The sequence below is a fragment of the Roseobacter sp. HKCCD6576-2 genome, from assembly GCF_013179285.1.
Lineage (GTDB): Bacteria > Pseudomonadota > Alphaproteobacteria > Rhodobacterales > Rhodobacteraceae > Rhodophyticola > Rhodophyticola oceani.
Genome location: NZ_WVNW01000002.1, coordinates 1010146 through 1067816, shown reverse-complemented (window position 1 = coordinate 1067816; position 57671 = coordinate 1010146). Strand labels below are relative to the sequence as shown.

The window sequence follows — 57671 nt, the reverse complement described above, 5'->3', positions numbered from 1 at the left end:
CGCTGGATTCATCAGCAGGACCTGACTGTCACCGTCGACGCCATCTGCTTCTCGTCCTGCGCGAACTACATTTTTCCAGCCGGCGCAGACCGCATCATTCGGGCGGATTCTTTCGTTGGCTGGCACGGTTCCGAGACGCAATACGACGTGATCGCTGAAAGCTTGCCGGGTCAAAGCGGCGACGACCTTGAGCGGGCGGCCTTGCGAGCGGCCCTGATCCCGGCCCTCCCGGAAGGTGCCACCGGCGAGATCATCGAACAGGCGATAGACCAGCAGATCGCAATTGCGAACGCGTCGCGCACGGAAGAAGCCGAATTTTTCGAAACCATCGGTATCGGTCCGGAATTCACGTTGCATGCGATGCGTCACGGCAATCTCGACGCATGGCGCGCAAGCGGGCTTGCCGGATGGACCTATACTCTCGAAGACATGAACCGACTTGGCTTGGGCCCTGTCACATTTCTGGGCGAGGGTCCGTACGAGACCAGTCGCCAAGTCACCCGCAACGTGTTCGTGGTTCCATACGACACGGAATTGGCGGGACAGTAGCTTTGGCATGTTCAGTCTACTATCCGTTGTCGCTTCACCTCTGGTGGGTAGTTTTGCGAGAGAGGCGTTGATCATCCTTCGATCAGAAAAGAGCCGCCGACCATCGTGATCTTCTTGGCAGCGTTGGTGATGAACGTTCGCCTGCCGCTGTGCGATGAGCAGCCCAGTAGGCCCAGATCAGGTACCAGGCTGCAAACACATTGACGATTGCCTGCGGGCTAGCTCTGTCCGCCCGCTCGGTTCGAATGACGTGCTCCGATGGCTGAAATCTCGAAAGCTGCCGACGCTGTTCGAGCAGTTCGGACTGCGAAGCCCGTAGCTCTTTGTTCAACGGAATTTGACGGCCTGATTTGCCCTTCGTAGCTTCGTTTTGAAGCGCCATCTCAGCCGAGAGGACCCCATCCACGTCGAGAAGCATGTTGCACCGGAGACAGGCGATCTCCTTCGCTCTCAGCCCCGCCTTGACCTACAACAGGAAAATCGTCCGGTTGCGGAGGGCGTTCCGTCGCCGGTCGAGGTAGTTATGCGCTCCAACCGAACCATCAACGGGGGCGGGCGTGGAGACCGCGGACACCGCTCGAGTTCAAATCAAGTCAACAACCATTCTCTGCCTATAGGTGCCGTGGTTGCTGACAAGCTTGGTCTTACAAAAGGTTAAGGGCCCATTTGGCCAATACGCATGTGGTAGCGACACTTCAGTCGTCACTTAAACCAGCTCAACCACTCTCCGGCGTGCCTCTACAGAGTAGTCGATGTACCGCTCCGTCGTCTGAAGAGAGGTGTGCCCTGCAAGGTACTGAACGTCTCTCAAGGAACCGCCGACTGCTGTAATCCTCTTGGCAGCATTAGTGATGAACGTTCGCCGACCACTGTGCGATGAACAGCCCAACAGGCCAAGGTCACGATACCAGGACGCAAACATGTTGACGATCGCCTGAGGGCTTGTCCTGTCCGCCCGCTCGGTTCGAATGACGTGCTCGGACGGGCTGAACCCTCGGTCTTGTTGCCTTAGATCAAGCAGTTCCGAAAGCGATGCCCGAAGCTCTTTGCTCAACGGAATTCGACGACCCGATTGGCCCTTCGAAGCTTCGTTGTGAAGCGCCATCTCGGTCGAAAGCGCTCCATCGACATCAAGAAGCATGTCCCACCGGAGATAGGCAATCTCCTTCGCTCTCAGGCCCGCTCTGACCGACAGTAAGAAGATCGTTCTGTTGCGGAGGTTGTTTCGTCGGCCTGCGAGGTAGTTCAAGACAGCACCGATCTGATTCTTGTTCAGCGTCTTCGCCTGCTTGGTGAGAGCCATCGTATCCTCATGATCAAATCCATCTGATCCGGGCATAAGGCCATCAGTTTATGATGGGCACAGGCTAAGGGTGGAGAAGTTCCTATGAAAATCAGTTTGTTATAGGAATTGATGATGAACTCGTAGTTCTATCATCAGTATAGTTCCGAACAGGGCTTGTAGATTGGAGAACCGATCTCTGGCACCTTGCCTGGGCGGGTGGTTGGTTGCGTTCAAGGGACTGTTTCGGGGCTGAACTGCCAAAGGTTAAGTCGGAGAGCGTCATAGTCAGCGGCGCCCAAGCTATCTATTTGCGTCCCTTACGGCAGGCGACCGCCCATTTGGACGGCCACCCATTTTGTTGTTTGAAGATTTGGCGAGCGTTGATTTTAACGGCCTAGCCGCCGTCAGTCATCCCAGTACTGGCCGCAAAGGCTGTTCAGAATGTCCTGAACCTGTCTGGGCTGATCGTCGAGGATTTGTTGCGCCTGTTCGCAGATGTCTTCTAGGGACTCTGCGGTTTCAGCGTGACCCACTGCCGTGCTGCCGAGGAGCAAGCACACAAAAGCGAAAGCAGTTTTCATCTAAGACTCCATAGCTGGGCTGATCAAAGCCCGTCGCAACCTTGTTGACCGGCTGGCGCCGGGTGTTTGATCACGTGCTATGGACACGTCCCAAGTATTTCCGCACCGTCGGGAGCTACCCATTGGCTGGTAAGCGGTCTTGTATTTCTTGGGACACCCGACCTAGCGGGGTTCCCATAGGTGACGTGATCAAACGTCATCCGTCATCGGTCTATGACGGACGTGTGAAGGTTACCTGAAGCTTTGAGCAAAGTGAACAGGGGAACCAAACGGCAGGTATATCGGGCTGCAACTTGCGTTGGTTCATTATTGCGAGTGGCGGCTTGCCGCCCCGGCGGGTGTAAGATCACCAGTGCTGAGTTCATAGCGGACGCGAGGTACTCGACAAGCCTACGACCGCAATGCGGACATTCGCCGCAGGCGTATGTGGGGCCGCGCTGAGATGCTTCAGCGTGACACCTCTATCGCTGGCGCTGCGTTGGGTGCATCTCGAGTTGTCATAGTGGACCGTTCCGACAACTGGGCCACCTCATCTAGTTCGCCCCAGGTCTCGCGACCTTAAGTCATGATTTGGCGGCTTGTCGCATTTTTGTTATCGACAACAAGTGGAGGGCGACGCGTGTTGTTCGATAGTCTTTCGACAGAGTCGTTCTGATCTATTGAAAGTAGAGCCTCGTGCTCTTTTGCTTTTCGTTTTCGCCGCCGATCAAGTATTATTTTCCGAACATCTTCGGCGTCCATCTCGGTATCCAAGCAATAAGCCATGATTACCGCCTCTAACCCCCAGACCGCCTTCTCGTCACCTTCGCTGATTTCCCTATCTGCTAACTCCGCAAGTGTGTCCAGTATTACATCATTTAGTGTCATATCAGCCCCTGTCTTTGTGGGCGTGAGACTTGACTCAATTGGTTAATAGGTTGTTAATAATATTTTTTATAGGAGAGTATCGGTTATTTACGTGACGTCCTTCGACTAAGTAGCCGCTGCTGGCTCAGCATCCGTTCTAATGCAATTGCTGTATTTTCGAACCCCGCTGTTCGAGCAGCCAAGAGAGCGTTTTCAATCGAGTTCTCAATTAGAACTCCCTCATCTCCTGATGCTGTGATCCCAGGCACCCAGCGGCGTTTCATGGCCTCGATTACTTCCATTTCTCTTTTCCTCAACTTGATTCGATTTGTTAACGTCAATTGTTCGGACAATCGAAACATGAGGTTAAGAAAACCTTAATCTCCCTTTTTTATAAGGTTACAGTTCACCCTTCGGCTACAGTCCGCTGATTTGTTCGATATTGTAAATCGTCGGTGTGTTAATCATCAGGTGCCTTCGGCGTGTCGGTGCCTTCAGCGATTCGGACGATCACTGGGTTGCTTTAGCTTCGACTGATCTCCGGCGTCGGCTTGGACACCAGCCAAACCAAAACCGCCTTAACAGAAATTTAGCTTATCTATAGGTAGTTTTGATGAAAATGGTAACGATAAGGATGTGTGTGATGGACGCCGAAGACCTGATCTATTTTCCGTTTTCGCCCGAAGAGGCCTCTGCTGTCCTTGGACTCGCGAAACATGGGCGCGAGCCGGGAGGCACAGTGATGGTCGAGCGCTCTGCGTTCAACGAGCTGCGCCCAAATCGGCTGTTCTCATTTAGCAATTTCTACGATTTGCTGAAAGCGATATACGTGGCAGGCGGCCTGGAAGATGATCAGCGCCTAAACGATGCCCTAGATACGGTCGCCTTTGCTCTGAGCTATGAGTTTGACTGGATCACTGCCGACAATGTTGAGGAAGTCGCCCTCTACATCCTCCGCGCAGTTGGACACCTGCTAACCTATTCAGATGATATAGCGATGCCTGCCAACTGTGACGGCGTGGACAACCGCAGCCCGCTTTGCCAGGCGGTGACATTCGCCCTGACAATCTTCGTCGGGCGAATGTCTGGAAGTTTCGGCCCGCAGTTCGATGTCCTAAAACAGACCGTTATTGAACAGCTTGGTGCGATAAACTCCCACCGCTGCCCTCGCTCTCGGGAGCGCGCCCCTCGTTTAGACGCGATCCGACTTCTCACCTGTAAAATCCAACTCTAGCGCGTCGTCCGGCAATGGTTTTTGCGGAGCAAGTGCGGTCTCAACATCCCCGTGCAGCCAGGTTTCGAACTCGACTTCTGTGCGCAAGACAACCGGCATTGCTTTGGGGTAGATCGGAGCCACGACACTGTTCGAATCGGTTGTGGGGAAGGTCATCGCGAGCGTCGGGGTGTTGGCCTCGGCCAGTTCCGCATCCGCTTTCTTGCGCAGTCCGTCCTTCTCCCAACTCCAGCGACGGCAGAACCAGGCAAAGACAAATGGCGGGCGCTCCCTCTCCCCTACAACTCGGAACCAGCTTGCAGCCTTGATCGGCTTGCGAGAGGCACCGGGCATAGTCTCTGTCGGATGATACTCAGAAAAAGCGCTTGCGGGCACTAAACACCGCTGTTCTGGCCTCTCGATCACGAATTTCCACGGTTAGCCTGTGAGATTGCAGGCATTAGTTACGCACCCGAATTCCGCCTTACTCCATCCCAACCAGGCATAGCACAAAGCTCTATCGCTGTTCATTTCGACCCTGAAAATCGGCACTTCGGCGTCGCCGAAGATCGCGGACTGTGGGGCCGCGTTGCCCAGAAGGTCATGCTCTGGCTTGAACCTGAAGATCTGCCGCATGGCCTCTTGGGCGGTCGTATCTGAGTAGAGGTTGCACATCGGCGCTAGACAGACGTTGTGGCTGTAATTCGACAATAGCTACCGCACAGGAGCATTAAACTGCACCGACGACAAAGCGAACCCTGATGACGGCCCTTTCCTGCCATTCGATCTTTAATGCCGCGCGGCGCTACAGCATCCCAAAAGAAGATATCTAATCCGCCAAGCATTGTGGATAAAAGTTGCCGTTCTGAACACGTTGGTGACACTCGTTTCGTCCAATCTGACGGAGCAATAAAGACATGCGAAAACCTGCACACGTGCCCTCGTTGTCGTCTAAGGAGAACGTCAGAAAGCTGCGGCCAAGAAACAGCCCATACTGGAATATCTTGGAATTCTGCCGCCACATTGGTTTGCAGAAACTCGCTTCTGGCAGGCTTTACTGGATGGCTCGAGTTCGCCGGCTGGACGGCGGGTACTCCCAAACAAGGCTTGGGCCACATAGAACGGCACAGAGTGGTGGGCTGACCTACGAAGAAGCATTGGAGCATGCCAAGAACTGGTTTAACGAACCGGATGTTCTTGCCGTTGCCTCAGAGCCGTATCCAGCAGGGATCAATCGTGAGCTCCACTATACAAAAGTGGAAAGCCGCTTCACTGTCGGCGATGCGATGCATTCCTTCGTAGAATGGAAACGCATCGCGGCCGCAAGAACATACTTCGAAACAACCCTGTCGCTGATCAACCATCATATCATTCCTCGCCTTGGCCATTTACCCGTTGAGGAACTCAGCCAATCTGTTTTCACGCAGTTCTGCATTGACTTTCTTGAGACCGCACCCAAACGGGGTCGAGGCGCTCCAGAGGGGCGCGTTCGCCTCGAAGAGCTAGATCACGAACGACTTCGCAAAAGGAAAAAGATACTGAACACCATCATAGGACTTCTCCGAACAGCAATCGAGATGTCTTGGGAAAACGGCGATATCGATAGCGAGTTGCACTGGCGACGTTTTCGACGAATGCCCCACGCTGATACTCCGCGACAGTTCTTCTTGACCCGAGCCCAAGCCAAGCGCGTGATCGCCTCTTGCCGTCCCGATCTGGCGCTCTTGGTGCAAGGCGCTCTCTACACAGGCTGTCGTGTGTCCGAATTAGCGTGCCTCAAAGCGCGAGATGTTGGAGGGCATGCATTTGGCATCTACGCGGAACCTCCAAAGAGCTATCGCGGGCGCTACGTGGTGCTACCAAACGAAGGCATGACCTTTTTCTTGGACCAAGTCGAAGCTTTAGATGACGAAGATCTCGTCTTCAGGATGTCCTCAGGTCGGTTGTGGTCTGGCTGCCATAAGCACCTGTTCAGAGAAGCGGTACGACGGGCTGGCTTGCCCGAAGGCTTCGTGTTTCATGGCCTTCGACACACGTACGCAAGCCAACTCTTGCAAGCTGGAACACCCCTTGCAATGGTTGCCAAACAGCTTGGGCACACCAACACCGATACAGTTAGCCGAACGTATGGTCATCTGTGCTGTGATGGCCTCGAAAACGAAATCTTACGCCGATTTGCTCCACTTCAGACTGTCTCAAAAGATTCGAGACTGCAGCGCTTGCGAAATACATTGCAGAGCAAAACAGAGCCCCAATGGTCTTGGCCAAGAAAGAGTATGAGCAAGGCTTCCGGTGAGTTGGTGAGCCTGCTGCGGCAGCGTGAGGATGAACTGAAATAGAATTCGGCCCCTAGCTGCCGTTCGGATTGGGAGCCAGTGCTGCGGCGCGGCACCTTACACCAGGTGTTCACTGAACGACCTGATATGGCCCGCGACCCGTGGCGTATTGGCGGATACGTCGGACGCCCGATCATGCGGCGGCCATGGGTCCCTGGTCCTCGGCGGCCGCCCTTATGGTCAGCGTAAGCGGCGGGTCCAACACCCTACGGACCCCGCTTCTGGCGGTCACGACGAGGGCGGCAGTCCCGCATTGCGCGAAATGACCCAGCAGCAGTGTCATGGCGCTCTCGTTAAACCCGAGTTCATCGGCATCCACCAAGGCAACAGTGGGCTGGGCGATCAATCCGCGTGCAACGTAGAGACCGGTTCGTTCGGTCGATGTCAGGTTGCGTGCTCCCTCTGCGACTTGGCCGTCGAGGCCGCCGAGGCGCAGGGACAAGGCCGATAGCCCCGTGCGCTCAATGATCTCCATGAGTTCGTCGTCCCTCGGGGTCTGCCCGGTGCCCAGTGTAAGCGCGCGGCGAAGCGACCCCTTCAGCATGGGGGTGTGCGGGCCGAGATACAGCACCTGGCCCGTCTTCAGCGCGGCCGGGTCATTGCCCAAAACCTGCAGACTGCCATCGCGTGGGCTGGCCTCCAGCCCTGCAAGTGTCAGGAGAAGGCGACTCTTGCCACTGCTTGGGGGACCGACCAGGCGGCGCGTCGCGCCACGCTCCAGCACCAGATCGACAGGCTCCAGGTTCGGCAGGCAAAGACGGTGGAGGCGGATGGCTGGCGCCTCGGGGTCGATGGCAGCCTTTGCGACTTTTGGCAGGCGCGGACTTGAAAGAGCTGTTTCGAGCTTTGCCAGTGCGACACCATAGGCCTTTTGCCGATCCCGGACGTCCGCGAGGTGGCGGAGCGGCCAAACGATGAGCGACAGGGCCGTCAAGGCTGCCACAGCATCCGCGACTCCGAGGCCCTTCGACAGACAAACCCAGAGGCACAGGGCACCGGCCGCACCGGCCGCAGCATCGGGCATAGCCCGGACGCTCTCAGCAAGCCAGGCGCGTCGTACTGCGGCGCGAACAATCTCGCGGGAGCGCCCATCCAGGACCCGTAACTCAGTTCTGACGCGTCCTGATCGGCGCAAGGCAATGCCCTGCGGCAGCCGTTCCGCCATCGCGGCGGCAAGCCGCGCGCGTTTGCTGCGGAGCTGGGCATGGGCGTCGCCCAGCGGACCGCCGAGCCAGAAGATGACGGCCATCACAAGACTGATTGGGCCCGCCGCCACAAGCGCAAGATACGGATCAAGCACGTAGAGGATCACGAACGCCGTGGGGATCGTGGCACAGGCGGAGATGAGCCGCGCCACCCCCCGCGCGACCCACCCTTTGAACGCCGCCAGATCGCCGACGAACCGCAGCGCCGTGGCGCCTGCGCGGCGTTCGGCCATGGCGCTCAGCGGCATCTTGGTCATGTGCAGGAACAGGGTCCGTCTGATCGCGGCGGCATAGCTCTGGCCGGTGCGCTCGCCCAACGCGCCTTCGGCGGATCGCAAGACGAAGATCACGAGCCCAGAAATCGCGATGGCTGCAAGGGCGTCGACCGGTACCGTTGCGCCTTCCGCGCGCAGGGCACCGATGACATCACGGGTGGCGAAGGCGGTCACCACCATGGTGACCGCCTGGCCTAGGGCAAGGCCGACAAGCGCCAGCAAGCCGATCCAGCGCCTTTCGTCCGCGACCTTTGGCGCACGGCTCATGCCGCGCCCGCCTGCACCTGCCGCGCCAGAATGCCGGTCAGGCAGGAAGCCGTGGCCGGATCCGAAAGATCCTCGCGCGAGAAGACCGGGAAGCCGAGGGTTTCGGCTTCGGCGACAGCAAGCGGGGCCTGCGTCATCAGCCCGGTCAGTGCGATGGGGGCGATCTGCGCGTCGGCCCGGAGCCAGTCCAGCGCCCCCCGCGCCGCCAGCGCCCCCGGCGCGGCAAGCAGGAACGCATCGAAAAGCGCGTGATAGCTTGGGCGTCGCAGCAATTCGGCAGTTTCGACCTGGCTGACGCCATCAGCCAGTTCGACGATGGCGGTATCGGACTCGGCCGCCGCGGCCAGCAGGCTCTGCGTAACCATCTCCAGACGATCCACCGGCTGCCGGTAGGTCGAGGCCAAACCCGCATCGGTGAAGTCCAGGACCTGAGCGGCACCCGCCGCTTCGTAGTTCTGAACATCCCCGAAGGATCCGGTGCCCGTAACCTTGATCGCGGCGACCCTGTCGCCGAACCGGGCGAACCCATTGACCAGGCCCGCCGCGGCGGCGGTCTTGCCGGCATTCATCCCGGTTCCGATCACACCGATCACGCGACCCGGTCGCGCGCCCGGCTCGGCCTTCAGCGCGAAGTCGGCGATGTTGAGCACCCGGCCCGTCTCATCCGCCAACCGGCCGATCACCGATAGGCGCGTGGGGCGTTTGACCTTGCCGTTGCGGGCGCGCATTTGACCGATCACGCCGCCGCCCGCCAACAGGTCCGCGCCTTTCTCGGACAGGGCCGCGATGCCTTCGAACTGGTCCTCGGCGAAGCGGTCGGCGCAGGCCAAGACCACGCGGTCTTTGGGATAGAGCATCGAGAACCGGCCGTCGCTGAGCTGCAAGCGCTTGTGACTGCCAAGCTCCTGCACCTCCGCCAGCACGAGGTCACCGGACATGGCGGACGCAAGATTGCGATTGACGAGCCGTATCTCGGCGCGCGCAACGCGGCGCGTCACGAAGCTCCATTTGGCGCCTGCCAGAAGCGGCGAGGCGACGGCATTGATGTCGATGATGTGCATTATGCTACCTCTACAAGTTGGTCTTCGCCCGTCACGGGCAATCGGTTTGACGTGCATTGAGCGTAAGGGACAAAGGCGTGGTCGAGCCCGCCGTTGGCGACGCAATCGGCAAAGCTGTGGCCGCAGTCGGGCATCAGGTGGAAGTCGATGCGCGGGGTCAGGCCATGTTGTCCGGCGGCGGCCCGCGCGGCTACCGTCCAGGCCTGCGCGCGCTCGACGCGGTTGGCGCCCTGCTGCGCCATGATGGCCGAGTCCTGTCGCAGGTTCTGGTCTTGCTCGACATCGAGCGCGCCGACCCGAACGTCGATCTCGCGATCCAGAAACTGTGGCAGGTTGGCGGCCAGCCGGAAGGTTGTGGCCGCGGGACCCGCCCCGCCTGACTTGATGCCGAACGGGTAGGATCCGCTGGTGTCAGGAAAGGTCCACCACCCTGGAGCCACAAGGCACAGCCGCCCCACCTGGGTTGGATAGAGCCAGGCGAAGCGATGCGCGAACTGTGCCCCGCCGGAGAAGCCAGACAGGTCCGGGGCCTCTGCACCGATCCATCCATCCTTACGGAGAATTCTCAGCAAGGCGAGCAAGCCCCAGTCCGACCTCTGCGCACAGGCCGCGCGCTGGAAGCGCCGCCAGTTGTCCAGGTCGAAGACCGGCAGGACAACGGTGCGCCCTGTCGCGTCGGCCCGGGCCGCCAGCAGATCGGCCATCCGCTCGACCTCGCGGTTGAGACCATGGACAGCCACGACGGGCGGCGCGGCAGAAGGTTGCGCCGGACGGATAAGCCAGGCCGACGGCACAGCACCGGGGTGGCCCTCTCTGAAATAGATCTTGGCCATCGTCATGCTGCCTTCTGGAAAGCTGAGCGCGCCTTCTCCGTCGACGCGGCGGCGCGGGCGCGCATCTCGGCCGGAAGCAGGTCGAAAATGATGTGGATGCGATCTTCCCCACCGTCGTTGAAGGCTTCGTGCATCTGATCGTTGTCGAACCACCAGAGTTCGCCTTCAGCCATGCGAATCTCTTCATCGCCGGCCTTCAGCCACGATCCGTCCGAGGACTTTAGAACGAAGTGATAGCGGCCGCGCAGGCGGTAGTATTCGCCACGGTCGATGTGCGGATAGACCCGTCTTCCAGCCGGCAAACACACGATCTTGGCCCGGCTCAGATCGGCATCGAGTTCGGTGGCCACGTCCTGCAGGAACGCACGCGTGACGGGGAAGTTGACCGATCCCGTGGTCCAGCGGCTTTCGTGCACGTCGCGGCGTGCCCGGCCAAGGATCATCGACTTGCGCAACCCCCTGATCGGGATCGCCAGAGCCTCCCGCTGGACTGCGATCTTGTCCTGACGGCCAGTGGCATCGGCCCAGGCGCCGTTGACGCTTGCGATCTCGGTCAGAAACGGTTCGACCGGGACGTTGCTGCGGATCTTCTTGAAGAACTTCATGTCTTTGCCCTTTGTGTTGTGCCCGGTCCGGGACGGACGTGGCTAGAGAAAACTGGGTGGGCTACAGACTGAAGCATCGGCCGAGATCAGCAATCGGCAGAAGGTTGAGCCCAAGGTCGGACGAAGGCCTATGCTTTCGGTTTACGTCGCATTCGGGTGCCACCGCCGCCATAGATCAACGAGAAAACCTGTCTCGACAGTCTTTTGCAGTCATCGCGTAGAGGGCCACAGCGGTTGCCCAAAAATCTGGGCGCAAACATGCCGACCCAAGGTTCGCGACCACTAGGTATTCCTTTGGTTGATGCCCCTATGACGCTAGTTTGCGGCAACAGAGACGCTTGAGACGATGAGACAGTGCGGCAGGACGAAGCAATGCAACCAAACTCACTCCGTTTGTCGCGCCTAGCTGGCTTGAACCGAGTCAAGGCAGTCGGCCCGAAGCGGCCATTCAACAGGATTTGCCGCGCTGGTATACAGCTTGCCGAAAGCGGACATCAGCATCCGACTCGTTACTTCAGTGTTCCATAGCTTCAATGAGCAACTGAGCAAGTGCGGCTTCCAACGCTGGAACTAGGTCGGTGCTATCGTCGACAACACCCACGTCCGAATTGATTTGGAAAGCAATCGTGATGTTGTGGTCCGCATAGTGTCGAAGGCTTGAAACGTAGCCCGGAATCCAGCCTCCGTGACCGTAGACTTGTCCGTGCTGGGTTTCCTTATAAATCGCGACGCCGGTGCCGTAGAGCACATCCGGCGCGTCTGGGTGGCCGTCTCCCCCATCGTGCGCGGCGCGAGACCGAACGGATTGTCCTCTGTCACGTAACCGACAGCTATGCCTTCGAGTATCGATGTGTTCGAGGGCATTGTGTTGGTCAGGCCGAGTGGAACAAGAAAGCGTTCGGCAGCAAGCTCGAACACATCCGCATCCGTCACTGTCTCCAAGACCAAGCCCAACAGAATGTAACCATTGTCTGTATAACCCCACGCTGTCCCAGCCTCGAAGAGTGCAGGCTCGTCAAAAAGAAGCGATACCAAATAGGGTGGGTTGAACCGATCTTCGCGACCCATTGCTATCAGTTCGGTCGCGACCCCATCCATGTGAACATGATCCGGTAGGCCGGACGTATGGGTGAGAAGATGACCGACCGTTATGTCGCTAGCGTTCGGTATGCGGGTAAACCAAGGCTCGTCACCGGGGTGTTCCGTTACCAAGTCGGATCGGCTGATCAGCCCATCGGCCTCAAGTGCGAGCACGATGGCACCCCAGATGGTCTTTCCGATGCTGGCCGCCAACATCCGGGTTTCCGGCATCATCGGGGTACCCGCTTCGATGTCCGCGAGGCCAACCGCAAAGCTCTGGGGTTCTCAGTCAGCAGTAACGTAGGTGACTGTTGCACCTGGAAACCCATAGGTTTCATGAAAGGTCTCCAGCAGCGCCTCCACGTCGGTGCCAAGGTCGGATTGTTCCGCGCTGGCGGCTTGGACAAGCAGGGACAGAAGGGCAGGAACAACCACAATTGTGCGAAAGAGAGATGTCAGTGGCCTGCCCTCCCGGCTCCGGGGATGACCTCGGTCACCTCGCTTCTCCGAGACAGCATGGTCTCACGGTTCCACCAGACAACCGCAGCTGCCACGACGAGAAGGATCCAAGTGTCGTAAGGCTGTGCATCCGGCCAGATCGGAAGGATCAATTGCCAGTGGAACAGCATCGGCCAGAAAAGGCTGCCCCTCCCCGAGTTGAAGATGGGTGTCACGAGGACGGCCAGCGTGATGTTGCCGAGAAGGAACGGGAAGAAGTTCCAGCCCGCAAAAACCGTGCCCGAAAGGAAGAAAGCCGGAAGGTACCAAATGCCCCAGATGGTCCCTAAGATCATCCCCGCCCAGAGTGGCGCGACATGCCGTTGCAGGATGGGCTGAGCCACACCGCGCCAGCCGAACTCTTCAATCGGGCCCAGGAAGAGCATCATAAATGTGATGGCGATCATCGCGCCGACACCTTCGGGAGGAATGGGCGCAAGGAGTGAGCCCGACTTGAGTGACGACCCAATCATAAAGACGATAGGAACGCCAATCAGGATGAAGACCACCCAGAGCGAAGACAATCGCCACATTAGGAGCCGGGAGAGGAAGGCTTTGAGTCCTCGGGCACCCCCGAAGTAAAGCACCAGCACAAAAGCTGAGATCGCCGGTGCCCAAGTCGCGAGAAAGAAAAACGGATGCGACCCGCTGATCTCTCCGAAGGTCGATGACGACCAGTCGGGCGCCACAATGTACATACCTATGATGCCCCAAGTGATGGCAAATGTCAGAAGAAGAAAATCTAGAACAGCGTAGGATGGGACCTGAAAGGTCCGCGTTGGAGCAGCAATATCTGCCATGGGACGATCCACCAAAGGTTGAGATGTGTTTCCCTGCTCATGCTTCTACTCCACGGCCCGAATGGGGTTCATGAAGGCAAAGCTTCCCGGCGCAGCGCCGAGTGCTTTTTCTATGATTGTCTGCATCACCAGACGCCGTGCCCGGAGTTCGGCTTCGTTAAACCCGAACATGTCGCCATCCGTCAGGAACTGAGCACCGGTGAAAAGAAACTGGATCGTCTCGAAGGGCCTCTCGACATCGAAGACCCCTTCTCCATTCCCTTGCTCTACGATCCGGGCAAGGATTGGCGACAGTTGGAGAACCATCTGAATGTTGGTGAGCTCGTGAAGTTCCCGGTTCTCTGGAAGGTGCAGCATCTCGGCGACTTCCAGGCTGTCATCATCGCCGATGTGGCTGTTTTCCAGGAGCACCTCCATCTTCTGCATCGCGGATAGAGATGGTTCGTCTGCCACGTTTTTCGCCATCTCGACGATTTGACTGAGCGTCTTGTCTACGATGGCGACGAGGATGTCTGGCTTCGACTTGAAGTAGTAGTAGAACGTCCCCTTCGCGACGCCTATCTCGCGAATGATCATCTCAACGGAACACTTCGCATATCCGTGTGTTCGAAACAGCCGATCCGCAGTCTCGACGATCTCTGCGCGCCGTTCCTCTGGGGCTTTGACTATGCGTGCCAAGGTGAGTCTCCGTTTCGCCCCATTTAATCGACTGAGAGTCAGTCAGTCAAGGCAAAGCAAAAAAACCACCGCCAAGAACTGCCCGACGACGGTTCAATCGTTTTTGAACTCGATGCTGTGCCGCGATCAATTCGCGCCCAGTAAGCTGGGGGTTCGTCGGTTTTGGCAAACTGAGTTGGGTTGATGCTGCCCAGAGCTGCCGTTCACCAAAGTGTCCTGGTGCTGTGGTACGGCGCGCCAAACCGGACCCTCACTGCGAGAGCGAGAGTTTATCAACGCACAGATCGGCTCTGGCGGGACAAAGCGGCCACCCGAAATCATTAGACGAATGGCTGCTTTGTCGTTTTTGCTGATAGGTCGCAAAGTGGCGCGACACATAACATGTGCCTAATGGCTCAGGCAGCTGTAGCGCTTTCGTCGGGCTGGTGCATTCCGACAACCGTCAGAACCGTTAGCCCGAGAACCATATAGTACCAGAAGTCGAGTCCAGTGAATCCCAGGGCCATTGGGGCGGCAACAAAAGCTATGCCTACGAGGCCGTCGACGGCCAAATGCAAGCTGTAAGGGAGCACTCGGATCAGACCCAGATGATGGTCAGTCAGGACTGTGAGCCCGAATGCCGCCGCACCGGTGATGACAGAGAGCCAAAGAGCCAGTGGATTTTCCGCGCCCAGACCGAACAGGAACGGCATTGCAAGCAACCCAATAGCAACTGGATAGTCGAGGTAAGCGTGGATCGATTTTGTGATGAAGCGAGGAAACATGGGATCTTATCCTTTCTGTTGATCTCTGGATAAGATTAGGGCGCCCTGACCTACGGAAACATGCCTTGAAGTTCGCAAAAATATGCAGATCGTTCACACTTTCGAACGGGCGGCAATTTCTGCTCTCTTGAATTCTGCGGGCGTTCTTCCCGTCTCTTTCTTGAATGCGCGCGTGAAGGCTGAGTCCGAGGCGTATCCCGCGCTTTCGGCCGCATCTGCAAGTGACGAGCCCGACGCCAGAAGAACCTTTTTGGCCACGGCCATGCGCCATTTCGTGACATATTCTATGGGTGTCATCACCATCAATTTCTGGAACTCAACAGCAAAACTCGTCCGAGACATGCCCGCAGCTTTGGCAAGTGTCTCGACAGTCCAATGGTTCGCTGGTGCCTTATGAAACGCATCCAGCGCTCTGCTCAGGTTCTTGTTCGAGAATGCGCCCAAGCCCCATTGCGCGGCTTCTTGCCCCTCAATGAACGAGCGGATCGCCTGCGCAAAAATCGTCTCTGACATCTTTAAAGCGATCAAGTCGCCGCCCATCTTTTGCCCACCTGCTTCTTCGCCAATCACTCGAAGGCTTGCTTCCATCCATCGACCCGCACTTTCGCCGTAGTTCTTGATATGGATGTACGGCGGCAGGCGCTCCATCAGAATGTGTTGAGCGTGCGGGTCGAACGAGAAATGACCACAGATCAACTGGGTTTCGCTCTGCAGTTCTTCCCCGCCATAAACCAGGACCCCCGACCCATCGAAGCCAGAGGCTTGCAAGACCGCATCCAGAGGCATGATTGTCTGTTCGGACTCATGTCCGCAATAAAGTGAGTGAGGCGCCCCGTGGGGAATAATCACCAAATCACCTTGCGCGAGAGAAATCGGGTCTTCCGTTCCATCCACCCGCACCATGCACTGACCGCGATGGGCAAAGTGGAAGCGGGCAACATTCTCATAGGCAGGAACAGCGACGCCCCAGGGTTTGGTGAAAGATGTGCGGAAATAGAGCGTCCCACGCATCGATAGGTTTGTCAGGATGTCACTCAATAGATCAAGCATGACCCAAGCATATGCTGATCTGCCTGTCTGTACAGATATGTGAACGATCTGCGTGTTTTTTGGGACGCTGGGACATTCAAGGCCAAAGGTGCGCCGAGGTACTCAAATGAGATGAAAACACTCAAGGAGCCCCTGGCCATGAAAAAAATGCTTTCGACACTTGCCGTCGCGATTGCGCTGACTGGCGTGCAAGCTTCAGCTCAAGACGTCGCCGATATGAGCGATCTCGAATACGCACATATCGCCTATACTGCCGACAATATCGACATTCGCTATGCGCATCTGGCGCTTGCTTTGTCGAACAACCCAGACATCCACGAATTTGCGAACACGATGATCCGCGACCACACCGCTGTCAACGAAGCGGCACTCGCCCTGTTGGAAAGACTGGGGGCGACGGCGCAAGACAACGCATTCAGCCAGACGTTAAACGCAAATGCCGAAGAGATAATCGATACTCTGTCTGCCCTTCGTGGCGCTGAATTCGACGCGGCCTATGCAGCAAACGAACTGGCCTACCATCAGACGGTGAATGACCTGGTCGAGAACACGATGATCCCCAACATCGACAATGACGAAGTGCGTGCATTGTTCGTCCAGGGCCTTGAAATCTTCCAGGCGCATGAAGGCCACGCTGAGATGATGGTTGAGGCACTTCAGTGACATCGCCTGTGTTGTCGCGACGGGCGATTTTGAAAGGAGCGGCAGCTATTCCTGTCGCTCTGATCCCTTCGCTCACGTCGGCTGACCAGCCAGAGATATATGAGATCGAGATCAGCTCGTTCGCGTTTCAGCCGGAGGTCGTTCGGGTACGGATTGGAGACACGATACGATGGATCAATCGGGACCTCGCGCCTCATACTGCAACTGCGGATGAGTTCAGTTGGAACACAGAGACTCTCGAGCAGAACGAAGCAGGCGATATCCTCGTCACAGAAGGGATGGAAACGTCCTATTTCTGCGTGTTTCATCCGCATATGAAAGGTCGGATCGAGATCGTCACGGACTGAATCGGACCCCGAACTTCGATGCATTCAATGATGGGAAGTTAGTGTTCCAAATAAAGCGGATATATGAACCTCCATCATCTGAAGACGGACACCGCGTATTGGTCGATCGGATTTGTTCACGCGAAGGACCAAGCTGGGGATCACTGTGTCACCGTAGTCTTCCCGCTTGGTTGGGTTTGGCTTTCTGGTTTCGGTGAACTTTGAGGTGAGTTTCTGTTTCACAGAACCATGATAAGAGATCCGGAAACGCCACGTCAGGGACAATCCGAGATACATTGGAAAGCCTTGCGCTGAGGTGTTCTAAGCGATCAAAATACTTTCAAAGCTAGTCGTGCAGTGGGTTTCGACCGGCTTGGATTTCCTGAACCCGCTCGGGCCAAGTTGATCGGATGTAAGCCAGAATATCCCAAATCTCTTTGTCGGTGAGTGCGTCGCCAAACCCCGGCATTCCGCTTGCAAAACCCGTGATGCCACGCGCCGACAATGTCTCTTCTCCACCGAGCCGTGTGTACTCGAAGAGAAGCTGATTGTCGTGGTGCCATGTGTGCCCGGTTTCATCATGTGGCGGTGCAGGTAGAACACCGTTTTCATCAGGCGTGCGCCAATCGGGTTGCCCTTCGAGGTTGGCCCCATGGCAGGACGCGCATTGCACGGCATAGAGGGTTTGACCGTTGGTCAAATCGCGGTCGTCCAGTTCGTGATCGGCGATTGCACCGGTCGCGAGACAACATGCTGCAAGGATCAGGACACGGTTCATGCAACCTCCACCCATGTCTTCATACCCGCCGCCTGATGGCCCAGCATGTGACAGTGTATCAGCCATCTGCCGGGGTTATCGAATACGCAAACGATGTCTCTGGTCTCACCCGCGTCGACAAGTGTGGTGTCCCGTAAAGCGCCCAGATTGTCGTCGGCTCCGACCTCAAAGAAATGATGCCCGTGCAGATGGATGCCATGTGGAAAACGGGTGTCATTCACCAGGCGAATGCGTGCCGTCTGCCCGCGTTCAAAGCTGTGAAGCGGGGTATCCGTTAGACCGGATTGGCCGTTGAACGCCCAGATATCCCCACCCATCATACCTTGCATCATGCGGCGGCTCATGGCCCCGCCTTCCATGGTGAGGGTTAGAGAAATCGCGTTGTCCATATCGGGCTGCGCTACCTCGTTAGGCGGTAACACCAGAATGTCTCCTGGTTGCCGCGCGGTGTTCGTCCCCTCAACCGGGATTTCGCCCAACAGGTATGGGCCGTCTCGCGTCGGGAAGACAATGCTCACTGGGGTGGCTGAAGCAACATCAGTTATGATGTCGGCGCGTTGGGCCGGGGCGAGAATGAGGCCGGACAACTCCTGTGGGTTGACAAGCGGCATGCCGTCCAAGGCAACCACTTTGCCGTCGATGCCTTCAAACTCTACCGGGAAAATCCGATCTGTCGCGACGTTGATCAGCCGGAGGCGCACGCGATCTCCGCGACGGACTGGCGTGTTCGGTTCGACAAGCGCGCGGGCAAAGTTGCCAAGCCGCCCCTGATGCGCCTGATCATGCATGTTCTCAAAATCACCCGCGAGTGCGCCGCTTTCGGTCAGGCGCCAGTCGTCAATCATGACGATCAGATCGTGATCCACATCGGGTGGCGTCTGTTCATCAACGATGAGCGGGCCGTAAAGACCTTTGGCGACTTGCTCCCATGATCGGTTGTGCGAATGATACCAGAATGTTCCCGCGTCGGGCGCGCGAAAACGGTATTCGAACTCACCGCCCGCTTCGACAACATCTTGGGTCATTCCCGGCACGCCATCCATCGCATTGTCGATACGCAGACCGTGCCAGTGAACGGCCGAGCCTTCACCAATCCGGTTCTGGAACCGAATATCAAAGGTGTCGCCCCGACTGGCGCGAAGCACTGGACCGGGAGTGCCTCCGTTGAAGCCGAGCATCGGAGTCGCCGGTTCGCCTTCGGGGAGGATCTGGGCATTGACCGGCTGCGCAATCAACTTAATCGGAGTCGATGCAACCGCAATGCGCGGGAACAAAGTCGCCGCGCTTGTTGTGATTAAGAAGTCTCGCCTGTTCATGGGATTCCTCAATTTGGGAGGGTCAGAACGCTAGTGAGCGTCGCGGTTGCCGCAAGCACCACCAGAATGACCGCAGTTTCGATTTCGACGGAACGCACCAGATGGCGCGCGGCTTTGCCGTCCCCGGCCTGCATGGCGGGAACGAAGCGGAGCTTGTTGGCGGCTGCCATTGTCAGGACTGCGCCTACAAGCACCAGCTTGATCAGAAGGGCTTGCCCGTAGCTGGTTTCCACCAGTGCCCGGAAGTCGCCCAACAACAGCCAAGCCATCAGCAGCCCCGCCAAGATCAGGGCGGGAACAATCACCGAAGCGGCTTGCCCAAAACGATGCCCCAAGGTGGCTGCGCTGGCCAAATTCTCTGGTTGTCGTGACAAAGCGCGAAGCGGGCCAAGGATGCCGATCCAGAATGCGATGCCCAGAAGGTGCAAGAATAAGAGCACGCGGACACCAGTGGCCTCCAACTCGGGGACATGTCCGATTTGAGCAAATGACCACAGGGCGATCAATCCGCCGGCAAGTGCCACCGACTGACCAACAAGGGGCGTGAATAGTCCAATGATGATCAGAACTGTGCCGACAATCCGATAGACCAGAACGTCGCCGACCGGCGTTTGCCACAACAGGCCGAGCATTTCAGGATCGATCATACCATCGGCCCCGCCCGTCAGGGCGGCACCCCGTAGCATGAAACCAAGGATAGATGCGGCAAGCGCCAAACTTGCCAATAGAACAGCCTGTACCCGAATCCTATCACGGAGAGGCGACACCAGACTGACAAAGGCGACCCGAATGATCATAAGCCCGACTGATCCCGCAACGCCGATATAGAGCATCAGCTTCGTAAGGATTGCAGCTATTCCCCAGATGTCCGGCATGCTCAGTCCACCGTGAATGTGAACTCGCCCTGCATGGCGTGCCCATCCTCACCCAAGCCCCGCCATTCAATGCGATAGATGCCTTCACCCATGCCTTGCAGCGGAAGGGTGAACACCCGGTCAAAGCTGGTCTGGTCTCCAAGATCGAGCCCGACCGAGGGATGATCCTGATGGGTCATGTCCACCCGTGTCAGACGGATATCAGCAGCGAAGTTGAAACTGATTTCGGCGGGAACCTCGGCAATCACCGCCCCGTTTTCAGGTGTTGTGGTGTCCACGCGGGAATGCGCAAACGCACTGGTGGCAAGTGTCGAGATCAGCGTGAGGGTCAAGAGTTTTTTCATTATGTGTTCCTCAGTTAATTCCGTTGGCGCGCTGAATTTCGCGGATATAGGCGATGACCATAGTGACATCGCCGCGGGTCAGACCGTCAACCGGCGGCATGTCGCCAAACCGCCAGTGATGGCTTCTGACACCCATCGCAACAGCACGCTGAAAGGATTCGTCGGCATGGTGGCCGGGTTCATAGATAACATGGATCAGCGGCGGCCCCGCACCCTCAACGCCAACAGCGTTGATGCCGTGACATGCAACGCAAGCGTTTTCAAATATGCGCTGCCCGATAGCGGCGTTGCCGTTGATTGGTGGCATCTGGATTGCGACCATGGCGCTGCCGTCGGGCGGTGCCGAATTGGCAACATCGTTGGCGGGGGCAGGGCGTAGTAAGATGTAAGCGGCAGCGGCCGCCACAGCGCATGCGCCCATTAGGAGGTATTTTCGGTTCATGTGGTGATCCTAACCTTGTGAAACAGGGAAAAGCCGCAAACTCGTTGCGGCACACCGAAACGCGTTCAAAAGTGCGAACGGCGGCGAAAAACTGTTTCAGAGGTTTGGTGGTCTGTCCGGGTTGTTCGGTTCTTCAAGCGTGGATAGGCTTGAAACCTGCCAAGCCAAATCGGCTTCAGATTGGTCGCATGTCGCAAAAGAATGCTGCGACGTCAGCACCAGGACGTGGCACAGGGCTGGATTACAACCATCGTGTTCAAATCCGCCAGGCTCAAGGGGGGGGCCGCCTGTCGGTTGCCCCGAAACATGGCCTAGGTGGTGGTCCTCCACAGTCATGGACATGTGGGTATCACAATGTCCATTAATGCAGTCTTCAGACAACGCATGCACAGCCTCCACGAACCTGCTCATGAGGATCAGAAGTGAAACTAAAAACGCTGACGTTATATGTCGCAGCATCGGCATGTTCGTAGAATAGTGCACGGCTAACGCGGTGGCAACTTCACCGTCGCCGACGGCTCGGGTACTGTATGTGATGACGAGCGGCCCGACTAACGGTGACTCGATTGAAGACGCTCAAATCGATGGGCCCGTTAGTCATCTCGCCTAGTTCGAAATCAACGCGCTTTCCGTTGCTTTGCGTCCGGAATCGGCAAGGGACGCCACTGGGTAAGGGCTGGTGTTGATGCGCCTGGGAGAACCATTCGGGCGCACTATCGTTTAGAGCACCTTAGCAGCTGTGATCGACGCACGCCCGTGTGGGCCGTTTGCTTTTATCGAGTGCTTCGCACCGCCTTGTCGTCGTCAGCGGCGGCGCGTCGAGTGATTTGTTTGTCAGAACCCGTGTTATGGGGCCACTTTAAGAAGACCGAAATCCACGTGTCATGGTATAGCTTGGAGAGATATGCCTTGATCAGGGGCGGACTGATTGGAGACCAGAAAACTCAGTTGAAACGCATCTGGCGAAATGTGAGTGACAATCGCCGGGATCGGGGTTGCTTCTGGTCGTTCACCATATCGCTTTTGCGCGCCGGAATGGCATGAGTCCAGAGGTGACGCGCTTCGCCAGAGAGAATGAGCAAGCTACTCGGCCCGAGGACCAAGTCAGTTTTTTGACTGACTTTGGTATTCTCCAGACACATCACGCAAGACGACAGAAGGCTCAATGACGCAATCACATCACCAAAACAGGGCCTGCAATCCACATGCGCAGATATGCCCTGACCGGGCATGTATTCATTCACAATGGCCTGATCAGGGACGAAACCGAAATGACCAGCACGGGTCATTCGCTCTGCTAGACCTTGCAAGAACGAGGGAAGTGGACCGAGATAATCTTCCGCTCGAGCTTGCCTCGCCTTGTAGTCATACCGAAACCCATAGTGCTGAACGCGCCGTTTCAGATCATCACACCACGGCTGCGTATCAATCTTGCGCACCAGATAGTCGGCTTCTTCGGCCGAAATGAAATCAGGCAGGTACTTCAAGCCTTGGGGCAGATCAGGCTGAAAAACCGAACGTTGCGAAGGTTGTGTGCTCATCAACTTCCGGCTCCTCTCAAGCCGGCTTCTGATATGAACAGGCCGGATAGTCATCGGGGTCGGAAGAATAGGTGTCCGGCGCCCCGAAAGCGGCTTTCTTGTCAGTCTCGTCCATCTAATACGGACCCTTGGTAAAAGGGCGATTAACGGTCGAGATCGCGTTTGGGCACCCGGTTCAGAGTCCTGTAGTATAACGCTCCAGAAATCGGATCACGAGTTCATAGGTGCTGTTTTCTTGACCGAAAGTGAATTGACGCTGAGAAGTCCTGAGAGGGCAAAGTGAGTGTCATGGCTCTGCCGCCTGCCAAGATATCGAGATAAACAGCGGTCCGAGAAACCGAGCTGATCCTCATTACTCATGACCGCTGCTGATCTAATCGAACCCGAAGAGCTATGCCCTAGCTCGCCAGGGCCTCAGCGGGGGCCGCAGCGATCACCAGCACTTCGAGCTTGTAATGCGGCTGCGCAAGGCGAGCTTCCACACAGACACGTGTCGGCGGGGCGATGCCACTGACCCAACTGTCCCAGGCGTCATTGAAGCCAGCATAGTCGCTCATATCGGTCAGCCAGACCTGGACGGAGATGATATGACTGCGGTCCGTCCCGGCCTCTGCCAGCAGGGCATCGACCTTGGCAAAAACGTCATGAGATTGCGCGACGATATCGGCCTCTTTTAGCTGCGAGACCTGACCGGCAAGGTGGATTTGTCCGCCATGTGAGGCAATTGCCGAAAACCTGGCCGATCCACCGGTTTTCGTGAGTGTGTGGGACATTTTGGGATTCCATATGTGAGGGGCTGTTTCTGCCTTCTACCCGTAGCGGTTTCTTTAAGGCAAATGCGAATCTATTGAGTATATTTCAGAATTACTGAAGTTGTGGATGCCGCCCAGCCCGCTTCAGGCCATGCACAGCCGCTCAGCCGCATTGGGTCATCTCTTGCACAGTCTCTATGATGCCCGTCTCAACCAGGGTTTCGGCGGGGGATTGAGACGCGCCGGCTTTGCGCAGGATTTGAATCTGCCGCACTGCGTCCGGGTCTTCGAGGGGGCGAAAGACCAGATCATCTGGCCGTGTGGTCCAAACGGCCATCTCGGGCAGGATCGTCACACCGATATTGGCGCGGACCATCGCAAGGATCGAGGTTAAGTTATGCGCCGAAAGATTGGCGCGCCGGTGCAGGTCTTTCGACTCAGGATGTGCAATTCCCGCCGACAGGCTGTTCGAGATCAGGCGGGTGGATTGTAGATCCGACCAGGACACCGGGGATGTCTCTGTGGCAAGCGGGTGGTCGGGGGAGGTCACGACGCCGAACGGATCCGTCATCAGGGGGAGGCTACTTAGGCCCATGCCGGTATCGCTGCTCGTGGCGATGCCGATATCGACCCGGCCCCAGAAAAGCTCCTGCAGGACAGAGGTCGAATCCATATCGCGCACCTCTAAATGGATCGACTCGAGGGCATGCAGGTGTTGCGCGTAGAAGCGGGGCATCACGGTTCCTGCGACAGATGGGACCACGGCCAAGCGGACATGCCCCTGCCGACCGTGGGCAAAGTCTTGGATCGCTTTGACGGTCATGTCGAAATGCTGCAATTCGCGTTCGGCTTGCTCCAGAACATAAGCCCCGACCGAGGTCAGTTTGTTCTTGCGGTCTTTCTCAAACAGCGGCTGGCCAAGGTGCTCTTCAAATTGCTTAAGAGTCATCGAGACGGCTGAAGGCGTTTTGGATAGCAAATCCGCCCCGTCGCGAAGGGTGCCACTACGCGCGACTGCGGAGAGGCAGCGGAACATTTCGATCTTCAGCGCCATTTCAATATATCTGAAATTAGTTTCACTTATTTTAGTTTGAGTGAAGATCCGGCAAGTGTCAATACGATGACGAACCAGACCATTTGCGAGGCGATATGACATGACCGAGGTACAGCGAAACCTGATTGCGGGCGAATGGCAGACGGGTGAGGGCGAGATTGAGAATATCAACCCATCGGATCTGAGCGATTGCATCGGGGTCTTCGCGCAGGCCAGCGGGGATCAGCTTGAGGCGACCCTGGATCGGGCGCATGCGGCGCAGATCGAATGGGCCAGCTATGCGATGGAGCGCAAACAGGCGGTCTTGATGTCGATCGGCAATGAGTTGATGGCGCGGGCCGAAGAGCTTGGCACGCTTCTGAGCCGGGAAGAGGGCAAGCCACTCGCTGAGGGCAAAGGCGAGGTTTACCGGGCCGGGCAGTTTTTCACCTATTACGCGGCCGAATGTCTGCGCCAGTTGGGCGAGAATGCGGACAGCGTACGCGCCGGCGTCGAAGTGGATATCCGCCGTGAACCCGTTGGCACCGTGGCAATCATCAGCCCCTGGAACTTCCCCACCGCCACCGCGTCTTGGAAAATCGCGCCGGCGCTCTGCTATGGCAATGCGGTCGTGTGGAAACCGGCCAATGTCACGCCGGCCTCCGCCGTGGCGCTGACCGAGATCATCAACCGTCAGGACATCCCCAAAGGCCTGTTCAGCCTGGTCATGGGCGCAGGCCGGACGATCGGCCAGCGGCTGGTCGAAAGCCCCAAGATCAACGCGATCAGCTTCACCGGCTCGGTGCCGGTTGGGCGCGGGATCGCGGCGGCGGCGGTGCAGAATTTCACCAAGATCCAGGCCGAAATGGGCTCCAAGAACGCGCTGGCGGTGATGGACGATGCCGATCTCGATCTGGCTGTGTCGCTTGCGCTTGGCGGCGCCTTTGGCGGGTCCGGGCAGAAATGCACGGCGTCTTCGCGTCTTGTGGTCCATGCCGGAATCCATGACGCCTTTGTCGAAAAGCTCGTGGTCGGCGCGCAGGCGATGAAGGTCGGCCATGCGCTGGAGGACGGCGTGCAGATGGGTCCGATTGTCAGCGAACAGCAGCTGACCGAGAATCTCGCCTATGTCGACCTGGGCCAATCCGAAGGGGCCGAGCTGGCCTGCGGCGGTGTCAGGCTCGATATGCCACATCAAGGTTTCTACATGAGCCCCGGCGTGTTCCTGAACACCACCAACGATATGCGCATCAATCGCGAAGAGATGTTTGCGCCGCTGACCAGCGTCATCAAGGTCGGCAGCTATGATGAGGCGCTGGCCACGGTCAACGACACCCATTTCGGCCTGACTTCCGGCATCGTCACCCAAAACCTCGCCCGCGCCACACATTTCCGGCGGAACGCGCGAACGGGCGTGGTCACCGTGAACCTGCCGACCGCAGGCACCGATTACCACGTGCCCTTTGGCGGGCGGGGCGACAGCTCCTACGGGCCGCGCGAACAGGGCAAGGCGGCGGCAGAGTTCTACACCACCGTCAAGACGGCCTATATCTCTGCCGGAGCGCCGGTCTGATGCGGATCGACAATCTGCAATACGCGAACTGGTCGGAGAAGATCTTCCGGCAACTCCGCGAAGGCGGCGTGGACGCGATCCATGTCACAGTCGCCTATCATGAGAACTTCCGCGAAACGGTCCTGAATTTCGAGAAATGGAACCGCTGGTTCGAGCAGTTTCCCGATCTGATCATGAAGGGCAAATGGGCCAGCGATATCGACATTGCGCGGGACACGGGGCGCACGGCGGTGTTTTTCGGGTTTCAGAACCCGTCGCCGATTGAGGACGACATCGGTCTGGTCGAAATCCTGCACGACCTCGGCGCGCGCTTCATGCAACTGACCTATAACAACCAGTCTCTGCTCGCGACGGGCTGTTATGAGGCTGAAGATGGCGGCATCACGCGGATGGGCCGCCAGGTCATCAAAGAGATGAACCGGGTTGGTCTGGTGATCGACATGAGCCATTCGGGCGACCGCTCCACCATCGAAGCGGCGGATATTTCGGAGCGCCCCATCGCGATCACCCATGCCAACCCGTATGACTGGGCACCCGCCTTGCGCAACAAGAAACCTGACGTGATCCGCGCCGTGACGGAAAACGGCGGGATGTTGGGGTTTTCGGTCTATCCGCATCACCTGAAAGACAAATCCGACTGCACGCTTGAAAGCTTCTGCGAGATGGTGGCGCGCACGGCCGAGACCTATGGCGCCGAACATCTCGGGATCGGCACTGATCTTTGCCAGGATCAGCCGGACAGCATTGTGGAGTGGATGCGTGTGGGGCGCTGGACCAAAGAGATCGACTACGGCGAAGGCTCCGCCGCCGCACCCGGGTTTCCGCCCATGCCACATTGGTTTCGCGACAATCGCGACTTCGGCAACATCGAAGCGGGGCTGCGCGCAACAGGCCTGAGCGAGGCTGAGGTCGCCGGGATCATGGGGGGCAATTGGTACCGGTTCTACGAGGAAAACTTCACCCCTGGATAAGAAATGTCCGGGTGTCCGGGCGAGACTTCGCGCGGAAGGGAGCACCCGGCAGATGGCATGTCATGGGAGGACAATATGTCAGACGTCTCAATCACCGATAAACTCAAAGGCTCCGGGGTCAACATACCCCTTCTGGCCGTCTCGGGCGGATTCATCATCGCCTTTTGCCTGCTCGCTCTGATCAATCTCGACGCCTTGTCGGCCGCGGTTGACTGGGGCTTTGCGGTCTCAGCCCGGTACTTCGGGCTCTATTGGCAGGTGCTGCTGCTGGCCACGTTCCTGATCGGTCTGGTCCTGTGCATCCTGCCCGGCAGCCGCGCGGTTATGGGCGCGCTTGCCACGCCCGAGTTCACCACGTTCCAGTGGGGCTCAATGATCATGTGTACCCTTCTGGCGGGCGGCGGCGTGTTCTGGGCCGCGGGGGAGCCGATTGCCCATTTCCTATCTTCTCCGCCGCTTTTCGGGGCCGAGGCCGCCACGGTCGACGCGGTCAACCCCGCGATTGCGCAGAGCTTCATGCATTGGGGCTTTCTGGCCTGGGCGATCCTGGGCTCGCTCAGCACCGTGATGCTGATGCACTACCACTATGAAAAGGGCATGCCACTGGCCCCGCGTACTTTGCTTTATCCAGTCTTTGGCGACCGTGCGATCAACGGACCCATCGGGGTGATCGCGGATGCGTCGGCCATCATCGCTGTGGTTGCGGGTACGGTGGGACCGATCGGGTTTCTGGGCCTTCAGGTCAGCTATGGCTTGTCAGATCTCTTCGGTCTGTCGGATACGTTCATCACCCAGGCAATCGTGATCATCGCTCTGGCGGCGCTTTACACGATCTCGGCGATGACCGGCTTGTCGCGTGGCATCCAGTTCCTGTCCAAGATCAATGTCCTCTTGGCCGGGGCGCTGTTGCTCTTTGTGCTCATCGCAGGGCCAACCGGGTTCATCTTCGCGTCCTTCTTCGAAGGCTTTGCCACCTATCTGGGCAATTTCTTCCAGATGGCGCTTTATCGCGGTGAGGCGGGTGTATTCGGCGATCCGGGTTGGCTCGGCTGGTGGACGGTCTTCTTCTGGGGTTGGTTCATGGGCTATGGCCCGCTGATGGCGATGTTCATCGCGCGGGTCTCACGGGGCCGCTCGATCCGGTCGATCATCCTGATGCTGTCGATCGTGGCGCCCATCGTGACCAATTTCTGGTTCACGATCATCGGCGGCACCGGCATCGCGATGGAACTGGACGCACCGGGCACGATCTCCACCGCGTTCGAAGGTTTCAACCTGCCCGCAGCCCTTCTGGCGATCACCGGCAACCTGCCGATGGGCTTCCTGGTCTCGCTCCTGTTCCTGATCCTGACCACGATCTTCGTGGCCACAACCGGCGACTCGATGAGCTATGTGATCGCGGCCACGATGAGCGATGGCGACAATCCCGCCACCTCCGTGCGCGTCTTCTGGGGCGTGGTGATGGGGATCATGGCGATCATCCTGATCTCTGTCGGCTCTGGCGGCATTTCCAAACTGCAAAGCTTCATCGTCGTCACCGCTGTGCCAGTGTCGCTGATCCTTTTGCCATCGCTTTGGGATGCGCTGCGGATCACGCTGGCGAAAGGGAAAGAACTCTGACAACTGCCGCGCCCTGGATGTGTAGAGCGTCTGGGGCGCGGCTCGGTCCATCGTCGTCACGAGAGGTCTATTATGAACGACATCGCGCTCCGGCACCCCGATACCGTCATGCGTCTTGCCCGATTGGGCAGCTTTCACCAGTCGCGCTTGTCCTTCATGCGTGTTCTGACACGTCGTCTGGCCCGCGAAGGTTGGAGCTTTGAGCGCACCGCGTTTGAAATCGACGATTTTGGCGTTGGCCACGCGGTCTATACCACGCACGGCCCCGACCGATCATATTCCCTGGTCGCCTTTGCCCATGACTTGCCGCCTGAGAGCCGCTCTGACCGGGTGATCGCCGAAGCATGGGACACCACCTTTACCCTGTTCGACGGTATTCCTGATGTCGGCGATATTGAGCGTCTCTCCAAAAACATACCCTTGCAGGAGGCCGGTCGTGTCACCAGCAGGGAACTGTCAGTGTCTCGTGCCAACCGCTCCGTCCGCCTATGGGACCATGTGGTTGCGCAGCTGGCGGCGGGGGCGCAGCCATCGGTCGACCAGATCAACGCCGTTGGCTATCTGATGCGCACCACTGCGGTCTACGGGTCGGGCAAGTTGGGCGCGGCAGATCGCGAGATGATCGCGGGGCGACCTGAATTTCGCGCGCCGTTTCAGGTGGAAATGCTGTCGGTCTTTCTGACCCGCTGGTTCGTACGCGATTTGGTGCAACATATGGCCGACACGCGCGCAAAGCAGGCTGGCAAAACCGCCGCATGTCTGGATTCTGAAATCGCGCGGACGCTGGGCATCGGCAACTCCACCGGCCTTGGTATGGCGCCTTTTCTCCTGAACCACCCGCTGTTGTTCAACAACTGGGTGACCGCGCGGGAAGAGGCGCTCCGCATCGTCCGCAACATGCCGACCGCCAGCGCCGAGGCGGTTGCGCTGTTCAGGTCTCTGATGCGTCGCAGCCAGGCCGCAATCCAGAACTGGCAGTCGGAGCATCCGGTGCAGGTGGAGAGGTTGGCGCAGTTGCGCGCGGATGTGACCGCGTTGGAGGGCCATCTCGCCGATTATGATTTTTCGGTCAACGATCCTTGGGACACGCTGTTTCGCTGGGCGGAGGTCAATCTGACGCTGGAAGGGCAGGAGTGGCTGGCTTCGCTGATGCTCGAGCCCTATGACGCTGAGGTCGACGCCTTGGTCGAGGATATGGCCGCCGATACCAGCGCCAGTTTTCGTATTGCAGGCGCGACGACCATCGGGGAGATCCGGGCTCTGATCGCCGAGATCTACGGCTGGGCAATTGAGACCGATTGGGCGATACCCGAGAACAAGGCCCGGGCCTGGTATGTGTCGGAAGAGAAGCTGGAGCCGCGCCTCGGCGAACGCTTCGAAGAGCCAATTGAGGAGTATGAGCAACCTCTGGCGCCGGGCCGGGATGCCGCCGTGTTATACGAGGCGCTGACCCATTGGCCGGATGACACGCAGATTGCCGAGTTCCTGTTGCGCCATCCCCGGCACCGCCACACCGTGCGGCGGGTGCAGATCGTGGGTCGCGCACCTTATGGCGAAATCCGAGATAACACGATCAGCAGTACCATTCTGCCCATCGATATGTTGCGCTGTAAGCTCGCGTTTTTTGGGGCGACGCAGTTCGATCCGCGCTCGGATCGGTGGGTACGGATTTGCATGTATGGGAATGCCCCATACCCCGATGAGTTAACAACAGACACGGCGGATTTCTGGGTCTATCCGCCTGAGACGGAGGTTCTGGCATGACGCACTCCCTCAACGAAATCGAAGCATTGAGCAAGCGGGCAGCACGAGGCTCAGGCCTGTCCTGGGGGCTGGCCGAGGAGGCTGCGAAGGGAACCCGCTGGCTGGCGTCTTTTGGTTTGCCAGGGCCGGAGCTTCTGGCGGACCTCTTGGAACTGAACGACCGTCGCGCCGAGATCGACGTCTCACCGATGTCTCTCGATGGGGTTTGGGCGGCACCCGCCGGGCGGATGAGCCCGCTGATTTCGGGTGCCTCGCTGAGCGATTGTGCGGGCCGATTGCTGGCCTTGGGGCAAATCCAGCTCCAAAGTGTCAGCTATCCACTGCTTTTGGTGCCGTTTCTGGGCGGCGCGGCGCTCCGCCTGAAACAGCCGGTCTCGGCAGCGTGGGACGGAGCGCGATTGACCACAGATGGCCATCAGCTCTGCGTCCAGGGCGATGATGCGCTTTTGACGGACCATGCGACCTTGGTCACGGTCTCCGCACCGGCGCAGATGTTGGGGCCGAAAGAGCCGGTGATGCGGGCCCAGGTTTCGCCAGATAGTTGGGCGAGGCTGAGCCGGTTTGCCCATCGTACCTTTGCGCCTGCGACCGAGGAAAGCCGGATGCGCGGGGCCGGAGCGGGGCTGAGCGATAACGATTGAGCTACGCCTGAGACGTGAGGACGTTGCCTGTCATTGCGGACCGCGCCTTGTGAACACCCGCCTGAGGCATACAGACTTTGGCGAAACAGCAGATTGCTTTGATCCTGAAAAGAAGAAAGGTGCCAGGTCCGAAGACCTGACACCCATCCGTCGCAAGCGACAGGGAGAACGCTTGCTCAGTTCAGACCGGCGTCGAACAGATAGACTTTTTCGTCCGGACGCGGGGTCCAGTCGATCCGGTTGCTGACGCCGTAGAAGTCCGGCTGGAAGTAGAGGTGCAGCCACGGACCGTCGTCGTAGAAGACCTGCAGCATCTCATCGACGATCTGACGGGTTTCTTCTTCGGTCTCTGCCGCGGCGATGTCGGCCCAACGGTCGAACCAGCGCGGATCATCCCAATGGGTGTAGTTCGTGCCCGCATCGACGGCGGCCAGATCGGTCATGTCGTAGAGCGGGCTCCACAGAGCACCCCCAGATCCGATGAAGTAGAGCGGACCGGCGTTCCGTTCACGGATGATCGGAATATAAACACTGGACCATTCCATGATCTGCAGATCGACATCCAGGCCCACATCTTCGAGGTATTGTGCAATGGCCTGCACGACGTTGGCGTCGTTCAGATAGCGCCCCTGGCCAGCTTGGAAAGCGATGGAGAAACGTGTGCCATCGTCACCGCGCGGCCAGCCTGCTTCGTCCAAAAGCCGCTCTGCGGTCTCGGGATCATAGGGGTAGGGCTCAAGGCTCTGGTTCGCATTGGGCGGGTTCACGATACCGGTCATCCGCTCACATTCGAAGTTGAGCAACTGGCTGCAGATCGCGGGCACATTGACCGCATATTGCAAGGCGCGGCGCACCGCCGGGTCTTGGATGGCATCGCCACCGGGCTCCATTGCCATGCTGTCGCTGAGATTGAAGCCGACATACATCCGCCGCGTCCCCTGGATCGGGTTCACCTCGGCTGCACCGCTGGCATTGATGACATCCATCTGGTCCGGCGCCACATTGGTGATAATATCCACATTGCCAGCCATCAGCTCGGCGGAGCGGGTGGAGGCTTCGGGAATGAACCGCCAGATGATGCGCTCGAAACCGACATCGGCGCCCTCGACAGCCTCAAGCACAACCTGGGACCCGCGACGCCATTCGGCCAGACGATAGGGGCCGGAGCCAATCGGGTTACCCGACGCCTCATCGAGGGTCATCGCCTCATAGCTGTCCATGCAGTGGATGAAGACCTCCGCGATCAGACCAAAGGCGATGGGGTTCGGCGCACCGATGTTGATTTGCACCCGCAGATCGTCCAGCGCCTCGGCACTTTGGAAATCAATCGAGCTGAACACAAAGCCGGGGGTGTTGCCGGTGAAGGCATTTTCCGGGTCGGCGGCACGGTTGAAGGAATAGGCGGCATCTTCTGCCGTCAATGCCTCCCCATCATGACAGGTCAGGCCCTCGTTCAACGTGTAGACATAGGCCATCCCATCGTCGGAGATCTCCAGCGTATTGGCTAAGTCAGGGCGGGCCACGCCGTCGCCGCCCATGGTGAAGAGGGTGCCGAAGATATGCCGCGCGATATTCGAGTTGTCGCGCGAAGAAATCGGGGCCGGGTCGAGTGTTGTGATATCCGCGCTCAGACCGACGACAATCGTGTCATCAGCGGGCTGCGCATAGGCCCCCGTCATCAGCGCGACGCTGGCAGCACCGGCTGCAAGCAAGTGGTGTAGTCTTGGCATTGGCTTTCCTTTCACCTGTTGGATGGTCTTCGGTGGACTGTCTTTTATTTTTTGAACAACGTTTCTTCAGTCCGGGTTTCGGCAACCTCGAAGCCATCCAAGCCGCGCCAAGCGCGTTTTTCAGGTCTTCGCGGTTACAAGGCTTCGACAATGGTCGCCGGGTCAAAGGCGGCGAGAATGCGGGTATGGTCAGAGATCAGCTTTATGGCGCGCTCGGCGTCGCCATCGGCCAGGGCGTCCACAATCGGGGGGTGGTTGCCCGCGACCTCATCGAGATTGCGTTCGTCACGGTTGCGCAGCGCCATGATCTGGTGAATGCGGAGATAGAGGTTCTTCCACGAAGCCAGGAGCAGGTCATGATCGGCCAGAACGATCAAGGCATGGTGAAAGGCCTCGTCGGCGGCAACCAGCGCTTCAAAGTCATCGGCCGCCGCTGCGGCGGTCATCGCGTCGCAGTGTTCGCGCAACAAATCCAAGGGCGCGCCGTTTTCCAAGATCCGACGGACCGCCATCACCTCGAATACTTCCCGCAGAGAATAGGTTTCGGCCACCTCGCGCGCGGTCAACGGTTTCACCCGCTTGCCCTTATAGGCAATGGTTTCGACCAGACCGTCATTCTCCAGAATCTGGATCGCCTCGCGGATCGGCGCGCGGGAGACGTTCATTTGTTCGGCAAGGGCGGTTTCAACCAGACCCGTCCCGGGCCGCAAGCGCCCGCTCAAGATCGCGCTGCGCAATCGGTCCGCCACTTGAACGCGCAGGGGCACGTTTTCGATTGGCGCAATGTCATGGGGCATCGGGTCGGCAAGGGCAGGTTTTGCGGTCGTCATAAGGTCGCTCCTCCTAGGAAATCACTATCGGCCCGTTGGTGTGTCTGAGCGGACGGCATCTCTACAAGACGCCCAACAGGAAGGTGGCGATACTTAAAGGAGCGGGGCGTCGATCTTGCAACATCAATCGGCAAGGCGCAGGTCGATTGGATACAACCCGTGGCATTTGTCGCATCGTCGCCATGCAGGTTTGATGTTGTGTAATGTCGACAATCCATAAGTGGACAATGCAGCGCGACTTCGCGTGTTGTCAAGCTTTCTTGGGGAATAGCGCGCTTGAGAAAGCGCAAAGCGGTGTTTTCCGGGGGTCGTGAGCCGTATTGCGGCGTCCAACCAGCGGTGTTTTACGCGCCACCCGGTCATTCTTTGGGAACCTTGCAGGGGCCTTGGCTTGCCTCGACTGTCTGTGTCAGGTGGTGTGAATACACGCGCTCGCGTGCCCGTCACCCACGGACTTCAACTCCGGCACGACCTTTGCGCATTCAGCTGTCGCCATCGGGCAGCGGGTTCTGAAGACGCAGCCCGATGGCGGGTTGATCGGGCTTGGGATGTCGCCCTTCAACACTGTGCGGGAGCGGCGTTTGCCCGGTTCGGGGATCGGCACGGCCGACAGCAGAGCCTGGGTGTAGGGATGGTTGGGCCGGGCGTAGAGATCCGCCGCCGAGGCAATTTCCATCACCCGACCTAGATACATCACAATCACCCGGTCGCAGATATGTTCCACCACGCCCAGATCATGGGCGATGAACAACATCGTCAGATCGAGATCGTTTTTCAGATCTTCCAAGAGGTTGATCACCTGGGCCTGGATCGACACGTCCAGCGCCGAGACCGGTTCATCGGCAACGATGAACTCCGGCTCGACAGCGAGCGCCCGGGCAATTCCGATCCGCTGGCGCTGCCCGCCGGAAAACTCATGCGGGAAACGGGCGAGGTGATCGCGGGACAGCCCGACTTTTTCCAACAAGGCGGCGGCGCGATCCTCATGTTCCGAGGCGGCTCCGATTTTGTGCAGTTTCAAGGGGTGGGTCAGCACCTCGCGCACCTTCTCGCGGGGGTTCAGGCTGGCATAAGGGTCCTGGAAAATGATCTGCATCCGCTTGCGATAGGCCCGCATCTCGGACGCGTTCAGCCCCATCACATCGGCGCCGCCAAAACGCACCTCGCCGCTGGTGGCGTGTTCCAGCCGCAAGATTGTGCGCCCGACGGTGGTTTTGCCCGACCCGCTTTCGCCGACAAGGCCCACGACCTCGCCGGCGTTGATGTCAAAAGAGACATCATCGACAGCTTTCACATTGTTGACCACGCGTTGCAGCACGCCGCCATGAATCGGGAAGTATTTGCGCAGCTTGTCGACTTGGAGGAGTGGCATCGTCATGACGCGCGCCTTTCACTCAAATTCAGCTCACGCCAGCGGGTGCAGCGGATCATGTGGCCATCGCTGGCGTTTTCCAAAACCGGGGAGGTCATCTTGCAAATCTCCGTGGCAAAGGCGCAGCGCGGGTGGAAGCGGCAGCCTTCGGGCAGGCTGGTCAGGGCAGGGACCGTGCCCGGGATCGCCTCCAACCGCGTTTTGTTGATCGACGATCCAAGGCGCGGGATCGAGTTCATCAGGCCCGCCGTGTAGGGCATGCGCGGGTTGCGGAAAATGTCCTCCACCCCGCCGGTTTCGACCACTTGCGCGGCATACATAACGACGACCCGGTCCGCGACCTCGGCCACCACGCCCAGATCGTGGGTGATGAAGATGATCGCCATGCCGAGTTTCTGTTGCAGGTCCTGCATCAACTCCAGCATCTGCGCCTGAATGGTCACATCCAGCGCGGTGGTCGGCTCATCAGCGATCAGAATCCGCGGCTCGCAGGCCAGCGCCATGGCGATCATCGCGCGTTGGCGCATGCCACCCGACATCTCATGGGGATAGTTGTCAACGCGGGTCGTCGGCTCGGGGATGCCGACCAGCTCCAGCATCTCGATCGCGCGGGCGCGGGCCTTTGCTTTCGACAGGTTTTGGTGCCGAATGACCATTTCGGCGATCTGCTGGCCCACGGTGTGAACCGGGTTCAGGCTGGTCATCGGCTCCTGAAAGATCATGCCGATCTCTTTGCCGCGGATCTCGCGCATCTCGGTATCGCTGAGCGTGGTGATCTCGCGCCCGTTCAGCTTGATACTGCCGCCAGAAACACGGCCCACATCTTTGGGCAGAAGGCCCATGATCGACAGGCTTGTGACCGATTTTCCCGATCCGCTTTCGCCAACAATGGCCAGGGTCTCGCCCGCATGCACCTCAAAGCTCACGCCATCCACCGCCCGGACAGATAAGGTCTTGGTCAGATCGAACGTGGTTTGCAGGTCTCGCACCTCCAGCAATGGCGTCGCGGAAGGGACTTGTCTTTCGTCAGGCTGCATCGCGTGTCTTTCCTTGTGGCAGGCCAGTGGTCCAGTCGCCGTACCTATTGAGGCCTGGCGCTGCCGCCGCCGATCTGTCTCTTATGTGATCTGCACCCTTTTTCATCACCTGTGCCCCTTGGCGCTCCGCCTGTACCAAACTCGACAGTTCCGTCCCCGTTTTCTCGATTTGCATGCTTGACGCATCGGGAGCCACATGGTTTGGTTGTTCTACTGTCGACAATCTATAACCTACCTTGGGAGAACATCGAATTGATTGTCAAGCATCCCAAGGCGGTGTCGATGGAAAAGACAGGGAGAGGGGCGATGCGACGACCCAAATCGAGCAAGATGGATGATCTTTTGAGCATCCTGCACCGCCGGTTGGCGCGGCCCGCCGGCCGGATTTTCCCATGAACCTGCCGAACTGTTAGAGGGCGCCGCCGCATGTGGACATTTTTGGCAAGACGCCTTTTGCAAAGCATTGTTGTGCTGATCGGCGTCACATTGATCAGCTTTATCTCACTCCAGATTGGCGGTGATCCGACCTATCTGTTCGTGTCTGAGAACGCGAGCACCGAAGAGATCGAGGCGGCGCGGCGCGCGCTTGGCTTCGACCGGCCGCTGCACATTCAATACCTGAGCTATATCTGGAACGCGCTACAGGGGGATTTCGGCAATTCGCTCAGCTATCGCCAGCCCGCCATGGATGTGGTGATGGAGGCGATGCCCGCCACGATCGAGTTGACGTTTTTCTCCCTGGTTTTGGCCATTGGCCTGTCGATTCCGCTTGGCATCTATGCCGCGCTCAATCGCGGCAAGCCCGCTGATGGCGGCATCATGACCTTTGCGATGCTGGGCCAATCGATCCCGAATTTCTGGATGGGGATCATGATGATCATGTTCTTCGGCCTCTACCTGCGCTGGTTCCCGATCTCGGGCCATGTGCCGTTTTTGGAGCCGTTGTTTGAAGGCGATTTTGCGACCGCGTTCCGCAATCTACCGCAGTCGATGTACTATATGATCATGCCGGCCTTGGCGGTGGGTACCTATACGCTCGCCCGGAATGCGCGGCTGATCCGCTCGTCCATGTTGGAGGTGTTGCAGCAGGATTATGTCCGCACCGCACGCTCCAAAGGCATCTCTGAGCGCCGCGTGGTGATCCATCACGCGATGCGCAACGCTTGGTTGCCGGTGGTCACCATGATCGGCCTGGAATTTGGCTTCCTGCTCGGCGGCGTGGTCGTGGTCGAAACGGTGTTCTCTTACCCCGGCATCGGTCGTTTGGTGTTCAACGCGATCAACCAGCGGGATATTCCGGTGGTGCAAGCCTCCGTCATCTTGCTGGCGGTGATTTTCATTCTCCTCAATCTGATCGTCGATCTGATCTATGCGCGGCTTGATCCGCGCGTGAAACTCTAGAGGCGCGCGCGACATGGCCGATACAACACCCGCTCCAAGTTCCGCCTCGACCCAAGCCGTCGGCGGCATGGCGTCGTCCTACCGTCGCCGAGAGCTGCGCCGGGCGTTTCAAAGCATGGTGACCAGCCGTTGGGCGCTGGTCGGCATGCTGATCCTCTTGGTGGTGACATTCGTTGCGATTTTCGGACCTTGGCTCGCGCCGTTCGACCCAAATCGTCAAAACATCATGATGCGATTGCTTGAGCCGGGGCAGCCGGGGGCAGGGGACCTGACCTATTGGCTGGGTTCCGATCAGTTGGGCCGGGATGTGCTGTCGCGCCTGCTCTATGGCGCGCGCGTGTCACTACTGGTCGGCGTCGCGGCCATCGTTGTCGGCGGCACTTTGGGCACCATCGCGGGGCTTGTCTCCGGCTATTTCGGCGGGTGGATCGACGATGTGATCATGCGGCTTGGCGACATCCAACTGGCCTTTCCGTTCATCCTCCTGGCGATCATGTTCCTGGTGGTGCTCGGGCCGGGGCTGGTCAACATCATCCTGGTTCTCGGGATCGGGCAATGGATCACCTATGCCCGGATTGTGCGCGCGCAAACGCTCTCCTTACGCGAAAAGGAATATGTCGAGGCCGCCCGCGCGATGGGGGACAGCACGTTTTCGATCCTGTTTCGCACGATCCTGCCCAATATCATCGCGCCGCTGACCGTTATCGCCTCGTTCAACGTCGCTGGCGTGATCCTGTCCGAGGCGGCGCTGTCCTTCCTTGGCCTGGGCGTGCCGCCCGATGTGCCGACCTGGGGCAGCATGTTGTCGGAAAGCCGCGACCATCTGTTGTCGAATAAATGGTGGCTGGCGGTGTTCCCGGGCCTCGCCATCGTGTTCACAGTTCTGGCCTTCAACATCATCGGCGATTGGCTACGCGATTTCCTCGATCCGCGGCTGAAGGAGAACGGCTAGGATTTCTGGCGCGCGCCGGGGTCGATCTCCGCCCCCGGCAGGTCGTCGAACGAGGCATAGTTCACGCTATAGAGCTGCGCATAAAGCCCGCCATGGGCCATCAGCTCGTCATGATTGCCTTGTTCCAGCACCTCACCGGCTTGCAGCACGATGATTTTATCGGCATCTCGGATCGTCGCCAGGCGATGCGCGATCACCAATCCGGTGCGCCCGGTCAGGAGCGTCACCAGAGCCTTCTGGATCAACATCTCGGTATAGCTGTCGATGCTGGCCGTCGCTTCATCAAGCACCAGAATCCGCGCATCGGCAACCAAGGCCCGGGCGAAGCTGATCAGCTGCCGCTGACCAAGGGACAAAGTGCCGCCGCGTTCGCCCATGACGGTCTCATACCCTTGCGGCAGGGCCGTGATGAATTCATGCGCCCCGACGGCTTTGGCCGCTTCGATCACATCCTCTGCGGTTGCGTCGGTTTTGTTGTAGCGGATGTTCTCCATTACCGTGCCGCTGAACAGATAGGGTTCCTGCAACACCATGGCGATCTCGCGCCCGAGCGAGGCTTGCGTCACCTCGCGCACATCCCGACCGCCGACCAAAACCTGCCCATCTTGCACGTCATAGAACCGGTTTAGCAGCGACATTGCGCTGGACTTGCCTGACCCGGTCGGGCCGACCAGCGCCACCGTCTCGCCCGGGTTCACGGTGAAGCTCACGGACTTCAGAACCGGCGTGTCCGGCACATAGCCAAAGGTGACATCGCGAAACTCCACGCGGCCATCCATGTCATGCGGTAAGTCGATGGCATCGGTCGCGTCTTTGATATCGACCCGCACATCGAGCACGTCGATCAACCGCTGCCCCGAAGCCATGGCGCGTTGCATCACCGAATACTGCATCGTCAGCGATCGGATCGGGTCGAAAAACCGTTGGATGTAGAACAGGAAGGCGACCATCACGCCGACCTCCAGTTGCTGACCCAGCACCATGGAGCCGCCAACCACAACCACGACCGCCATGGCGATCCCGGTGAGGCTGTCGACGATTGGCACCATCACCTGCGCATATTTCGACGCGGTGCGATGGGCGCGCAGCGTCGCTTGCGCCTTGTCGTCATAAAGCGCGAAGTTCACGGGCTGACGATCCATGCTTTGCACGGTGCGCACGCCGTGGATCGCCTCGGCCAAAGCGCCATTGGTGACCGAGTTTGCCTCATGTGCCGCCATGAATGCGGCCCGGGCCCGGGGCAGCCAGATCACACGGACCAAAAACAGCACCGGCAACACGCAAAGGGTCAACAGGCCCAATTGCACATTCAGCCACAGCATCGAGACGATGATCCCGAAGAGCAGCACGATATCGCCAACCGACAGCACCGAGGTTTCAAGAAACTCCTGCATCGCATTCACGTCGCCTTGCAGGCGCGACATCAGGCGGCCGACCTCGGTCTTGTCCATGAAGCTGAGCGAGACATCCTGCAGATGCCCGAACATCGCGGTGCGGATATCGAACAGCACGTTTTCCGCCGCTTTGCCCACGACGCTTTCCTGCACCCAAGCGGCGACGAAGTTCAGCCCGATGGCCAGCCCGAAGGCAATCATCGCCGCCAGCAGGGCCGCTTGGCCCGCAGCGTCGCCGGTGAGGCCATTATCAATGGCATGGCGGATGATCAGCGGGATGGCCAGTTGGGTGCCCGTGAAGACCAGAACCGCTATGATCGAGATCACCAATTGCCGCTTATAGGGGCGCACAAACTGCCAGATTCGCATCACAATGTTGCGGTCGAACACCCGGCCGAACATCTCTTCTTCAATCCGGTGCGAGCCGACAACGGCGCGGGGCGGACGGCGGCCATTGTCGCGAACATCGCCGCGTTCGACTTCCAGTTCTTCGCTCATGACGCGGGCTCCTCTGGTCGAATTTGCAGGTCATGCAGCGCGCGGTATCGCCCGCCAAGCGCCAGAAGCTCGGCATGGTTGCCTTGTTCAACGATCTGACCGTTCTCGATGAACAAAATCCGATCCGCATGCATCAGTGAGTTGAGCCGATGCGCCACGATGATGGTGACCCGGTCGCTGGCCTGCGCCTGGATCGTGGTTCTGATCCGCTGTTCCGTGCCAGCATCGACGGCGGCGGTGCTGTCGTCGAAAATCAACACGGACGGGCGCAGCATGAGGGTGCGGGCGATGGTCATCCGCTGCCGTTGCCCACCCGAAAGCGACGCACCGCGTTCGCCCACGACCGTCTCGTATCCCGACGGCAGCGTCGCGATGAACTGATCCAATTGCGCCGAGGCGCTGGCATCGGCGATCCGTGAAGGCGGCGCCCAGGGGTCGCCATAGGCGATGTTGTTCTCCAGGCTGGTGGTGAACAAAAACGCGTCCTGCTGCACCACAACCACTTCGCGGCGGAGCGATTGCAGCGTCACATCGCGGATGTCCTGGCCATCGATGGTGATCCGACCCTGGCTCACGTCATAAAAACGCGGGATCAGATGCGCGATGGTGGATTTCCCACTGCCGGGTGGGCCGATCAAGCCGATGGTTTCGCCGCGCTTTGCGGTGAAGCTCAGCCCCTGAAGCGTGGGGGACGTGGCGGCGGGATAGGTGAAGCCAACATTGTCGAACCGCAATTCGCCGGCGCTGATCGCCAGGTCTGGCGCTTCCGGCGCGTCGGTGATGGCCAGGTCGAGATCCAAGAGGGCAAAGATCCGCTCGCCACAGGTCGCGGTCCTGGCGAAGGAATTTACCAGCATCCCCAACTGCCGCACCGGCATTTGCAGGATCGTCATGAAGGTCAGGAACGAGGCCAAGGTACCCACGGTGATCTCACCGGCGACGACCTTGCCGCTTCCGACCCAAAGCACCAGCCCCATCGCGGCCAGGAAGGAAAAGGTCATCATCGAGGTGTTGCGGACGCGGATATCGACCCGGTCATGGGCCAGTTCAAGCGCGCTTTCCGAGGCGTCGGCATATTTCGCCATTTCATGCGGTTTGGCCGCGAAGGCGCGGACCACGCGGATGCCGCCGAGGTTTTCCTCCATCACGCGGCTCAGCACCGAAAGACGGTTTTGCAACTCCAACCAAGTGCCGCGGAGTTTCAACTGTGTGACCGAGGAGCGCCAGGCAACAAAGGGCACGAAACTCAACGCCAGAAAGCCAAGCACCAGATCGGTCGAGAGCAGCAGATAGCCGCCAATCCCGATCAGCATGCTCAACAGAACGATCCGCACCAACCCGGTGGAAAAGAACATCCGCACGCCTTCGAGATCGAGCATCCCAAGCGTGATCAGATCGCCGGAATGCATCCGGTCATGAAACCCGAAGCTCAGGCGTTGGATTTTCTCATAATAGGCCAGCCGCAGCGTGTAGCCGACATTGTGGCCGACGCTTTCGCTGAAATAGTTCTGGAACACGGTGAAGAGGCCGCGCGCGACCCAGACTGCCAGGACCAGCCAAGCCGTGGTCCAAAGCGCCGCTGTCGCGGCCTCCGCCCCCGCCGGGTCCGAGACCAACGCCTGGGTTTGGTCCACCGCGCGCCCCAAGAGGATCGGCACCAGCAATTGCAGCGCCGAGGCGATCACGGTGGAGCCAAGAGCGATTGCGACCATCCAGGGTGTCTTGAGCGCCAGCCGGGTGACCCGTTTGATCGTGTTGAACCCGCTTTTCCAACTGACCGTGTCCGTTGGGCGCATAATTTCGGTGGCGGTCGCCATGAACGTCTTCCCTCAGCGGCGCAAAGCGGCCCGGGCCGGACGTTATCTGTCAGGCCGTTACCCGTCGTCGCGCGTCATTTTCCTGTGGCAGGGGTCACAAACGCCCCCTGTCCCTGTGGCCCGGTGACAGCGCCATCCAAGAACACCGTGTTGCCCTTCAGGATGGTCTGACAGACTTTGCCCCGCAGGGTCCGGCCCTCAAAGAGATGCGCCACTTCGCGGGCATGGGTGTGGAGTGTGTCGGCCGAAAGCGCGGTCTCACCGGCTAAATCCACAATCGTCACATCCGCAGCGCTTCCCGGTAGCAATGCGCCTTTGAACGGGTAGAGTCCATAGCGCCGCGCGCCATTGGCACAGATCAGATCATGGGCGCGTTTGAGGCTGAGCCGACCATTGGCCACCGCATCAAGCATGGCGGGCAGGATAAACTCGATCCCCGGCACGCCGGGCGGCGCGGCGGGGAAATTTCCCTCTGCGGCCTGTTTTTCGGCCTTGGCAAACGGCGCGTGGTCGGTGGTGACATAGTTGATCACACCATCTTGGATCGCCTGCCAGAGGGCGTCCTGATCAGCCTGATGGCGGATCGGCGGGTTCACCTTCGCGTAAATCCCGGCGCGCGCAACGTCATCCTCGGTGGCGAAGAGATATTGCGGGCAGGTCTCCGCGGTGAAATCCGAGGTCCCGGCAAAACCACGCAGCACCTCCACCGTCTCGGCGCTGGTCACATGGGCGATGTGCAGTTTGGCCCCGGCGATGATGTTCATCGCCAGAAGTTTCGCGACCGCCACCGCTTCGCAGATCGCGGGGCGGGATTTGCCATGGGTTGCGGCATCGGCCGGGTCCAGCGCTTTGGCCTCGGCCTCGTAATGGGCGAGTAGCGCGGCGCTTTCGGCATGGACCACCACCGGGCGTCCGGTTCCCGCCAAAAGCTGTAGCGCGCGAAGCTGGTCGGCCTCATCGGGAAAGGCCAGCCCCTCGAACTCATCGGCGCGACCGGCGGGCGACGGCGTGGTGAAGATCTTGAAGGCGATGGCGCCCAAGTCCAGCATCTTGTCGCGGCTGGCTTCGGTCAGATCGCCAGGGGCTGCGTAGAGCGCGAAATCTATGACCGCATTCTCGGCGAAATGATCGCGGCGGCGCGCCAATTCTTCGGGTGTGGAACAACAGGGTTTCGAGATCGGCATCTCGAACAGCGTGGTCACCCCACCCGCCGCCGCCGCACGGGTTTCCGACAGGACCGTGCCGCGTTCGGGATAGGCCGGGGCACGGACATGGAAATGGATATCGACAATGCCGGGCAGGACGGTCTTGCCGCTGGCATCGATGGTCTGCACGGCTTCAGGCGCGGTGCCTGGGGCGTAGACACCGGCAACCACCCCATCGGCGAGGCCCAGATCGACCCAGTGCAGCCCGTCAGGCAACAACACATCGCCGCCGGTGATCAGCGTGTCGAGGGCGCTCATGTTTTCAGCCCCAGTTCGGTGAGCGCCTTGGCGACGCCATCAAGATTGGTCAGATGCATGGAGGCATAATTGGGCGACAGCACCACCCCATGCCCGCCCGCGCGATAAGTCGCCATCACCGAACGATAGGCGATGTCCGGCGTGCATCTGGCCTGATCCGCGCGGACGCGGGGCGCATCAATGCCGAGACCCATAAATACTTTGGCCTTGTCATGCACACCGCGCAGCGCATCGGCACATTGGCCGTACACATAGGTGTCGGGGTCGAGGCCATCTTGCACCACCTGATCCAGATCGGACCCTTTGATGCCCAGAATACCATCAAGGACTTTCATCGCCGTGGCGGGATCGAAATCACGCAGGATCGTCTTCTGGAAGAAGCCGAATTCCTTGTGCCAGATCTCGCCAGACTGATGCTGATAGGTGATCGGCTTGACCCAATCGGCATACATCGTCTGTTCATGCCAGGGCCATTGGGCGCGGCGGAACAGGTTGAAATGATTGCGATTCCAGACGTTAAGGCCAAAGGGCAGGTCGGGTTTGCACCATTTCACCAGGCCATAAAGCTCTCGGTCCAGGTCTTTGTTCCGCTCTAGCCAGAAGCGCTCCCAGATCAGAACCTCGGGGTTCTCCAAAAGGGTGCGGATGAAGGTGATGAACGCGCCATCGTCGAACTCTTCGCCCGCAATCGCGGCCTGCATGAACTCATAGATCGCGATACAGCCACGACGGCAGGCTTCTACATCAATGCCACGGGCAATGGCCTCATTGCGGGCGGCTTCCGAGAAATCTCCCGGCGCTTGGCCTTGCATCATCTGATCCAGCGGGCTGTTGCGCTCATTGCACCACATGATCCCGTCAATGTCGTAATTGCGCACCTGATCTTCGATGATGGCGTGCATCCAGTTGCGGTAATCGGGGTTTGAGGTCGAGGGCTCATCCTTGCGGCGGCCAAACACGTCGACCTCCATGCAACTCGCCAAATTGGGGATGTCGACCGCACTTGCCGAGCCATGGCCCGCGTATTTGAAGAACGGCTCCATCAACTCGACATAGACTTTCATGCCGCGCTTATGGGCTTCGGGAATGACCAGATCGAGGATGTCGACCCCCTCCATCTCCTTATCCGTGGCGCGGAAATCCTTGATCAGCGTCTGCGTGTAATACTGCGGGTCAGGGTCGAAATAGGCGCCACCTTTCATCGTGAAGGGCTCGGGCACGCCATGATCTGGCCATCCATCCAGTTCATGCGCGATGCTGCGCCCGGTTTTCAGGCCAAGCCACGAAACGGTGCCAAGCATCAGCACATTGACGCCGACGCGGTTTTGCAACGTGTCTAGAACCGTTTCGACGCCTTCGTCGATGAAGCTGATCGGGCTGACTTGAATGCCGACGAATTTCTCATCCGGGTTGGGGGTCATATTGCTCATGCGGCGGCTCCTTTATGGGCCGCAATGAAGGATTTGATCCGCGCCATGGCCTCTTTGATCACCGGAAGCGGTTGCAGATAGGAGATGCGGATAAAATCGCTCTCGGGTTCGCCGAACATATCGCCGGGGAAGACCATGACGCCGGTTTCCCGCAACAGGTTTTCGCAGAACGGCTTGGCCTTCATGCCCGTAGAGGAGATGTTGGTGTAGATATAGAACGCCCCACCGGGCGCGCCATAGCTCAACCCCGCCTCGGTCAACGCCTCCATCAGATAAGCCCGCCTGTCGGCATAGTCGCGGAAGGTGGCCTCCATCTCATCCTGCGGGCCGGTCAGCGCGGCCAGCGCCGCAAATTGCGACACGGTGCAAGTGTTGATCGAGAGCGTGTGGCGCGGCTCGGTCAGTTTCTCGACGAAATCCGCCGGTGCCGCCATATACCCCACGCGCCAGCCGGTCATCGCATAGGTTTTGGAGAAGCCATTCAGCGTGATGGTCCGCTCTTTCATACCCGGCAGGGTGGCCAGCGACAGATGCTCATGCGGCGGATAGATCAGCTTGGCGTAAATCTCGTCGGCAATGATCAGAATGTCATGTTTGATTGCCAAATCCGCGATTTTGCGGATCACGTCCGGCGGTGTCACGGCGCCCGTCGGGTTGTTGGGCGAGACCATAACGAACATGCGCGTCTTGGGCGTGATCCGTTTCTCGATCTCCTCCACATCCAGGGCAAAATCGTCTTTCTGATAGGTCGGCACCGGGATCGGCACACCGCCGCACAAATGCACCGCCGTGTCATAGGTGGTGAAGCGCGGCGAGGTGATCAGAACCTCGTCGCCCTCCTGCACCAGACCCAACATGCAGAGCATGATGCTTTCCTGAACACCGGCGGTGACGATGATCTCATCCGCGCTGTAATCCAGCCCGTACTCCGCTTTCAGATTGTCACAGATCGCCTGCCGCAAGGGTGGCAACCCGGTTGGCCCAGTATAATGATGCTGATTGTCATCAAGCGCTTGTTTCGCGGCCTCGACAATATGCGCGGGCGTGTGGAAATCCGGATCGCCCCGGCCGAGCGCGATGACGTCATCCAGGCCAGAGGCGATCTCCAGCATTTTGGTGCGGAACGATCCATCTTCGTCGACGATGCGGGGCGCGGTGCGTTGCAGCAAGAGGGATTGGGTCATGGTCAGTGCATCCTTTTGCCGTCGATGAAGGTCATCTCGACATGTTCGAGGGCGGTCAGGTCTTGGTCGGGGTTGCCGTTCACCACGATCATGTCGGCGAGCTTTCCGGCCTCCAAAGTGCCAAGCGTGTCGCCAAACCCGTTCAGTACGGCGGCGCGCGCCGTGATCGCGCGGAGGGCGTCAAGATTGTTGGGGCAAACGCCGACCTCCACCATGAAACCAAGCTCCGGCACGATCCGATCATGTTCCACGGCCGGGCTGCCCGCATCGGTGCCAAACACAATCGGCACGCCGGCCTTGGCCGCGCGCACCAGACCATCGAACCGGGTCTTGTCGGCCACGGCTTTCTGGCGTTCTTCGATCTTCCATTCCGGGATACCGAAGGCGCGGGCGATGTCGGGATTGGCCTGGATCACCAGGGCGGAGAAGGTTGTGACGATCGGCAGCTTCTTGTCGAGCAGAAGCTGGATCGTCTCGTCGGTCATCGAGCCGCCATGCTCAACGCAATCAATGCCAAATTCCGCCACCCGTGCGATGCAGTCGTTATAGGTCGCGTGCGCGGTGATCGGAATGCCGTTGCGGTGGCTTTCATCGATCACGGCATGGAGTTCCTCGTCGGTAAACTCCAGCGTGTCATGGCAGGCCATGATCTTGATTAGGTCGGCACCGCCCTTGACCTGATCGCGCACCGCGCGGCGCATCTCATCCGCGCCAGAGGCCTCGCGGCAGACCCAATAGGTATGCCCGCCAGTCTGGATAATCGCCTCGCCCGAGACCAGCAACCGAGGACCGGGGAAGATGCCCTGCGCCACGGCCTGTTTGGCGAATAGGTTCGCATTGTGCACGCCCAGGTCGCGGACCAGCGTGATCCCGGCGCGCAGGCTCTTGATCATATTGCCGGCGGCTTTGTAGGCGCGGATCTCGGGCGCGTCGAACATGCTCTGCTGGCTCAACTCATGGATCCCGTCCCAGCTCAGATGCGCATGGCTGTTCATCATACCGGGCATCAGTGTTTTGCCCTTAGTGTCGATGACCTCGGCACCAGCGGGTTCGCTCGCCAGATCGGCACGCGCGCCAACACCGGCGATTTTGCCGTCTTTCAGATGCACATACCCGTCTTCGATCACCTCATCGCCGACGCAGGTGATGACGCGGCCATAAAACAGGCGCTCTACCACGGGCGCGTCAAACATCGGCTTGGTGATTTTCTGGTATTTCCAGGCGGCGGGTTCGGGCATCTTGAGGCTCCTGCTAAAGGGTCAAAGGGCGATGACGCGGGCGTCAATCGGGGTGTTGTTTTGGAAGCGCGAGGGCACATCGACACCGGTCTCGGTCACGATCATCGTGTTGATGGTGCGGTATCCGTCGCGGCCCGGGCGGTAGACGCCGGGTTCGTTGGAGAAGATCATATTGGGCTGGATCGGCGTCGGGTCGCCGGGCGCGAGCCAGGGCGCTTCATGCCCTTCCAACCCCATGCCATGACCGATCCGATGGCGGATGGCGGCGCCAAACCCAGCCTCGCGAAGGGCCTCCAGCGCGGCCTCATTGGCGGCGGCGCAAGTCTCCCCATTGGCGCAGGCCGCGATCGCCGCGTCGTTGCAGGCCGTCATCGCCTGCATAATCCGGCGCTGTTCGGCGCTGATCTCACCCACAATCAGGGTGACGCCGCTTTCGGCATGATAGCCACCGAGGCTTGCGCCGATCCCGGCAATCACGGTTTCGCCGGGCAATGGCGCGCGTTCCAGAACCGCGCCATGGGGCAGGGCGGCCCGGGGCCCGGAATGGACCGAGGCGGTGATGCCCATCGGCGTGCCGGTGAACGTCGCTTTGTGTTTCGTCATCAGTGCACCGCGTGCATGGGTCATGGCGTCGGCCATCAGATCGGCCTCTGTCCCGCCCTGGGCGATGATGTCGCCAGCGGCGGCCTGTAGACGCGTTAGGAAAAGATCCGCAAATCCCGCAGCCTCTGCGGTCAATGCAATCTCTTCAGGTTGTTTGATCGCGCGTTCCAACATGGCGTGATCTGTCAGGTCGAGCCGGGTCAGCCGATCTCGCGCGGCATCAAGAAGGCTCGCATCTAACAGATCGATGGCGATGGATTTGCGCCCGATTTGCGCCAACATCCAAAGGACCGCAGGCACCTCGCCCGGAAATTCGTCATAGAAGCGCAGATCGCTGAGGTCGGTGCCTTCGGCGTTCTCGCGCTCCAAACCCGGCAACATCAAGATCGGCTCACCCGCAACCGGCAGCCAGACCCCCATCGGGCGTTCATTGGCCGACAGAAACAGACCGGTGGCATAGGCGAGATTCGGCGCGCGCAGCAGGAGCAAGCCATCCAAACCGGCGGCCTCCGCCCGGGCACGGAGCCGGTCCCGCGCGGCGGCAAAGAACCCCGCGCCAAGCGGCGTGAGCGCCGCATCGGTCATAATGTTGCGCCGGTATAGGGGCCGAGGCCCATCAGTTTGGTCTTTAGCCCCAGTTCCTGACCCAGGGCCTGCATATCGGCCAGCACCACATCGTCAATCGGCACGCCATCGGCGGCTTTGGCGGCGGTTCGGCGGGCTTCCTGCTCACCGGGCACCAGGATTTCATCGAACCCGGGCCGCAGGGCGCGGGTCTTGGCCATCTGCACAAACTCCCCCATGCGTTTGGCATAGTCGTCCGGGTCCATGAACCAACTGATGTCGATGGCCTGGAAGTAATGCGACACATCCAGTTTCTTTGGGTCGGAATAAGGCGTCAGGCCGAAGCCGCCACCCGAGAGCACACCGGTCATCGCTTCGGTCATGAAGGCGAGGCCATAGCCTTTGTGCCCGCCAATCCCCAGCAACGGTCCCTTGAGCGCCGCCGCCGGGTCGTCGGTCTCATCTCCCTCTGGCGTGATGGCCCAATCGAGCGGCATTTTTTTGCCCTCGCGGATCAGCCAATTCATCATGCCCTTGCCGGCGGTCGTGATCGCTATGTCGAGCACCGTGGGAAAGCCCTGATCCGACGGCGCCGCGATGGACCAGGGGTTGGTGCCGGTTACGCCTTCGCGGCCGCCCCAGGGCGCCATTTCCGGGCCCGCATTGGTGTAGGCAATGCCGATGCAGCCATGATCCAGCGCCTGGCAGGCATGGACCGCGCTGGAGCCGTAATGGGTGGAGTTGCGCACAATCACCGTGCCGATCCCGCCCTCCTTGGCCTTCTTGATCGCCAGCCGCATGGCTTTGGCGGCGGCAACCGTACCAATCCCGTTATGAGCATCGACCAGGGCCAGTGCCGCGCCTTCTTTGACGATGGACCAATCGGCGCGCGGGTTCACCTCGCCATTGCCGATCCGTTCGTGATAGCGGCGCAGCCGGGCCACGCCCTGACCCTGCCCGGGGTGAAATCTGAGTTCAGAGAAGATCAGTGCATCAGCAAAAATGCCTGCGTCTTCCGGAGTCAGGCCAAGCGCCTCGAACCCTTCAGAGACGAAGCTCCGCAACTGATCACGGTCGACATTGGTCATTGGGATCGGCTGGCTCATGCGCTCAGCTCCAGGATATCGGCGATATTGGTGCCGGGCGCCTCGAAGCTGCCCAATTGTCCGGAGGGGGCGGTCATCACCACGGTCATGCCTGGGCCATAGCCCGCACGGGGGCCATCGGTTTGCCCGACAATCCCGATGCTCATCGCGCCTCTGAGATAGCCGTGATTATAGCGGCTGTCGGTGTCTTGGATGGCCACGACATCGCCAAGGCGCAAGTTGTCGAGCCCGTGTTTCGCAAGCGCGGCCCGATCGGTCGATTGGATATGCAGAGAGCCGCCTTCCGAGGTCAAACCAGCGCCTGCGCCGACGAAATGAGGTGGCACCGTGCCACAGACACCGATCTTCAGCACACCGTCTTCCAGACGTTTGGGCAGCGCATCAAAAAGCGCAGGCGAGAGGGATTTGAAAGACACCTCCGGGCAGTCCAGCACGGTCAGACCAACGCCCTCACTTTTGACAAGAATTTGGTCATCTACGGCAATCTTGCGCCGTGTCTCCAAATCGAAATGGATGATCACCTGATCGGAAAACCGGCCCGATTTGCCAGTGACCACGCCGCGTGCGCCTTTGGCTGCGCCGCTGACAATCATCGCCTCGTTGCCGACGCAGGCAAAGACGTTCAGGCCGCGGTTTTTGTTGGCATCGGGGTGCGCGATGCTGACCGAGGGGTGAATGCAATCGCCCGACCAGCCAAAGGCGCTGTCGCCGACCGTGACGTTATAGACGATGCCGCCAAATGTCGGCCACAGGAAGGCTTTGCCATCGGCATCCAGCCGGTAAGGTTCCGCCGGCAGGCCCGACAGAGACGGGTTGGCGACCTGGCCCATCACGGAGACGGTGACGATATCGGCGGCGTTGGTTTGAAGGGACATATCAGGCTCCGATATTCAGAAGTTGGGCGATATTGGCGGAGGCATCGACGGTGAAATCGATATTGCCTTCGCGCGCGGTCATCAGGGTCAGAATGCCGGGGCCATGCCCGGTCATGATGCTGTCGCCATGGATGCACAGGCAGATCGAGACCGCGTTTTCGCGATAGGAGCGGCCCCAATGATGGTCCGCATGACGGATGGCGATCAGGTCGCCGAGGCGCATCTGGTCAATGCCCAGCTCCGCCATCAAGGCGCGGTCCCCCGACATCAGATCCTGGTCGACATATTCGGAGTTCAATTCCGCGCCCGAGCCCATGATGCGCACCGGCAGTTCCATCGCCACATTGACGCGGAGCCGCCCGGCATTTTCGGTGATCCCCATCGCATGGAACAGGCGCGGGCTCATCTTTTTCAACGCCACGCCGGGGTAATCGGTGAGCGCGAGGCCCTGGCCCTTGGTCATCACTTGAATGCGGTCGCCGGGCGCCATCACCTCATGCGCCTCGGGCGAGAACTGCACCAAGATGCGGGCATGTTCGCCGACGACAATGCCGCGCTCGCCCGCGGCCATGCCGGAGGTCACCATCGCCTCATTGCCGATGCAGTTGAGGTAATGCAGCGCGTGGTGGCGGCCCGAATCCGCATCGTCATCAATCGATACGCCAGGTTCCACATGGTCGCCCGCCCAGCCAAAGGCACGGTCGCCGCAGCGCACATTATAGGTGATGCCATACATGCCGGGCAGCACGGTCGCGCGCCCGTCAGGATGGGGGATGTATTGGCCCGGGCGCACCGCGGGCGTGGTGATCACGCCGGATACGGCCATCTCGACCAGACTGGTTTCATTGGTGTTCGGGCTTGGCATCGGGGTGCGGCTCCTTAACGGACTGAGGCGGCGGACGAGGGCAATGTTTTGGTTTGACTCCTGCTGGCTTCCTTGCCATCAGTATATTGTCGACATTGCGCTTGTCCAAATGGGATACACGAGCGGAATGGATAGTCAAGCACCCTGCGTCGAACCCGCTGGTTTCTCGAAAACCCCCGGTGTTCCGCACGAAACGCCGAAGGGAGAACGGCCTGAAATGAGCTATGCTGGATTGATCGAGGTGATGGGCCGGGTGAATGATTTCCTGAATGCAGGGTCGGTTCTATCCTGGGATGCGCGCACGATGATGCCCAAGGCGGGGGCGGAGAGCCGGTCCAAGCAATTGGCCACATTGGCGGTCGCGGCACGCAATCTGCTGTGCTCCGACGAGGCCAAACGCGCGCTGGAAGGCGCGGATGCCGAGATGTCCGGCAAGCCCGAAGACAGCCCCGAGGCGCGGATCGTCGCGCAGGTCCGCGAAGCCATCGACTATCACGAACGCATCCCGACCGAATTGCTTCGTCGCAAGACGGAGCTTGGCGCGGCCGCCCATGAGGTTTGGGCCGAGGCGCGCGAGAAAGCCGACTTTTCGATCTTTGCGCCCGCCCTGACCACAATGGTCGATATCAACCGCGAAATGGCGCAGGCGATCGGGTTCGAAGATCACCCCTATGACGCGCTCATGTACCGGTTTGAGCCGGGCACCACGACCGCCGGGTTGAACACGCTTTTCGCGCGTCTGCGGGAGGGGATGCTGCCGCTGGTGCGCGCCATTGCCGACGCTGAGAAACCGCGCTCGGACTTCCTGTTCCGGGAATATCCGGTTGAGGCGCAAATGGCCTTTGCCCTCAAGATGGCCAAACGGATCGGCTATGACACGGATCGTGGGCGGCTCGACACAACGGTGCACCCGTTTGAGGTGTCCTTCACCCGCAACGATGTGCGGATCACCACGCGGGTTAACAAAACCTATATGCCGATGTCACTCTTCGGTGCGCTGCATGAGGCGGGCCACGCGATGTATGAGCAAGGGGTTGATCCGGCCTATACCCGCACGCCGCTCGCCACCGATTTGATCAGCCTTTATGCCGTGGGCGGGGTCAGCTTCGGTGCCCATGAAAGCCAATCGCGGCTCTGGGAAAACCATGTCGGGCGCAGCCGGGCGTTCTGGGCCAATCATATGGGCGATATCAAAGCGGCCTATCCCGGCACGCTGGACGATGTGAGCGACGAGGAATTCTACCGCGCCGTCAACCGCTCTGAGCCGAGTTTCATCCGGGTCGAGGCCGATGAACTGACCTATGATTTCCACATCATGCTGCGGGCCGAGTTGGAAAGTAAGCTGGTCGATGGCTCGCTGGAGGTGGCCGAGTTGCCCGCGGCTTGGAACGCCGCGATGAAAGAGTATCTGGGCGTCGATGTGCCCAACGATGCGCAAGGCGTGTTGCAGGATGTGCACTGGTCCTCGGGCCAGATCGGGACGTTCTGCAACTACACCATCGGCAACATCATGGCCGCGCAGTTGTTCGAGACGGCGACGACCGATAACCCCGGCATCCAGACCGCGCTTGATGGGGCCGATTACACCCCGCTCCGCGATTGGTTGACCGATAAGGTCTGCCAGCATGGCCGCCGCTACACCCGCGATGAGCTGCTGCAAAATGCGACGGGCAGGGCGCTCGACCCCGAGCCTTACATCGCGCATCTGACCCGCAAGTTCTCCGACATCTACGCTTTGGCCTGAGCGCCGCGGCAGAAGGAAACCGATATGACCTCACCAAACACCGCACGCCTGGCAAAACGGGTCAAACTCTCCGATGGGGCGTTGATCACCAAGATGTTGGACATCGCCGAAGGTCTCGACGATGTGATCAAACTGGGCCGGGGCGACCCCGATCTGGACACGCCGGAGCACATCATCAAAGCGGGTCAAGAGGCGCTGGCCAATGGTGCGACGCATTACACCCACCCGCTTGGCATTGCGCCGCTGCGCGAAGCGATTGCCGATAACATCCGGACCTATGGCGGGGCTGATTATGCCGCCGACGAGATCATGATCACGCCCGGCGGGCAGCAGGGGATGTTCATCATCGCCCTGTCACTGCTTGATCCAGGCGATGAGATCATCGTGCCATGCCCGGGCTACAACCCGTATCAGCAAGCCGCTGAGATGTCGGATGCGGTTGTCGTGAAAATCCCGATGACGATGGCCACGAACTTCACGCTGACCGCGGAGATGATCGAGCCGCATATCACCGAGCGGTCGAAAATCCTGGTGCTGATCAATCCGAACAATCCGACCGGCTCCGTGACGCCGCCTGATGAAGTGCGCAAGATTGCGGAACTGGCCAAGAAGCACGATCTGATCGTGATTTCGGACGAAATCTATGCCCGTTTGACCTTCGGCAACAACACTGTGCTGCCCGTCGCGTCCCTGCCGGGAATGCGGGATCGGACGATCACGCTCAGCGGATTTTCGAAAGCTTATGCGATGACCGGCTGGCGGATTGGGTATCTCGCAGGACCCCGCGATCTGATCATGCCGATGTCTGAGGTCAACCACGCCTTCGCCATCTCAACCGCTGCAGTCAGCCAACATGCGGCGCTGGCCGCCATGACCGGCCCGCAAGATTGCGTCGAAGAGATGCGTCAGACCTATGACGCGCGCCGGAGGGCGATTTGCGAGGGGCTTGATGCCATCGGCATGGGCTATGCCGAACCGCAAGGTGCGTTCTACGTCTATGCCAATGTCGCCAGCCTGGGCCTTGGGATCACCGCCGGGGCCTTCTGCGAACGGCTTTTGGCCGAGGGCCGGGTGATGATGTACCCGGGCACGATTTACGGCGACCACACCGACGATTTCGTGCGCATGTCGATGACCCAACCGGTGGATCGCATCAAGATCGCGATGAAACGTATGGCCGATGTGGTCGAAAGCTTCCGCGCCGAGAGCAGCCAACCCGCTTAAAAGCCAATCTGCCTAAAAGAATGAGGACCGACGCATGAATGTGAAATCCGACAATCCGAATATCAAAAGCATCAAACATATGGCCTTTGCCGTGAAAGATGCCGAGCAAGCCCTTGGGGCATATGCGAAATTCCTGCATGTGCCGGCTGAGACGGAAATCACCCATTTCCCCAAATCCGGCAACAAGGTCGCGTTGTTCTACCTCGGTGGGATTGAATACCAGCTTTGCCAGTCGACCGACCCGAATGGCCGGTTTGCCTCTTGGATCAAAGAACGCGGGGCAGAGGGGCTGCACCACATCTGTTACGAGGTCGACAATATCGACGATGCCTTGGCGCATGCGAAATCCCAAGGTGCAGAGTTGCGGATTTGTCAGGCCTGCGGCGTCTATGGCAGCCACGCACATCCCGAAGGCTGGGTGGCGTTTCTCGACAATGATGCTGGCGGGATCGAGATCGAATTCATGCAGGTCTACACCCCCGAACAATTGGCAGCTTACGAAAAATCGGGGGCGGAAGCGGTATGAGCACATCTGCGAACGAAAGCCTGACGGTCGGCACGGCCACGGCAGAACCGGGCCAGATGATCCGCGGGGCGATCCTGGCGGGCGATCTGGCGGGCGGCGTCAAGGTCGAGATCCCGGTTGTCGTGATCAATGGGGCGGCGCCGGGTCCGACCTTCTGGGTCAATGCCGCGATCCATGGCGATGAGCCGGAGGGGCCGCTCGCCTGTATGTTGGCCAGCAAACAGATTGACCCCGCCAAACTGCGCGGCGCGGTGGTGATGGTGCCTTGCGTGAACCCGCTGGCCTTTTCTGCGGCGGAGCGTGGCAATCCGTTGGATACGTTCACCTATGACATGAACCGGATCTATCCCGGTAAGCCGGACGGGTATTTCAGTGACCGGGTGGCGGACGCCCATTGGCAGGCGATGAAAGATGTCGTGGATCTGGAGATTTCGATCCATTCCGGCGGCGCGCATTCCTTCCTCGACAAGGCGATTTTCGTCGATGAGCGCGCCGAAAGCGTCGAACTGGCCAAGGCCATGGGCGCGGGCTGGGGCTGCATCATGTCGAACTTCACCAAATCCGGCAGCCCGATGGCCGCGATGAACAATGCGGGCAAGGTTGGCATCACCGTCGAACTTGGTGGGCGCTCCTATACCTCGCCCGAGCGCTTTCGCTATGTCGGGGCCGAGCTTGCCAAATCGATCCTGAATATCTGCTACCACTACGACATGCTGGATGGGGAGGCGACTTATCCAGACGATGCCACCAAAGGTCAGCAAGAGGCGTTGCTGGCCCCGGCCTCGGGTATCTTCCTGCCCGAAGAGGGCGTCGATTTCCTGACCATGATGAAGAAGGGCGACAAGATCGCCTCCATCGTGAACATCTTCGGGGATGTGGTCGGCGAGTTGCATGCCCCCGCCGATGGGATGTTCTTTGGTTTGCGCGCGCTGCCGAATGTGAACCAGGGCGACTGGTGTTGCTTCTTCAACAAGGTGGAGGGCCCCCGTGACTGAGCGGGGGTCTCTCCCGGCCGAGGTGGCCCCATGACCCGGCCGCGCGATCTGCTGGGTTATGGTGCCAATCCGCCCGATATCCGCTGGCCCAATGGGGCCGGGTTGGCGGTGAACTTCGTTCTGAATGTCGAGGAAGGCTCGGAGTATTCCGTCGGTGACGGTGACGGCCGGTCTGAGGCCGCGCTGAGCGAAGTGCGCGCCAGCCGGGTGCAGGTGGGCGCGCGCGATCTGGCGGCGGAAAGCATGTATGAATATGGCGCGCGTGTTGGCTTCTGGCGCTTGCGCCGGCTGTTCCAATCCCGCGGCCTGCCACTCACAATCTTCGCCAGCGCCCTGGCGCTAGAACGCACACCTGAGATCGCGGCGGCAATTGCGGCGACCGAATGGGATATCTGTGCCCATGGCTGGCGCTGGGTCGAGCATTACCACATGGATGCCGAGACCGAGGCCGACCACATTGCGCGCGCTTACGACAGCCTGACCAATACCCTAGGCCGCGCACCGCGCGGTTGGTACTGCCGATATTCCGCCTCCACCGCCACGCGGGAGTTGATCGTGGCCCATGGCGGCTATGACTACGATAGCGACGCCTATAATGACGATCTGCCCTATTGGACGGAGGTCGCGGGCAAGCCGCATCTGGTCGTGCCCTATTCCATGGTCACCAATGACGCCAAGTTCCTGTCTGGCGACGTGTTTCGGGCCGATGATTATGCCAATTTCCTGATCGACAGTTTCGATGTGCTTCTGGCTGAGGCCGAGGATGTGCCGCGGATGATGTCCATCGGTCTGCATTCCCGCATCATTGGCCATCCGGGCCGTCTGGCCGGGCTGATCCGCTTTATGGATCATATCGCGGACCGAGCCGATATCTGGGTCTGCGGACGTGATCAGATCGCTGATTTCTGGCGTGCGGCGGTGCCGCCGGGGCAAGGCGCATGACCGGCCCGGTCCTGAAATGTCAGCCCCCCGATCCGGTGGCGTTTGCGCCCTATGGCGATCTGGTCCTGCCGCCGGATGAGCCGGGCAAACGGCGGTTCTATAGCGAGGCATTGCATCAGCGGAACGAGACCAGCGCGCCGGTGCTGCATGTGAACAACGTGTTGCCGCAGAGCCTGCCGCTCTCGGTGACACGGATTGAGCGGCACCCCTATGCCGCGCAGTGTTTCTTCCCGCTCGACGTGTCGCGCTATGCGGTGATGGTGATGCCCTCCGATGAGGCGGGCCGCCCATGCCCCGATCAGGCGCTTGCCTTTTTAATGCCGGGCACGATTGGCGTGATCTTCAATCCCGGTGTCTGGCATCTTGGCGCGACGGTGCTGGACCGTCCCGGCCATTTCACGGTGCTGATGTGGCGCGGCGGCCCGCTGCAAGATGACGACTTCCGCACCATCGCGCCGCTGACCCTGATCGCCCCCACCTGACCCATTTGCGGGGCCCGGTCCCGCGTAGAAAGACCATGACGATGACCTCTCGCAAAATCGAACTGTTTGTTCCCGCCATCACCCCCTTCGCCGCCGATCTGTCGGTCGATATCGCGCGCTTCGTGGCCCATGCCAAGGCATTGATCGCGGGCGGGGCGGATGGGCTTGCGCCGTTTGGCACCACGAGCGAGGCCAACTCCTTGTCCGTCGCGGAACGAATGGCGGCGTTGGATGCATTGGTGGAGGCCGGGATTTCGCCCCAGCAATTGATCCCCGGCACCGGGTGCTGCGCCGCCGCCGATACGATCACGCTTTCGGAACATGCGACGCGCCTTGGCTGTCGCGGCGTGCTGATGCTGCCACCCTTCTTCTATAAGGGTGTCAGCGATGCCGGCGTGTTTGACGCTTATGCGCAGGTGATCGAGGCTGTTGGGCCGGATTTGCGGGTCTATCTCTATCACATCCCACAGATGTCCGGTGTGCCGATCACCTTACCGCTGATCGAGCGGTTGATTGACGCGTATGGGGCGCAGATCGCGGGCCTCAAAGACAGTTCCGGCGATTGGGACAACACCGCCGCCGTCATCGCGGCCTTCCCCCAGATCGACACCTATTCGGCGTCGGAATCGCTGATCCCTGAAAACGCTGCTAAGGGCGGCGCGGGCTGCATCAGCGCCAGTTCGAATGTGAACCCGGGCGGGATCCGCGCCTTGATCGACGGGCTGAACGGTCCTGAGCATCATGCGCTCCATCATCAAGTCAGCCAAGTGCGCAAAATCTTCGAAGGGCTGCCTTTGATCCCGGCAATCAAATCCGCCGTCGCACTGCAAAAGG

54 protein-coding genes (2 of these 54 only partly in view) are annotated in these 57671 nt (G+C 59.5%); 19 read left to right on the top strand and 35 right to left on the bottom strand.

The features are described 5' to 3' along the window. Positions 1-549: the 3' portion of a hypothetical protein gene (locus GTF44_RS12405; RefSeq protein ID WP_171558715.1), read on the top strand. Its footprint begins 138 nt before the window's first position; only the last 549 of its 687 coding nucleotides appear in the window; its start codon lies beyond the left edge, outside the window; it ends in the stop codon at positions 547-549. Between the two features lie 706 nt (positions 550-1255). On the opposite strand, the gene GTF44_RS12400 is transcribed toward GTF44_RS12405, so the two are convergent. The 3 genes from GTF44_RS12400 to GTF44_RS12390 all read right to left on the bottom strand — a co-directional run bounded on the left by GTF44_RS12400 (position 1256) and on the right by GTF44_RS12390 (position 3282). Then, entirely contained in the window at positions 1256-1852 is a 597-nt protein-coding gene (locus GTF44_RS12400; protein WP_171558717.1) for a site-specific integrase, read from the bottom strand. Between the two features lie 386 nt (positions 1853-2238). Next, complete coding sequence (locus GTF44_RS12395; RefSeq protein WP_171558718.1) at positions 2239-2415, bottom strand: hypothetical protein; 177 nt, start codon at positions 2413-2415, stop codon at positions 2239-2241. Between the two features lie 558 nt (positions 2416-2973). Continuing rightward, entirely contained in the window at positions 2974-3282 is a 309-nt protein-coding gene (locus GTF44_RS12390) for a hypothetical protein (RefSeq protein WP_171558720.1), read from the bottom strand. Between the two features lie 622 nt (positions 3283-3904). Here GTF44_RS12390 and GTF44_RS12385 point away from each other — a divergent pair. Further along, positions 3905-4495 (top strand): hypothetical protein, encoded by a 591-nt coding sequence (locus GTF44_RS12385; protein WP_171558722.1) that lies wholly within the window; start codon positions 3905-3907, stop codon positions 4493-4495. Here the strand turns inward: GTF44_RS12385 and GTF44_RS12380 are convergent. Beyond that, positions 4454-4900 carry an SOS response-associated peptidase family protein gene (locus GTF44_RS12380; RefSeq protein WP_171567003.1) on the bottom strand — a complete coding sequence of 149 codons (447 nt, stop codon included), beginning with the start codon at positions 4898-4900 and terminating at the stop codon, positions 4454-4456. The two genes, GTF44_RS12385 and GTF44_RS12380, sit on opposite strands and share 42 nt — an antisense overlap. 491 nt (positions 4901-5391) lie before the next feature. Here GTF44_RS12380 and GTF44_RS12375 point away from each other — a divergent pair, with 491 nt between their 5' ends. Further along, the gene (locus GTF44_RS12375) at positions 5392-6813 is read left to right on the top strand and encodes a site-specific integrase (RefSeq protein ID WP_171558726.1); all 1422 of its coding nucleotides are present in this window, start codon (positions 5392-5394) and stop codon (positions 6811-6813) included. 130 nt (positions 6814-6943) lie between these two features. On the opposite strand, the gene GTF44_RS12370 is transcribed toward GTF44_RS12375, so the two are convergent. The 9 genes from GTF44_RS12370 to GTF44_RS12330 form a co-directional block, all read right to left on the bottom strand. Then, positions 6944-8557 (bottom strand): ABC transporter ATP-binding protein, encoded by a 1614-nt coding sequence (locus tag GTF44_RS12370; RefSeq protein WP_171558727.1) that lies wholly within the window; start codon positions 8555-8557, stop codon positions 6944-6946. Further along, on the bottom strand, positions 8554-9618 hold the full coding sequence (locus GTF44_RS12365) for a DUF1611 domain-containing protein (protein WP_171558729.1): 1065 nt from the start codon (positions 9616-9618) through the stop codon (positions 8554-8556). Before GTF44_RS12365 ends, GTF44_RS12370 begins: the two co-directional genes overlap by 4 nt. Next, positions 9618-10457, bottom strand: a complete 840-nt coding sequence (locus GTF44_RS12360) for an alpha/beta hydrolase (RefSeq protein WP_171558730.1) — start codon at positions 10455-10457, stop codon at positions 9618-9620. Before GTF44_RS12360 ends, GTF44_RS12365 begins: the two co-directional genes overlap by 1 nt. Further along, entirely contained in the window at positions 10454-11056 is a 603-nt protein-coding gene (locus GTF44_RS12355) for an aspartyl/asparaginyl beta-hydroxylase domain-containing protein (protein ID WP_171558732.1), read from the bottom strand. The genes GTF44_RS12360 and GTF44_RS12355 overlap by 4 nt, the downstream gene beginning before the upstream one ends. Positions 11057-11626: 570 nt before the next feature. Beyond that, the gene (locus GTF44_RS12350) at positions 11627-12370 is read right to left on the bottom strand and encodes a serine hydrolase (protein ID WP_171558734.1); all 744 of its coding nucleotides are present in this window, start codon (positions 12368-12370) and stop codon (positions 11627-11629) included. 221 nt (positions 12371-12591) lie between these two features. Next, positions 12592-13434, bottom strand: coding sequence for a CPBP family glutamic-type intramembrane protease (locus GTF44_RS12345; protein WP_171558736.1), 843 nt, complete (start codon positions 13432-13434; stop codon positions 12592-12594). A gap of 45 nt (positions 13435-13479) precedes the next feature. Then, the gene (locus GTF44_RS12340; RefSeq protein WP_171558738.1) at positions 13480-14112 is read right to left on the bottom strand and encodes a TetR/AcrR family transcriptional regulator; all 633 of its coding nucleotides are present in this window, start codon (positions 14110-14112) and stop codon (positions 13480-13482) included. A gap of 395 nt (positions 14113-14507) precedes the next feature. Beyond that, complete coding sequence (locus tag GTF44_RS12335; RefSeq protein ID WP_171558740.1) at positions 14508-14876, bottom strand: hypothetical protein; 369 nt, start codon at positions 14874-14876, stop codon at positions 14508-14510. Between the two features lie 93 nt (positions 14877-14969). Further along, positions 14970-15926, bottom strand: coding sequence for an AraC family transcriptional regulator (locus GTF44_RS12330; RefSeq protein WP_171558742.1), 957 nt, complete (start codon positions 15924-15926; stop codon positions 14970-14972). 111 nt (positions 15927-16037) lie between these two features. On the opposite strand from GTF44_RS12330, the gene GTF44_RS12325 reads away from it, so the two are divergent. Together GTF44_RS12325 and GTF44_RS12320 are read left to right on the top strand one after the other, a co-directional pair. Next, on the top strand, positions 16038-16589 hold the full coding sequence (locus GTF44_RS12325) for a DUF4142 domain-containing protein (RefSeq protein ID WP_253261195.1): 552 nt from the start codon (positions 16038-16040) through the stop codon (positions 16587-16589). Beyond that, positions 16586-16936, top strand: coding sequence for a copper-binding protein (locus tag GTF44_RS12320; protein WP_171558743.1), 351 nt, complete (start codon positions 16586-16588; stop codon positions 16934-16936). Before GTF44_RS12325 ends, GTF44_RS12320 begins: the two co-directional genes overlap by 4 nt. A gap of 325 nt (positions 16937-17261) precedes the next feature. On the opposite strand, the gene GTF44_RS12315 is transcribed toward GTF44_RS12320, so the two are convergent. The 8 genes from GTF44_RS12315 to GTF44_RS12280 form a co-directional block, all read right to left on the bottom strand. Next, entirely contained in the window at positions 17262-17693 is a 432-nt protein-coding gene (locus GTF44_RS12315; RefSeq protein WP_171558745.1) for a cytochrome c, read from the bottom strand. Further along, complete coding sequence (locus GTF44_RS12310; RefSeq protein ID WP_171558747.1) at positions 17690-19009, bottom strand: multicopper oxidase family protein; 1320 nt, start codon at positions 19007-19009, stop codon at positions 17690-17692. The genes GTF44_RS12315 and GTF44_RS12310 overlap by 4 nt, the downstream gene beginning before the upstream one ends. An 8-nt stretch (positions 19010-19017) precedes the next feature. Further along, a complete protein-coding gene (locus GTF44_RS12305; RefSeq protein WP_171558748.1) occupies positions 19018-19884 on the bottom strand; it encodes a copper resistance D family protein in 867 nt (288 codons plus the stop codon). A gap of 2 nt (positions 19885-19886) precedes the next feature. Next, positions 19887-20228: a copper resistance CopC family protein gene (locus GTF44_RS12300; protein ID WP_171558750.1), complete on the bottom strand. Its 342-nt coding sequence runs from the start codon at positions 20226-20228 to the stop codon at positions 19887-19889. Between the two features lie 10 nt (positions 20229-20238). Further along, a complete protein-coding gene (locus GTF44_RS12295) occupies positions 20239-20670 on the bottom strand; it encodes a cytochrome c (protein WP_171558752.1) in 432 nt (143 codons plus the stop codon). 944 nt (positions 20671-21614) lie between these two features. Beyond that, a complete protein-coding gene (locus tag GTF44_RS12290) occupies positions 21615-22211 on the bottom strand; it encodes an alpha-ketoglutarate-dependent dioxygenase AlkB (RefSeq protein ID WP_171559828.1) in 597 nt (198 codons plus the stop codon). A gap of 398 nt (positions 22212-22609) precedes the next feature. Next, entirely contained in the window at positions 22610-22984 is a 375-nt protein-coding gene (locus tag GTF44_RS12285) for a RidA family protein (protein WP_171558753.1), read from the bottom strand. A gap of 142 nt (positions 22985-23126) precedes the next feature. Continuing rightward, on the bottom strand, positions 23127-24017 hold the full coding sequence (locus GTF44_RS12280; RefSeq protein WP_171558755.1) for a LysR family transcriptional regulator: 891 nt from the start codon (positions 24015-24017) through the stop codon (positions 23127-23129). A 100-nt stretch (positions 24018-24117) separates the two neighbouring features. Between GTF44_RS12280 and GTF44_RS12275 the strand changes: the two genes are divergently transcribed. The 5 genes from GTF44_RS12275 to GTF44_RS12255 all read left to right on the top strand — a co-directional run bounded on the left by GTF44_RS12275 (position 24118) and on the right by GTF44_RS12255 (position 30565). After that, the gene (locus GTF44_RS12275; RefSeq protein ID WP_171558756.1) at positions 24118-25569 is read left to right on the top strand and encodes an aldehyde dehydrogenase family protein; all 1452 of its coding nucleotides are present in this window, start codon (positions 24118-24120) and stop codon (positions 25567-25569) included. Next, on the top strand, positions 25569-26540 hold the full coding sequence (locus GTF44_RS12270; RefSeq protein WP_171558758.1) for a membrane dipeptidase: 972 nt from the start codon (positions 25569-25571) through the stop codon (positions 26538-26540). Before GTF44_RS12275 ends, GTF44_RS12270 begins: the two co-directional genes overlap by 1 nt. A 75-nt stretch (positions 26541-26615) precedes the next feature. Further along, positions 26616-28160, top strand: coding sequence for a BCCT family transporter (locus GTF44_RS12265; protein ID WP_171558760.1), 1545 nt, complete (start codon positions 26616-26618; stop codon positions 28158-28160). A 72-nt stretch (positions 28161-28232) separates the two neighbouring features. Beyond that, positions 28233-29924, top strand: a complete 1692-nt coding sequence (locus tag GTF44_RS12260; RefSeq protein ID WP_171558761.1) for a hypothetical protein — start codon at positions 28233-28235, stop codon at positions 29922-29924. Continuing rightward, on the top strand, positions 29921-30565 hold the full coding sequence (locus tag GTF44_RS12255; protein ID WP_171558763.1) for a DUF3726 domain-containing protein: 645 nt from the start codon (positions 29921-29923) through the stop codon (positions 30563-30565). The genes GTF44_RS12260 and GTF44_RS12255 overlap by 4 nt, the downstream gene beginning before the upstream one ends. 176 nt (positions 30566-30741) lie before the next feature. Here GTF44_RS12255 and GTF44_RS12250 read toward each other — a convergent pair whose 3' ends face one another. The 4 genes from GTF44_RS12250 to GTF44_RS12235 form a co-directional block, all read right to left on the bottom strand. After that, the gene (locus GTF44_RS12250) at positions 30742-32295 is read right to left on the bottom strand and encodes an ABC transporter substrate-binding protein (protein ID WP_171558765.1); all 1554 of its coding nucleotides are present in this window, start codon (positions 32293-32295) and stop codon (positions 30742-30744) included. 134 nt (positions 32296-32429) lie between these two features. Next, positions 32430-33125 carry a GntR family transcriptional regulator gene (locus GTF44_RS12245; RefSeq protein WP_171558766.1) on the bottom strand — a complete coding sequence of 232 codons (696 nt, stop codon included), beginning with the start codon at positions 33123-33125 and terminating at the stop codon, positions 32430-32432. 409 nt (positions 33126-33534) lie between these two features. Continuing rightward, positions 33535-34503, bottom strand: coding sequence for an ABC transporter ATP-binding protein (locus GTF44_RS12240; RefSeq protein ID WP_145207931.1), 969 nt, complete (start codon positions 34501-34503; stop codon positions 33535-33537). Beyond that, complete coding sequence (locus GTF44_RS12235) at positions 34500-35534, bottom strand: ABC transporter ATP-binding protein (RefSeq protein ID WP_171558768.1); 1035 nt, start codon at positions 35532-35534, stop codon at positions 34500-34502. The genes GTF44_RS12240 and GTF44_RS12235 overlap by 4 nt, the downstream gene beginning before the upstream one ends. A 426-nt stretch (positions 35535-35960) precedes the next feature. Here GTF44_RS12235 and GTF44_RS12230 point away from each other — a divergent pair, with 426 nt between their 5' ends. Beyond that, entirely contained in the window at positions 35961-36935 is a 975-nt protein-coding gene (locus GTF44_RS12230) for an ABC transporter permease (protein WP_145207935.1), read from the top strand. 13 nt (positions 36936-36948) lie between these two features. Further along, on the top strand, positions 36949-37887 hold the full coding sequence (locus tag GTF44_RS12225; protein WP_171558770.1) for an ABC transporter permease: 939 nt from the start codon (positions 36949-36951) through the stop codon (positions 37885-37887). On the opposite strand, the gene GTF44_RS12220 is transcribed toward GTF44_RS12225, so the two are convergent. The 10 genes from GTF44_RS12220 to GTF44_RS12175 all read right to left on the bottom strand — a co-directional run bounded on the left by GTF44_RS12220 (position 37884) and on the right by GTF44_RS12175 (position 50924). Beyond that, entirely contained in the window at positions 37884-39779 is a 1896-nt protein-coding gene (locus GTF44_RS12220) for an ABC transporter ATP-binding protein (RefSeq protein WP_171558771.1), read from the bottom strand. The two genes, GTF44_RS12225 and GTF44_RS12220, sit on opposite strands and share 4 nt — an antisense overlap. Beyond that, on the bottom strand, positions 39776-41596 hold the full coding sequence (locus GTF44_RS12215; RefSeq protein WP_171558773.1) for an ABC transporter ATP-binding protein: 1821 nt from the start codon (positions 41594-41596) through the stop codon (positions 39776-39778). The genes GTF44_RS12220 and GTF44_RS12215 overlap by 4 nt, the downstream gene beginning before the upstream one ends. 74 nt (positions 41597-41670) lie before the next feature. After that, positions 41671-43059: a dihydroorotase family protein gene (locus GTF44_RS12210; protein ID WP_171558774.1), complete on the bottom strand. Its 1389-nt coding sequence runs from the start codon at positions 43057-43059 to the stop codon at positions 41671-41673. Beyond that, a complete protein-coding gene (locus tag GTF44_RS12205) occupies positions 43056-44489 on the bottom strand; it encodes a hypothetical protein (RefSeq protein ID WP_171558776.1) in 1434 nt (477 codons plus the stop codon). Before GTF44_RS12205 ends, GTF44_RS12210 begins: the two co-directional genes overlap by 4 nt. After that, positions 44486-45673: a pyridoxal phosphate-dependent aminotransferase gene (locus GTF44_RS12200; protein WP_171558777.1), complete on the bottom strand. Its 1188-nt coding sequence runs from the start codon at positions 45671-45673 to the stop codon at positions 44486-44488. Before GTF44_RS12200 ends, GTF44_RS12205 begins: the two co-directional genes overlap by 4 nt. A 2-nt stretch (positions 45674-45675) precedes the next feature. After that, positions 45676-46911, bottom strand: a complete 1236-nt coding sequence (locus GTF44_RS12195; protein ID WP_171558780.1) for an amidohydrolase family protein — start codon at positions 46909-46911, stop codon at positions 45676-45678. Positions 46912-46932: 21 nt separating this feature from the next. After that, positions 46933-48099 (bottom strand): Xaa-Pro peptidase family protein, encoded by a 1167-nt coding sequence (locus tag GTF44_RS12190; RefSeq protein ID WP_171558782.1) that lies wholly within the window; start codon positions 48097-48099, stop codon positions 46933-46935. Then, a complete protein-coding gene (locus GTF44_RS12185; RefSeq protein WP_171558783.1) occupies positions 48096-49184 on the bottom strand; it encodes an Ldh family oxidoreductase in 1089 nt (362 codons plus the stop codon). The genes GTF44_RS12190 and GTF44_RS12185 overlap by 4 nt, the downstream gene beginning before the upstream one ends. Then, positions 49181-50059 (bottom strand): DUF4438 domain-containing protein, encoded by an 879-nt coding sequence (locus tag GTF44_RS12180; RefSeq protein ID WP_171558785.1) that lies wholly within the window; start codon positions 50057-50059, stop codon positions 49181-49183. Before GTF44_RS12180 ends, GTF44_RS12185 begins: the two co-directional genes overlap by 4 nt. Position 50060: 1 nt before the next feature. Then, positions 50061-50924, bottom strand: coding sequence for a DUF4438 domain-containing protein (locus tag GTF44_RS12175; protein ID WP_171558787.1), 864 nt, complete (start codon positions 50922-50924; stop codon positions 50061-50063). A 217-nt stretch (positions 50925-51141) separates the two neighbouring features. Between GTF44_RS12175 and GTF44_RS12170 the strand changes: the two genes are divergently transcribed. The 7 genes in view from GTF44_RS12170 to GTF44_RS12140 are tightly spaced (at most 41 nt apart) and all read left to right on the top strand, a layout consistent with a single transcriptional unit that may run on beyond the window. Then, entirely contained in the window at positions 51142-52668 is a 1527-nt protein-coding gene (locus tag GTF44_RS12170) for a carboxypeptidase M32 (RefSeq protein ID WP_171558788.1), read from the top strand. A 24-nt stretch (positions 52669-52692) separates the two neighbouring features. Then, positions 52693-53892, top strand: a complete 1200-nt coding sequence (locus tag GTF44_RS12165; RefSeq protein ID WP_171558790.1) for a pyridoxal phosphate-dependent aminotransferase — start codon at positions 52693-52695, stop codon at positions 53890-53892. Positions 53893-53926: 34 nt separating this feature from the next. Continuing rightward, positions 53927-54418, top strand: a complete 492-nt coding sequence (locus GTF44_RS12160; RefSeq protein WP_171558792.1) for a VOC family protein — start codon at positions 53927-53929, stop codon at positions 54416-54418. Further along, complete coding sequence (locus tag GTF44_RS12155) at positions 54415-55413, top strand: succinylglutamate desuccinylase/aspartoacylase family protein (protein WP_171558794.1); 999 nt, start codon at positions 54415-54417, stop codon at positions 55411-55413. Before GTF44_RS12160 ends, GTF44_RS12155 begins: the two co-directional genes overlap by 4 nt. A gap of 30 nt (positions 55414-55443) precedes the next feature. Then, positions 55444-56355, top strand: a complete 912-nt coding sequence (locus GTF44_RS12150) for a polysaccharide deacetylase family protein (protein WP_171558795.1) — start codon at positions 55444-55446, stop codon at positions 56353-56355. Further along, positions 56352-56837: an ureidoglycolate lyase gene (locus GTF44_RS12145; protein ID WP_171558797.1), complete on the top strand. Its 486-nt coding sequence runs from the start codon at positions 56352-56354 to the stop codon at positions 56835-56837. Before GTF44_RS12150 ends, GTF44_RS12145 begins: the two co-directional genes overlap by 4 nt. 41 nt (positions 56838-56878) lie before the next feature. After that, positions 56879-57671: the 5' portion of a dihydrodipicolinate synthase family protein gene (locus GTF44_RS12140; protein ID WP_171558798.1), read on the top strand. The gene runs 95 nt beyond the window's last position; only the first 793 of its 888 coding nucleotides appear in the window; it begins with the start codon at positions 56879-56881; the stop codon falls past the right edge of the window.

Bases quoted from the DNA above. Each gene is read 5' to 3' on its own strand.
- GTF44_RS12235 (WP_171558768.1), bottom strand. From the start codon at position 35,534: ATGCAGCCTGACGAAAGACAAGTCCCTTCCGCGACGCCATTGCTGGAG.
- GTF44_RS12370 (WP_171558727.1), bottom strand. From the start codon at position 8,557: ATGAGCCGTGCGCCAAAGGTCGCGGACGAAAGGCGCTGGATCGGCTTG.
- GTF44_RS12185 (WP_171558783.1), bottom strand. From the start codon at position 49,184: ATGAGCCAGCCGATCCCAATGACCAATGTCGACCGTGATCAGTTGCGG.
- GTF44_RS12160 (WP_171558792.1), top strand. From the start codon at position 53,927: ATGAATGTGAAATCCGACAATCCGAATATCAAAAGCATCAAACATATG.
- GTF44_RS12180 (WP_171558785.1), bottom strand. From the start codon at position 50,059: ATGTCCCTTCAAACCAACGCCGCCGATATCGTCACCGTCTCCGTGATG.
- GTF44_RS12230 (WP_145207935.1), top strand. From the start codon at position 35,961: ATGTGGACATTTTTGGCAAGACGCCTTTTGCAAAGCATTGTTGTGCTG.
- GTF44_RS12330 (WP_171558742.1), bottom strand. From the start codon at position 15,926: ATGCTTGATCTATTGAGTGACATCCTGACAAACCTATCGATGCGTGGG.
- GTF44_RS12250 (WP_171558765.1), bottom strand. From the start codon at position 32,295: ATGCCAAGACTACACCACTTGCTTGCAGCCGGTGCTGCCAGCGTCGCG.
- GTF44_RS12195 (WP_171558780.1), bottom strand. From the start codon at position 46,911: ATGCCCGAACCCGCCGCCTGGAAATACCAGAAAATCACCAAGCCGATG.
- GTF44_RS12350 (WP_171558734.1), bottom strand. From the start codon at position 12,370: ATGATGCCGGAAACCCGGATGTTGGCGGCCAGCATCGGAAAGACCATC.
- GTF44_RS12360 (WP_171558730.1), bottom strand. From the start codon at position 10,457: ATGACGATGGCCAAGATCTATTTCAGAGAGGGCCACCCCGGTGCTGTG.
- GTF44_RS12385 (WP_171558722.1), top strand. From the start codon at position 3,905: ATGGACGCCGAAGACCTGATCTATTTTCCGTTTTCGCCCGAAGAGGCC.
- GTF44_RS12200 (WP_171558777.1), bottom strand. From the start codon at position 45,673: ATGACCCAATCCCTCTTGCTGCAACGCACCGCGCCCCGCATCGTCGAC.
- GTF44_RS12215 (WP_171558773.1), bottom strand. From the start codon at position 41,596: ATGGCGACCGCCACCGAAATTATGCGCCCAACGGACACGGTCAGTTGG.
- GTF44_RS12225 (WP_171558770.1), top strand. From the start codon at position 36,949: ATGGCCGATACAACACCCGCTCCAAGTTCCGCCTCGACCCAAGCCGTC.
- GTF44_RS12265 (WP_171558760.1), top strand. From the start codon at position 26,616: ATGTCAGACGTCTCAATCACCGATAAACTCAAAGGCTCCGGGGTCAAC.
- GTF44_RS12245 (WP_171558766.1), bottom strand. From the start codon at position 33,125: ATGACGACCGCAAAACCTGCCCTTGCCGACCCGATGCCCCATGACATT.
- GTF44_RS12145 (WP_171558797.1), top strand. From the start codon at position 56,352: ATGACCGGCCCGGTCCTGAAATGTCAGCCCCCCGATCCGGTGGCGTTT.
- GTF44_RS12210 (WP_171558774.1), bottom strand. From the start codon at position 43,059: ATGAGCGCCCTCGACACGCTGATCACCGGCGGCGATGTGTTGTTGCCT.
- GTF44_RS12205 (WP_171558776.1), bottom strand. From the start codon at position 44,489: ATGAGCAATATGACCCCCAACCCGGATGAGAAATTCGTCGGCATTCAA.
- GTF44_RS12290 (WP_171559828.1), bottom strand. From the start codon at position 22,211: ATGAGCACACAACCTTCGCAACGTTCGGTTTTTCAGCCTGATCTGCCC.
- GTF44_RS12155 (WP_171558794.1), top strand. From the start codon at position 54,415: ATGAGCACATCTGCGAACGAAAGCCTGACGGTCGGCACGGCCACGGCA.
- GTF44_RS12305 (WP_171558748.1), bottom strand. From the start codon at position 19,884: ATGCCGGACATCTGGGGAATAGCTGCAATCCTTACGAAGCTGATGCTC.
- GTF44_RS12355 (WP_171558732.1), bottom strand. From the start codon at position 11,056: ATGAAGTTCTTCAAGAAGATCCGCAGCAACGTCCCGGTCGAACCGTTT.
- GTF44_RS12395 (WP_171558718.1), bottom strand. From the start codon at position 2,415: ATGAAAACTGCTTTCGCTTTTGTGTGCTTGCTCCTCGGCAGCACGGCA.
- GTF44_RS12345 (WP_171558736.1), bottom strand. From the start codon at position 13,434: ATGGCAGATATTGCTGCTCCAACGCGGACCTTTCAGGTCCCATCCTAC.
- GTF44_RS12220 (WP_171558771.1), bottom strand. From the start codon at position 39,779: ATGAGCGAAGAACTGGAAGTCGAACGCGGCGATGTTCGCGACAATGGC.
- GTF44_RS12190 (WP_171558782.1), bottom strand. From the start codon at position 48,099: ATGACCGATGCGGCGCTCACGCCGCTTGGCGCGGGGTTCTTTGCCGCC.
- GTF44_RS12285 (WP_171558753.1), bottom strand. From the start codon at position 22,984: ATGTCCCACACACTCACGAAAACCGGTGGATCGGCCAGGTTTTCGGCA.
- GTF44_RS12270 (WP_171558758.1), top strand. From the start codon at position 25,569: ATGCGGATCGACAATCTGCAATACGCGAACTGGTCGGAGAAGATCTTC.
- GTF44_RS12315 (WP_171558745.1), bottom strand. From the start codon at position 17,693: ATGAACCGTGTCCTGATCCTTGCAGCATGTTGTCTCGCGACCGGTGCA.
- GTF44_RS12335 (WP_171558740.1), bottom strand. From the start codon at position 14,876: ATGTTTCCTCGCTTCATCACAAAATCGATCCACGCTTACCTCGACTAT.
- GTF44_RS12300 (WP_171558750.1), bottom strand. From the start codon at position 20,228: ATGAAAAAACTCTTGACCCTCACGCTGATCTCGACACTTGCCACCAGT.
- GTF44_RS12240 (WP_145207931.1), bottom strand. From the start codon at position 34,503: ATGACGATGCCACTCCTCCAAGTCGACAAGCTGCGCAAATACTTCCCG.
- GTF44_RS12260 (WP_171558761.1), top strand. From the start codon at position 28,233: ATGAACGACATCGCGCTCCGGCACCCCGATACCGTCATGCGTCTTGCC.
- GTF44_RS12275 (WP_171558756.1), top strand. From the start codon at position 24,118: ATGACCGAGGTACAGCGAAACCTGATTGCGGGCGAATGGCAGACGGGT.
- GTF44_RS12400 (WP_171558717.1), bottom strand. From the start codon at position 1,852: ATGGCTCTCACCAAGCAGGCGAAGACGCTGAACAAGAATCAGATCGGT.
- GTF44_RS12390 (WP_171558720.1), bottom strand. From the start codon at position 3,282: ATGACACTAAATGATGTAATACTGGACACACTTGCGGAGTTAGCAGAT.
- GTF44_RS12150 (WP_171558795.1), top strand. From the start codon at position 55,444: ATGACCCGGCCGCGCGATCTGCTGGGTTATGGTGCCAATCCGCCCGAT.
- GTF44_RS12325 (WP_253261195.1), top strand. From the start codon at position 16,038: ATGAAAACACTCAAGGAGCCCCTGGCCATGAAAAAAATGCTTTCGACA.
- GTF44_RS12365 (WP_171558729.1), bottom strand. From the start codon at position 9,618: ATGCACATCATCGACATCAATGCCGTCGCCTCGCCGCTTCTGGCAGGC.
- GTF44_RS12295 (WP_171558752.1), bottom strand. From the start codon at position 20,670: ATGAACCGAAAATACCTCCTAATGGGCGCATGCGCTGTGGCGGCCGCT.
- GTF44_RS12165 (WP_171558790.1), top strand. From the start codon at position 52,693: ATGACCTCACCAAACACCGCACGCCTGGCAAAACGGGTCAAACTCTCC.
- GTF44_RS12280 (WP_171558755.1), bottom strand. From the start codon at position 24,017: ATGGCGCTGAAGATCGAAATGTTCCGCTGCCTCTCCGCAGTCGCGCGT.
- GTF44_RS12255 (WP_171558763.1), top strand. From the start codon at position 29,921: ATGACGCACTCCCTCAACGAAATCGAAGCATTGAGCAAGCGGGCAGCA.
- GTF44_RS12170 (WP_171558788.1), top strand. From the start codon at position 51,142: ATGAGCTATGCTGGATTGATCGAGGTGATGGGCCGGGTGAATGATTTC.
- GTF44_RS12310 (WP_171558747.1), bottom strand. From the start codon at position 19,009: ATGAACAGGCGAGACTTCTTAATCACAACAAGCGCGGCGACTTTGTTC.
- GTF44_RS12375 (WP_171558726.1), top strand. From the start codon at position 5,392: ATGCGAAAACCTGCACACGTGCCCTCGTTGTCGTCTAAGGAGAACGTC.
- GTF44_RS12175 (WP_171558787.1), bottom strand. From the start codon at position 50,924: ATGCCAAGCCCGAACACCAATGAAACCAGTCTGGTCGAGATGGCCGTA.